We start from the raw sequence: 54,671 nt of genomic DNA on the forward strand, positions 1-54,671 counted from the left end.
AGCGCCATAAGTGCGCAGGACACTTGTTCACCTGTAGATAAAAGCAGATCCTTTTCTCTTCCATTCGTACAGGAAGAGACTTCGCATGAGAGCTGCTCCAGATGATTGGTGGCGTCTCCCATGGCTGAGACAGCAACGACCAACTGGTTTCCTTTCTTATGTTCACCGATGATCCGATCGGCTGACTGTCTGATTCGCTCGGTGGTTTGGAGTGAAGTGCCTCCATATTTTTGTACAATGATCGCCACGATCCATCCCTCTTTTCGTCAGGTTATCCGATCGGCTGTTCTTTAAAAGCAGCCAATGCATTGGTTACTTTGCCAAATTCTGATGCATGCGGGCGGTCATCCCCATCGGCATAGCCATAATCGACCATACGGTTGCGGTTCAGACAAAGCTTCGTCATTTCCGGCTTGAAGAAATCGAACAGTACAAACCGTTCCTTCAATTCCGGGAACTTGCGCTGGTAGTCGAGGATCGACTCAGCAAGCAGCTGCCAGAAGACTTCTTCATTCAATAAATGATGCTTTTCTAGAATATGGCTTAAATAACGCAGATGGCAGATGAACAGTCCCGTAAAGATGAACTGCGTCAAGCCTTCCGGTGGCTCTGTTCGCAGCACGGCTTTCATTTCTTCCGTTACGTGCTGAAGCTCAGGAAATGGCTGGTCTGTCACGTTCACATCATCGACGAAGTCTTTGACCGCCAGACGGTGCGGCTCGTAATCTTTCAATACGAGAATTGTATTCTGCCCATGTGGAGAAAAGACCGTCCCATATTTGTATAAGTAGTGAAGCAACGGATCCATAACCACTTGATAAAACTTCTTCATCCAATCTTCCGGATTCAGTTCAGATGACTCGATCAAGGATTGAATGAATGGTTTCCCGTGATGATCTTCGTGGACGAGCGCAGCAAGTGTGATAGCCTGTTCGCCGTCTTCCAAATACGTATAGATGCTTTCCCGCCAAATCGTTCCCAGTATTTCAAGGTATTGATACGGAGCATCCTTAACTGCAGAATACTGTTTATGATCCACATTGATGCTTGCGTTTTCCCCCGGCAGTATCACCCGGCACTCGTTCTTTAAAAAGTCATCTTGTTCATAAAGGCCTTTAATCCATTCCGTGACTTTCGGAGCGATCACTGTCCGTTCGGATGGCAGCCCGCGATAAACGAGCGTGTTCAAAATACTCATCGGAAGCTTTACATGATGTTTCTCTTTATAGCTTCTGTTCACAAACGTACGGATCGACTGTTGAGGAAGATAGGCATCGTCGCCATCACCCACCGCGATGATTTCCTTTTTCGCGATTTCTTCCGGGAAGTTTTGGATCAGCTGGTTTTTCCACTGCCATTCATGGACAGGGAAAAAGAAATAGTCTTCCGGATTACGGTTCTGTTTCCTAACCTCAGAAAAGAAACGCTCCCTCTCTTGTACACTTAACTCCTCCTTCAGAAGTGTTTCATAGCTGAGATTCTGTACCGATTGGAAGGTTGCTAGATTTTTATGTGCCGCTATCCAGGAAAGCTGCACTTCCTGCTGGTGCTCAGGTGCAAAACGCAGGTAGTCATCATAACCGAAACCGATTCTACCTTTGTTGTAGGTGATCCACGGGTGCCCCTTCATATATCCTTCAAGTTCCGCATAATCGATGGAAGCGAGTTCATCAGACGAACGGTCTGTCTTTTCCATGAGATGCACATCAGCGATTAAAGTCGCATTCATTTCTTTGATCAGATGGCCGGTCGTTTCTGCAGACATGCCGATGATTTCCTTTAAGTCAATCAGAAATTCGATGGCATTGTCCGCTTCTTCCTGGACCCCCTGCTCGACTTTTATCAGTTCATCAGCGGAGACATCAAAACTATCGAACAAGCGCTTCTCCGCAAAGAACCGATAGGACTTCTCAGTGGAAACGGACAGTTCATACGCTCTCGTTTTCCCGTCTACACGTAAAACTTCCGGCTGAATCATATCCTCGTACATGTATTCTGCGAACATTTTCGCCATCAATTGTTGATTGGCTTTTTTCCAATTCTCTGCGTTCAATTGTTCATGAATGTCCTGTTGAAATAACAAACCGATCCCCTCTTTCTTATGATTGGTGTTGTGTGACTAAATCCTTCTTCATTCCGAACGTTTGGAAGACGTTGTTTTGCTGTATTGAATAAACTTCTCTTTCTGCGATCCTGTTTATAATTACCGCATTGCGATGCGCGCCAAGACCAAGATCAGGGGCACCGACACCATGGGTATGAAGTTCGCCATTCTGGATGAAAATGTGTCCAACTGCCCTAAGATCTGTCTCCATGTCATAGCCTTTGTTCACGGCAAACCGGCCATGATCATCCCAGGTGATGCTGTCTTTTATGCTTGAGAAAAAGGCGGGCACACGAGGTTGATACCCTGTCCCTAAAATGACCACATCCGCTTCCATCTCAACCCGCTCCTCTGTGATCTTCTGATAACCTCTTAAACTCAAATGGTTTTCTTTAGCTTCGATGGACGTCACTTCGGTCATCGCCTGGAGGTGGATTGATGGATCAGCATTTCCGACCGTACGCTCATAAAGATGGTCATAAATAGCTGCGGTCGTTTCTGCACTGATGCCTTTGTAGAGAAGATCCTGCTTATGTAACAGCTGGTCTTTCTTCCATTGAGGCAGCTCATAGAAGAAATCGATATAATCGGGGGAGAAATACTCAAGCCCAAGCTTCGAGTACTCCATCGGAAAGAACCCTTGCGACCTTGTGTACCACTGGAGCGAACCGCCCGTTTCCTCCTGGTGCTTGGCTACATCCAGGAAAACTTCCGCCGCACTCTGCCCGGATCCAATCACTGCCACAGACTTGGATAAATCACACGATGGTTTCCGCTTCAAATATTCGGACGTATGAAAAACGGATTCGCCAAGCGAGTCTTGAAGCGCCTCCGGTACCCGTGGCTCTGTTCCAATCCCCATCACTATATGTTTGGCTGTGTAGGTGTGCTCCTCCCCTGTGGAGGAATCGTAAGCGGTCACTTGATAGAGTGTCTTTCCGCCGAGATCAGCGGTTTTCACATGGATGACTTCTTTCCCGAACCGCAGGCAGTCCACCCGGTCGCTCACCCAGCGGCAGTAATGATTGTATTCTTTTCTCGGAATGTGGAATTTCTCCAAAAAGTAAAAGTTGTACAAACGATTGTGTTCCTGCAGGTAATTCAAAAAGCTGTGCCTGTTGGTGACATCCGCCATGCTGACAAGGTCTGCGAAAAAAGGCACCTGCAGTGTCGTCCCTTCCATCAATAAATGAGGGTGCCACTGGAACTCTTCTTCTTTTTCTAAAAACAGCGCGGAGACATCATCAACCGTATCCAAGAGCGCGGCCATTCCTAAGTTGAACGGGCCGAGTCCGATGCCGATCACATCAAAAATTTGCTTTTCTGTATTCATCGTTCCACCTCGATTCAAATGCTTCTCTTTCGCAAAACATCAGCTGTGCCTTTTTATCCGGCAGCTGGATAGGAGCGATCGGAGTAAACCCGCACTTTTCAAAAATATGAATCATCTTGTCATTCCGAATATCCGGTTCGGCCACGACTTTCGTTGTCGCTTCGTGCTTAAATTGAAAGCTCACCATTGCTCTTAAAAGGGGCAGGGCAAAGCCTGAGCCGAGGTAATCTTTTTCCCCGATCAACAGATGGATGCCCTGGTCGAAAGTTTTTGGGGTGTACGAGTTCTCAATGACATCCCCTTTGACCCAGTAAGCTTCCCAATAGCTCATCACTTCCCCGTCGATCATGCCGAGGTAAAGTGTCTGATGCGTGTCGGAAAGGGCTTTCCGAAAATGTTTTTCAAACCGATCAAACGGAAGATTCAACTGCCAAAAAGGATGCACGTGTTCTTCATTCATCCACTTGTGAACCAATGCGACATCTTCCATTTGGGCATTTCGAAATGAGAGGGTGCGCTGGATGGTTTCATCATAAACTTCAAACTCAATGCTCATGGACGACTCCCACCTTTGCAGCAAGCGGGTTATCGACCGCTGTATAGACCGACTGTGCTTCCATCGGACCGACCAGTTCGTCCATATCATACAAACGAGTCAATAGATTGGCCTTACAAGGAAGCTCGCTTTCTTCCAAGAGCGTTTGCACAAACGAAGATGGAAGATGGTTCATCAACCGGTTCCGAAGAAGGTCAATCAATTTTTCTTCATTGACCAATCGACTGACACCGAATCCGTTGATCAGACCATACAAATGGTTGAAAAAGAAATAATAGCGAAGCCGTTCGTCAGCGACCTCATCCTCACAGATCGTATCGCTTTTGCTATTTAATGAAGGAAGCCATTCCACCAATTGATCAGCCTTGGAACGACTGAAATAGTAGCCTTGGTTATCCCTGTAATAGAACTTGGAAGGATACCCTTTTTCCATCCTTACAACCGAGTTCTGCTGATGGGCTTCAAGTGCAATACCGTGCGTGTGATGCAGCCAAAGAATAGGATCCATGCTGATCGACAAATATTGATCAAACCAATCGAGACTGACCTCTTCCACTGTCCGCCCTTCTTTCTCAGCAAGACCGCGGATGATGGCCGAAAGTCTGGACTGACCTCCGTATGCATGATCCTGGACGAGTCCTGCGATAAGACTCACCTGCTCGTCATCGTGGTAAAAAGGATTTTCCCTTAACGAAACCTCAAAGCCTGACGTTTCTTTTCTTAAAAGAAGATCGATCGACGCAGGATCCTTCATTATATGGAAGTTCGGATAATGATTTTTCATTTGCTCACCCAGCTCTGTATCGAGCAGACGTGAAACTTCCACTCCTCTGGCCAGTTCCTTCGGCTGGTTCGCTCTTAATGAGTTCGTAATTTTGACCGGCACAGAGAACTTGTACATAAACCGGGAAGATTCACTGTACAGAGTCCGGAACGAAGAAGTCGCCGTAAACCATTCTCCCGCTGGTCCAAGATGTCTAACTTCTCCTGAAGCCAGATGCCCTTGGACTTCCGTATCTTTTAAAACAACCGGCACTTGCAGGGGGTGCATAGGAAGTAGAAGTCGGCCTTGGTTCCACTCCTTTACAAGTGGTTCCGCCCCTTCTGTATCTTTAACGCCTTCAAAGATGATGCTGGATGCGGAACGGTCCAAACTGGAATCTTCTTCAATAAGATCCGGATTCACACTAAAATAGTGAAGCTGGAAGCGCCCTTTATATTCAGGGGAATACTGATGGTCTTCCACATCGGTCAGTCCTTGTTTACTTTTCGGTGTCGGATGCAACAAATGCCCGAACAGCAGCGACTGCTCCGCTTCGATAAATGTAAAGTCTTCGTCCATCAGCTGATGACGATCTTTGAACCTTGCAGCTACATAATCTTTCATTTTCTTGCAGCTGAGTAGCACACGGAGGATGAGTTCATCTTCCGCCCATTCCTGTCCATTGCCGATTAGCCATTCCTTCACAAGAAGAGTCGTCATTGTGACATAGTCCAGGGTATGGGATTCTTCGCTTCCCTCTGTTTGATAGGTCATCGGAAAGTCAAACAAGTGCCTCCCAGTTAGCGACCAATAGTTCACAGGTGCATGGATAACCAGATTCTGTCGGACCAAAGGGATGAACAGCACTTTTCCATCGCCTTCGCCAGCATTCATCCATTCATAGTTGCCTGTTTCTCTTAAGTAGCAATTCAAAAAGCTTTGCATCGTTGCCTTTTCGGCGATTTCTTTTGCTTTATTCAATGAGGTGTCCCTCCTAATATCTGTTTCGCTGTATGTTCAATCTCCTCAATCACGGCCAAAACATCTTCCTCCGTCGTACGTGGATTCAAGAGTGTAAATTTCAAATAGGTTTCTCCTCGGACCGATGTTTTCGCAATCACGGCCTTTCCTTCGTGAAAAAGCTTTTGCTGGATTTTCCGGTTCAAACCGCTCACATCCGAGCTTTCTTCCGACTGGTACTGAAATACGACAGCCGAAAGTTCAGGAGATGGATTTTCTACAAAGAAACGGTGTCGATGCTCCAGTTCCTCTGCAGCAAAACGCGCGACTTCCATTGTTTGATCGACCATACTCCCTAATAACCGCGTTCCGAGGACTTTCAAGGTCAAGAGAACTTTCAGTGCATCAAACCTGCGCGTCGTCTGGACGCTTTTATTTACAAGGTTCAAAATGCCCTCTTCTTCATCTTCTAAAGGATTCAAGTAGTCGGCATGGTGCGATAACAACCGCAGGTGCTTCTGGTCTTTGACGGCAAACATCCCACAGCTGATCGGCTGATACAGCCATTTATGGAAATCGAGTGTCACCGAATCCGCACGGTTGATTCCTGCAAGCTTATCTATGTGCTTTTCACTAAGCAGAAGTCCCGCCCCGTAGGCCGCGTCCACATGAAGCCAAAGGCCTTTTTCTTCACAAAAATCTGCCAAACCTTCAAGAGGATCGATGCTTCCGTAATCCGTCGTCCCACAGGTGCTGACAATCGCATAAGGCAGAAGCCCTTCCTGCTCCAATTGGGCAACGGTACGACTGACCTCATCCAGCTCCATCTGATGGTCCTCGTTGACGGGGACGGGAACGACCGCCTGCTCGCCAAGACCGAGCTGCGAAACGGATTTTGTCACAGAAAAGTGAGCTTCCTCCGAACAAAGCACCCTCATCTTTTTGAACGCTCCCGGCAGTCCATCTTTTTGAACGATATGCCCCCATTTCGATAAACAAAATTCATCACGCGCAAGCAGCATTCCCATGTAGTTAGACTGTGTCCCGCCACTTGTGAACACGCCGTCTCCCCGCTCGGAAAAACCTATCAAATCCGACCAGTAACGGATCATTGCTTCCTCCACATAAGTCGCCGCAGGGCTTTGATCCCATGAATCCATCGATTGGTTCAACGACGATATGATCAGTTCTGCCAACACGCCTGGTAAAACGGGAGGACAGTGTAAATGGGCCATACTTCTTTCGTGCGAAACGTGGAGGCTGTTTTTCAGAACCGGCCCTTTGATTTCCCGAAGGACTTCATGAAGGGACTGTGGATCTTCTGAGAGATCCAGCATTCCGTTAAGCTCTTGTTGAATGTCCTGAACGGTCTTTCCTTGAAATGGCTGATCCATCTCCTGAAAAACATCCGCCAGTGTATCAACCACGAGTTCGACATGGTTCCGGAAATGCTCCTCGCCCTCTTCCCCGTATGGAAGAAAAAACGAATCGAATGCGGTAGCCGCTCGTTTAGTCGTCGTTCCCATACAATCACTCCGCAACAGCAGCAGCGACAGATTCGTTGAAGATGGAAATAACGGTATCGACCTGCTCCTCTGTAATGATAAGTGGTGGCAGGAATCGGAGCACAGATCCATGACGCCCTCCACTCTCAAGAATCAACCCACGGTCAAAACAGGCTTTTTGAATCCGGCTCGTCAAATCAGGATCTGCTGGATAACTGCCATCCTTGCCTGCTTGACCAGATGGATTGACGATTTCCACCCCAAGCATCAAGCCACGGCCGCGGACGTCCCCAAGCTGCGGATAATCCTTTTGCAGTTCGCATAAGGCTTGAAAAATCTTCCCGCCCATTTCTTTTGCATGGGTAGCCAGCTTGTGCTCTTTCATGTATTGGAGGGTGGCTGTTCCTGCAGCCATCGCCATCTGATTTCCACGGAAGGTCCCAATATGAGCACCGGGTTCCCATGCATCAAGATCACGATCATAAACGACAACCGATAACGGAAGACTGCCGCCAATTGCTTTAGAAAGCACAAAAGCATCCGGCACAATGCCCGCATGTTCGAATGAGAACATCTCTCCTGTCCGGCCGATCCCTGTTTGGACTTCATCGATGATCAGTGGAATGCCACGTTCTTGGGTGATCCGGCGCATTTCCTTCAACCACTCAATGGGAGCTGGAATAGAACCTCCTTCACCCTGGACGGTTTCAAAGATCATCGCTGCCGGAGGAAGAATGCCGCTTTCTGGATCGTCCAGCAATCGTTCAATGTATGTAGCACTCAGCTCTGCTCCTTCTGTTCCTCCCTTTCCAAAAGGACAACGATAATCATAAGGGTATGGAAGGAAGTGTGTATCCGGCATCAGTCCCTGTACTCGCTTCTTAGGTCCGAGGTTTCCGCTGATCGCCATCGTTCCGTGGGTCGCTCCGTGATAACCGCCCTGGAAGGTCAGTATGCTTTGTCTACCCGTTGCTGTTTTGGCAAGCTTCAACGCTGCTTCAATCGCATCTCCCCCGGTCGGTCCGCAAAATTGAACCTTCGCACGATCGCGAAACCCTTCCGGAAGACTGGAGAAAAGCTCATCCACAAATTGTTCTTTCACTTCTGTCGTAAGGTCGAGCGTATGTAATGGAAGTTTATCGTGAAGCACTTTTTCCATCGCTTCAATGACAACCGGATGGTTATGCCCTAAAGCAAGCGTCCCCGCTCCGGCCAGGCAGTCGATGTACCGGTTCCCCTCCATATCTGTGATGTAGACCCCTTCTGCTTCCTTAATCGCTAAGGGAAAACGACGCGGGTAAGACCGGGCATTCGATTCCCGTTGATTTTGTTGATTCAATAATTCTTGATTGGATTTCTTTATATGAACACTCATGTGATTCCACTCCTTTTCGTTTGCTCAATGGCTTACCGCTATACTATTTGATAATGATTATCAATGTCAACACTAATTGAAAACCATTATCATTATCAATTAGGTGCTTATCCTTTGATATAGAGCGGTTTTTCATGAAGAATCGAGGCCATTATTTTTCTGATAATTAAGGAATTCGTCATGAATACAAACAGGCGGTTTTAACTACAAAAAACCCTTTTTCTAGTATTTTCTTCCCCTGTGTAAAAATGGTTAAAAAAAGTCCACCTTCGTGAAAGAAGGTGGAGCACGTTATTCAGCCAGCATCTCTTTTAGTGTCCCCGTCACTTTCTCCAGGGCTTCTGCAGAACGGTCGACGACCCCTGCCATATTGATAAAACTGTGCACGAGATCTTCAAAGTGGAGAAGATTTACAGACACACCCGAGGCATGGAGCCGGTCAGCATAAGTAAAAGCTTCTTCCCTAAGAGGATCGTATTCCGCGGTAACCATCAAAGTAGACGGTAACTTGGCCAGATTTCGGGCTCGTAACGGCGAGACGAACATGTCCTGCCCATCTTTCTCCTTTTCTAAATAATGCTGGAAGAACCATTTCATTTTTTCATTCGTCAGGTTGTATGTATAATCCGCCTTATACGATTCCGTATCGAAGTTGTAGTCCAACACAGGGGTGATCAGAAATTGATGGGAAATCTCGATCTTCTCAACGTCCCTGAAATAAATTGCGGCGGCAGCAGCCAGGTTGCCGCCAGAGCTTTCCCCTCCTACGGCCAGTCGATTGAGGTCAATGTTCCATTGGTCAGCCTCATTGGATACCCATGTGATCGCATCCAAAGCATCGTGGAAAGCTGCCGGGTACTTATGTTCAGGCGCCAGGCGGTAATCGACAGAGATCACAACGGTTTGCGCATGACGGGAAAAATACCGGCACACGTTGTCGGAACTGTCCACATCCCCAAACACCCAGCCGCCGCCGTGAAAATAAACAAGGACAGGAAATGGTCCTTCTCCATCAGGTGTATAGATTTTCACCGGGACTTCATTCCCTGATCTACCCTGAAAAGAAGAGTCAACCACGGCCACTCCGTCGACAGGCAGATCTTGAAAATATTCTCTGGCCACTTTGTAGTACTCTCTGGATTGTTCAGGGGTTAACTGGTCCAGGGGTGGATGTTCAAGCTCATTCATCCGATCCCCAATGGTTTGGAGTAAGCAAAGGACTTTTGCATCTACTTTCATACGACCAGCTCACTTTTGGACGTTTCCATCCTTGTCAATGTCCGGATCTCAACATCATTGTCCCGCAATGATTTTTCAAATGCTTCTTTTGCTCCCACAATTAAAGTCGCTTGTTTTCCATGCAGATCAATGCGGCCCAGATTTTCTCCTCCGACCTTTTTCAAAATTGGAATCACAATCCGGTTGCGCCGGTCGGGTTCTCCGATAATTCTTTTCGCCTGGTACCGTTCAAACAAGAAATAAATCATCGCACGAACGAGGGATAAACCGTCATCCAAATTCAAGAACGGACGAGGGCCGATTAAGAGATGCATGCCTAAATCACCGTTCTGATCATCGTAATAGTCTTTGATCGGATCCTTTTCAATCGCATACGCAATCAGATAACAAACAGGCTCTCCATTGTATGTACCGATATAGCCATCCTTATGTTCAGCTTCTATGGACTTCCGTACCCATGAACGCAGCTCTTCCATCGGGAGATTCAGCTTCCAAAATGGTGAAATATGTTTTTGATGCATCCAGTCATGCAGCAGCTCCACGTCTTTTTCTTCCAAGGGTCGAAAAGTGAAAGTATCTTCCTTCGCTCCCTCTTTCATTTTTAGTTCTGTCTTATTGATTGTCTGACTCATATCTTACCTCCTAAATCAATTGATAACGATTTTCATTATCATTAGTTGATGATTATAAAGAAAGGTGGAAGAAAGAGCAACAGACCTTTAGACCTAAAGGTCACTGATATCAGAAGTCTAGAAGTAGAAGGATTTTCCATTCGCTTCCCTTGAAAAGAAAGGCTCCCCGGCTCACATGCACCACATGTCCGTTTTCATCCCACCTACCTAAATAAACGTAAAAAAGGACTTCCTCACACTGAGAAAGTCCCCCTCTTGTTATTCTTCACTGTTCTGTTCATACTCAGCCAGCGTTACAGCAATTTCATCTTCAATATCCTTTACAGAACCAAGATAATTGTTCAACACAATCGAAAAGATCAACTCTTCTCCACCGGCTGACGTCACATATCCTGATAGCGATGTGACTCCCGTCAAGGAGCCTGTTTTAGCCCGCACGTTATCTTCAGCAGCGGTGTCATTCATGCGGTAACGAAGCGTACCGCCAACAAAACGTTCCCCATTGCCTGCGACCGGAAGTGAGTTCCAATATGCAGGGAACCACTCTTTCTCTTTTACTTGGTACAAAAGGTTGGAAATCTCATTGGCCGGAACCATGTTCACATGAGACATCCCTGACCCGTCACGAAGCCGCATCGTATCCGCATCAACGCCGCTGTCATTCAAGAAATCTTCCACAACCTCCAACCCTTTATCCCAGCTTCCTTCATCATGGACCACTTTCCCCATCTCTTTGAGCAGCACTTCCGCATGGCCGTTGTTACTGATTTTCATGAACGGGATAAACAATTTTTCAAGAGGGATGGATTCCTTTGATAGCACCACTTCTGCAGCTTCCGGCGTTTGACCGTCTACAACCTCTTTGCCTTTCACTTTTATCCCCTCATTTTCTAAAACTTTGTGAAAGAGGTTTAGCGCGAGACCCGTCGGTTCGGAAACCGCAATCCATGACCTTGAACGGCTTCCATCAACGGGGATCGTTCCTTCTATGACAATTTGATTGGTCTCATGTTTCCGCTTAATGGAAATGTCTTTTGATTGGTCGGAAGGTACAGTTGTGGTCTGATTTACGATTTCTACATAATCGTTCTCAGGCGTGACCTTAATTTCTGCCGGCTCCCCGATCGTATCAGACGGATAAGCTGCTACAATGACCGTACCCGCATCATAATCCTCATTGGGAGAAACCGTCAGTGCAGATATTTGAGCACCCGTATAGTTGGTTTCATCGTTCCAGGCAATATCTTCAGATAAACGAATATCATCATACCACGTATCATCTGCTACAAGATCACCTTTCACTTCCCGGATCCCTTTCTCTTTCAACGAGCGGGCCATTGTAACGAAGTCCTTTTTCATCAACGTCGGATCGCCTTTTCCTTTGATATACAAATCTCCATGAAGTTTTTTTCCTTTGATGTCCCCGTCAGCAAGGATTTCTGTCGTAAAGGTATAATCCGGTCCAAGAACTTCCATCGCTGCAGCTCCCGTCAGCAACTTCATGTTCGAGGCAGGCTTCAACCGAATATCCGCATCATGTTCGTAGATTACTTCCCCTGTCTCTGCTGAACGAATACTCACTCCGGCAAGAGCGCCATCAAGATCTTCATCCATTAAAATCGTGCGGATTTCATTACCAAGGTCGTCGTTTTCTGCCTTTACCCCCGGGTTCTCATACGTTTGATAAGGGGTCAGGATTATAAACGAAGCCATCATCAAAAAGACCATTTGTTTCCAACGAAACGGGTTCATCATTATGTATATTCCTCCTTGAAAATTATGGATAATTCTAACCTTAGCAAAAATGACAGAAAATTATAACTATTAATTCGGATAAGAATGAAAACAGTGCCATAGTCGCAGTCTTTAATACTTAACCCATTTTTATACCGTTTTTGCCCTCATCCTTTCATTTCTAAAAAGGTGAGGTGTTAGCAAAACTTGTAATGTGGGGGTCCATATCCTTAAAAAGTGAAAAGCCTAATGAATGAAATAGGCGAATTCACCAATTCCCAAGAAACGATAGGCGAAGATTTCGGAATTGAATAGGATGAATAGATGTATTCAAGGGAGGCGAACGTTTATGTATCAAATGAATTCTTTACCACCATATTTTCACCAGCGTCAGCAAGGGGCCATGATCTGCTTTCCACAAGGGCAGGGAGCTCAGATGCAGGGCGGCATGCAAGGAACGATTAAAGGAGAAGACGGTGAGGAAATGACCGTCACCTGTTATCCTTTATATCCTCAGGCCGGGGCGCAGAATGGTACGGGGAATCAAGAGAATGGAACCAGTAATGGAGAATCCGGTAGTGAGGGAAATGGAAGCGGTGAAAGTGGCGGAATGCAGCAAATGCCTCAGATTCCGTCCCAGGGACAGAGCGGGAGCGGGAGCGGGAATGGCAATGGAATGATGCCGGGCTTTCCTTTTCCCGGGCAAAATGGGAGTGGAACGATGCCGGGATTCCCTATGCCGGGCCAGAACGGAAATGGAGCAACCCCGGGATTCCCTATGCCAGGGCAAAATGGTGGAGGGAGCGGAAGTGGGATGATGCCAGGTTTTCCTCAACCAGGTGGCAGCCAAGGAGGCATGCCAGGCGGTGGAATGATGCCGGGACTTCCAGGGATGGGAGGTCAATCACGCGAATATCTAGAACCAGCACCCTGGAGCTATCAAGATTCCCATCATTACTACAAATAGAAAACTTAGTGCCTGCCCGGGAGCGACTCACAGAAAGGCAGGCACACTCCTTTTCATTCAAAATGTATTCCTGCACATGAATAGTAAGCAGTACTAAAATAAGCATGCAGAAGAAGAAATAAATCCTGTTCTAGAAAATAAATGTTCCGAAAATTCCATGCCTAAAATTACAGTAACGAAATCGAAAAGAAGTCCTCGATTGACTTAAATAAAGGTGTCTCCTAATAATTAATTTTTAAAATATTGTAAATTCGACATTTTTTACTTAACGCACAAAGAATTAGAGAGTAAAATTCTAAGTAGATTCTGGATTTGATGAAAATGATAGAAAGGAAGAGACCCTAAAGTGACTACCAAAAACATTTACGACCGGTTGAATAATGAGAAAATTGTGGGTATGTACTATAAGGTTTTAACGGAAATCTTTAATGGTACTTTATCGGAGGTGATGTTCAACGAAGTAGACTTATTAGAAACCATTGCTGCAAAAAGAGGGATACACCTCTCCTATTACAGGTTCAAAGAACATTTAAATAGGCCTTCCCAGTTAATTTTACTTATTAGATTTCGTTGATACTAGGAAGCCCAAGTCTCCATTACCTATCACTTATAAGAGGTATAAAGGATAAAGCAAGTAAAAGCTCAGGAAAGAATCTCCGTTTCTTCACCTTCCGTTCCTTATTAATTATATTTCACCTTCCTCCCGAACCACTTCTCCTCTCAAAACACTTCTGGGCCAACCATTCATCTCTACATAAGAAAATTCAGCGATCACTTAGCACCTTCATTCGTCAAACTCTGTACTGTATTAAAAATAAAAACTGCAAGGCAGCTATTTAATGGCGCAAAAGACACGCTACATACATGCTACAGTCCTACTTTTCAACCAAATATACAGAATTCCCAAGTCTCTTGGTTTAGGTTCATTTAAGCACCTATTTTCCCCCCTTTATATCCCAAACATGAATTCAGAATATTATGTTACATTGGATTTGTGTTCAAAATACAGGAGGGATTCGATGAACTGGAAACACACAGTGGCAACATTTGTTTTAGGTACGAGCTTGGTGACTGGCGGAACCATGGCTCACGCAGAGGTTGGAAATAATGGAAACGGGAAAGCAGAAAATCCTATTTTCATGAAAGACAACCTGCAAGGGAAAAAGGTCAAGTCCGAAAAGGGAGTCAAAGAGTTCTTCAAACAAAACGAAGCACTCTCCCAACTCAACCCAAATAGTGACTTGAAATTGTTGAAAACTGAAACAGATGAACTTGGGATGACGCACTATACATACCAAAGAGTCATTGGTCAGGTTCCCGTAGCGAATGCTAAAGTAGGCGTCCATACTAACCAGGAGGGCCAAGTAACAGCTGTGAACGGGGAGTTACATAAAGATGCTCCAAAAAAAATAAAACAAACGAAAGAAATTAAAAAGAAAGAAGCGCTGGATTTGGCTTGGGATCAAATTGATGTCTCCCGTGCAGACGCGGACCATGTCCAGAAGAGTTTGAAAGGTGAAGACTTCCAAACGTTGACGGAGAACTCCGATCTCGTCGTTCATTATGAAGATGGCACATACACACTTGCTTATCATGTTGAACTGCAATTCTCCAAACCATACCCTGCCAACTGGCAGATCTATATCAACGCTGAAAATGGAGAGGTCCTTAAATCTATGAACCTTGTTCATGAAGCGACGGGAACAGGCACAGGTGTTTTAGGAGATACGAAGTCTTTGAATACTTATTTCTATAACAATACGTATTATCTTTTTGATACGTCCAAACCGATGAGTGGCGTCATTGAAACGTTTGATAACTATGGTGGCGAGTATTACAGCCTGCCTGGGTCTTATGTTACAGACTCCGGTAACACCTTTTACAGCGAGCGCCAAAAGGCTGCAGTCGATGCTCATTACTATGCAGGAGAAGTCTTTGACTATTACTATGATCAATTCGGTCGTGTGAGTTATGACGACCAGGGAGCAGACATCCGTTCTACCGTTCACTACGGCAGCAATTACAACAATGCAGCTTGGACTGGGAATCAAATGATTTATGGAGATGGTGATGGTTCCACATTCACATACCTATCTGGCGCAGATGATGTGGTTGCTCACGAATTGACACACGCCGTAACCGATACGACAGCCGAATTGGTTTATGAAAATCAATCCGGTGCACTGAACGAGTCCTTCTCTGACGTGTTTGGATATTTCGTAGATTCAGAGGATTGGTTGATGGGTGAAGATGTTTACACACCAGGGCAGCCGGGAGATGCTTTGCGCTCCATGTCCAACCCGAACGCTTACGATCAGCCTGATCATATGAATGAATACCAGAATCTGCCGAACACAGAAGCCGGCGACTGGGGCGGGGTACACATTAACAGCGGAATCCCAAACAAAGCGGCTTATTATACAATCAACAGTTTAGGCATTGCGCAATCAGAGCAGATCTACTACCGGGCGTTGACGGTTTATCTGACACCAAGCAGCACCTTTACCAATGCTAGACAAGCCTTAGAACAGTCTGCTTTGGACCTTTACGGTACAACCGCTGCAAATGCAGTATCTCAAGCATGGGATAATGTAGGAGTGTATTAAAGTTTGTTAATTAAAAAGTAAAAGAGAATACTCACAGCCAAGCGTCTAAGGAATTCCTTAGACGCTTTTTATGTGCGAACTATTCCGTCTATTCCATCACCCATGCATACTTTACAAACTTCACTGTTTCTCCATGCATGATAAAATCATCGTCACTTGTTTCCAACTTCTTAAAACCATTTTTCTCAAGGACTTTTTGAGAAGCAACGTTATGATCGGTTGTCATGGCCAACACTTTTGTGAAACCATTTTCCTTCATATTTTCCAGCAACATACGCAACGCTTTGTTTGCAATCCCTTGTCCCGTGTGTTTCCCCCCCACTCTATATCCTAAAAACCCTAAGTGTCGGGATTCGTCGACGTCTACGAAATTTATTCTCCCTAAGATTTCGCCAGTCGTCTTCTTGATCAGATAGAAATAAGATAACCCTTGTTTCTGTTCATCTAATAATTTCTTATGATTCATCATGAAAGTATCAAAGTCATAATATTCATCTCCACGACTGGGTACCATCTTTTCAAAATACCATCGGTTCTCACACTCAAAATCAAATAATTCTTCTGCATCTTCATATCTTAATTTTTCAATTGTAATTTCCATTTCATTCTCCTTGATTCCTAGTAACTATTGAAATGGTAAGGAGTTGGGCCCTCGATGAATAAACGATGAACCTTACCTACGCAAAGGCATTTTGCTTGTTTTCACATGAGGTTTACTTTCCTTCTGTCCTCTAGTTAACAATTTTTGAATCTTAAAAAGTTGATGATAAATCCCTAATAACACACCCAAAACAGCCACTATCAACCATATGTTCCCTACTCTCATGAATCATAAAAAGTCATATGGGGGTTCGCTTCTTTGTAATAGTCGATACGATCTTCCCTTGTCCCTGTGTGAAATTCAAATTTATGACCGTCAGGATCTGTAAAATAAATGGACCGTTTATCTCTCTTCTCACGTTCACGCCCCGGTAGGATATTCACACCCAGGCGGACAAGTTCTTCATAGGCGTCATCAAAGTCACGTTCTTTTATCGTGAAAGCGGTATGGGTATAGGAAGCGGATCTGTCATGTCTGGGGATGTCCTTCTCTTCATTTAATGCCAGCCACATGCCCTTCAAGTCAAAGTAGGCGGTCGTCTTTCCCCTTACCAATAACTCGGCTCCAAAAACTTTTTCATAGAAAGTGATGGATGTATCTAAGTCAGATACTGAGAACAGAAAGTGGTTGAGACCCTGGATTTCCATAGCAGCACCTCCTTCTTCTAAAGTATTGGACCAGCGCGCAGACGTTACCCTTTCAAGTTTCCTTTACCTTTTTCCACGCTTCTATAAAGGCTCGAACGCTTTCATACCTTGCTTCTCATATAAATCCAAACGTCTCTTCCATTCATAACTACGGACTTCTCTTTTTCCATACCGATTTTTTCGGCTACTCGTTGAGAAGCGATATTCCCGGACTGGATTACAGAAATCAATCGTTCCCGCTCCCTCTTTCCATGTTTCAAAAGAATGGCAGCCGCCTCCGTCGCATACCCACAGCCCCAGTATTCCCTGTATATCCAGTAGCCGACCTCAAGCTCTGTTTTTCCGTCAATGGATTGAGGAACAAGTCCTGCATGCCCGATTTTCACCCCATCTGCCTTACGGACGAGAATTTGCAGACCATGATGTTGCGAAGCTTCATATGTACGGTAGATCCACTGCAAAAACTCTTCGGCTCCCTTCTCACTTTTCACCTTTCCATCTCCAATAAATCTTACCGTTTCCGGATCCGTCAGCATGGATACTAGAAAAGGAAAATCGTCATCCTTATACTTTCGAAAGAATAACCTTTTTGTCTCCAACCGCTCACATGATCGATTCATAGATTTCCAGAAGGTTACTGTCGGGATCTCTGAAATGAGCGACCTTAATTCCCCAGTCCTTCTGCTCCACAGGTTCCGTAATGAATGTTACTCTGTCCTTCCATGCCTGATATGTCTCTTCCACATCATTCACTTTAAAAACCAGCGCAGCCCTGTCCTCTCTAGCTTCACTCTTTCCATACACATCCCCAAGTGCTTCCACCATCTGCTTACGTTCAAAGACGCCTAATGTCACCCCTTCGAATGTAAAGTCGGCATAGTTTGAATGCTCATCTCCCCAGGTCACTTCAAAACCGAGCGTATCCCGGTAAAAATAAAAACAAGTTTGGTAGTCATCTACGAGTAAACGTACATGTGTCAATTTCACAACCATCACCCTTTCTTCATGTTTTCTGTTTGATAAATAAGGTAATAAAAGGAAGTAAATCTTTCATGGAGCTGATCAAATGACCCGAAGTCAACAAATCATCCTTGGACTCGCTCTAGGATTCGCCCTCTTCTTAGGTTTCTTGCTGGGATTGTCTGTTTCTGATCAATGGATCATCGTCATCCTCATTGCTCTTGGATGTGGATTCATTACCCGTTTCGTGCTGCAGTGGTTTTTCAAAAGGCGAAGTCATGGGTAAGGAGGTATTCATATGTGGCGAAGACTGCAATGGGGATTCATTACAGCTTTAGGATTTATCATCGTTTCATTGCTTTTCGGATATTTCGTCGTTGGAGACATTAATTTGAGCCTTATAATAGGACTGACTGTAGGCGGTTTTTTTTCCGGGATTACTTACCTTAATCCTCCTCCAAAGAAATGGCGGAAAGATGTTTGAGCTTTCAATAGAATGAATTCCTTTTTATAGTTTCATAGTATAGGAATTCCATTTAAACGTCCACGTCACTCCTGAGGGGCGTACCTTTTAATGTTGGGTTAGCCAACATTAAAAGGTACATTTCTCCACTTTCCAACACCACGATTATTTATCTACCACCTTAGAACACCTAAGTGAGGCACTGATCCGCTCAGCAGTCCTTCGAAATAATTTTCCCATTGATAAGATGCCCCCATCTCTTTATGATTGTACATAGCTCAATCGATACATAACCAAAGGAGTTTTCACGATGGACATCCGCCATTTGCAATACTTCATCGAAGTTGCACGTTTCCAAAGCTTCACCAAAGCAGCAGAACACTTATTTATCTCCCAGCCTACCATCAGCAAAATGATCAAGAACCTGGAAGAGGATCTTGGTGTTGAATTGTTCGAACGTACACGAAAAAAAGTCATCCTGACCGATGCCGGGCGGCTGATCCTTATGCAGGCGAAAACCATTGATAAAGCATTCGAAAACCTCAATACTCAGCTCAACGATTTGCTGGGGTTGAAAAAAGGCCATATTCGAGTAGGTCTCCCCCCGATTATGGACGCCGAACAGATCATCAACATTATCGGAGGCTTTCATGCCAGGCACCCGCACATTACCTATCAACTCGTAGAGGATGGCGCGAAAAGAATCGAAGAGAATATCCTGCAGGAGGAACTGGATGTCGGCATCACCGTGTTGCCGACGCAGGAGGACAAATTTGACCACTTCTTTCTTTTAAGTGAAGAGCTTGAGGTCATCCTCCCTCCTGCCCACCCGTTAGCCGGAAGAAAGCAGATTCGGTTGGAAGAGCTCAAAGACGATTCCTTCATCCTATTCAGTAAAGACTTCGTGTTAAACGACCGGATCACCTCCTCCTGCAAAGAAGCCGGGTTTATACCAAAAGTCATCTCCGAGAGCTCGCAGTGGGATTTTATCGGCAAAATGATCGCTTCCAATCTGGGCATTTCCATCCTGCCTAAAAGCGTCGCCCGTCTGCTTACTCAAGATGTAAAGCGACTCAAGGTCATCCAGCCAACCATTGCATGGGAACTCGCCATTATTTGGCCGAAAACCCAGTACATATCGTATGCCACGAAAGAATGGCTTACTTATACGCAGGATCGATTGAGTATAGAATAAAGGCGGACCAGCTTCCTAATGAAGCTGGTCTTTTTCATGCATGAAATCAATCTATGAAAACACTTCCATTGATAAAAGCTATACAACTCATGACGATTTGCTATTTCACTTATAAAGACATCGCTCGTACACTGAAATTATCAACAAACACAAAGACAGTCTTGATGTTGAAAAAAACATAAAACAGGAGGCAGACTTATGGAAGCGAAACGCACCAAAGAAAGTTTAGTCATCAATACAGATCAAGTGATGATCAACGATTTAAACAATTACAACACATTGTTCGGCGGGGTCCTCATGAAAAAGTTGGACAATAATGCCACATTATCCGCGAGGCGCCATGCACGCGTGAAAGAATGTGTCACCGCATCGACCGACTCTATTGACTTCCTCCATCCGATTCACCAAACCGATTCGGTGTGCGTAGAATCATTTGTCTCCTATACCGGAAACAAATCGATGGAGATCTTCTGTAAAGTCATCGCTGAAGACATGATCACCGGTCACCGCCGTATGGCCGCGACAGCTTTTTTAACCTTTGTCGCTCTCGATGAAAACAAAAAAGCAGTCAAAGTCCCCAGCGTAATTCCAGAGACGGATGAAGAGAAATTCCTCTACCAATCCGGGGAAGAACGTGCGAAAACAAGACGAATTCGCCGGGAACACAGTGCCCAGCTCACGGATATTATTGGACTTGAAAAACCATGGGAAAAAGGAGCGAATCCACATGTTGAAGTTAGCCAGTTTGGATGAATTGTACGAAGCCAAAAAAGGGTTAGAAGAAGTCAGCCGCCGCTACCCCGAGGTCTATGAAACGTTAACTCATGTGGTCAGCTTCACTCGGCAGCTCCAAATTAAATATGGCTACATGGGGGCCATGTTGATGGAAGAAGAATTGAACACCAAGCATCCATCCTTCATCAAAGGGTCGATCCTCTCTGTTTATAAGAAAGAAGTGGACAAGCTGAAAAACCACGGAGATTTCCCTGTCGTCAAAAACGTGTTAAACCAACACAGAGAAGTGGGAGATGCGAAACTCTTTCTATTAATACTGGGAGCTAAACCGGAGCTGTTAAAAGGGTCCACATTCATTAAATAAGCAACGCAGATATCTTTTGCCTCTCAAGCCCCGTTCATCTTAAACAGCAACTGGACGGGGCTTAGGCCCTTGGTAGTATAAAACTGCACAACCTTAGTTAAGTGGATACCGTTTGTTATGTACGATAAGATGCACTCTTCGCATTGACTTCCCCTAATTCAATGCGGTTTCCATCCGGATCAAGTAAAACCGCGATCGTCCCCCAGTCAAATACACGCTGCTCTTCTAAAAAGTGAATGCCGCGTTCCTTTAGGTGATGGACTTCTTTACTGAGACCTTTCACATCGAAACGAAGGACGGTCGGATTATGAATCCTCGTTTTCTCCCCCAGTTGAGCCACTCCGCCCTTTTCGACCATAAGATAACCAATAGGAAGGTCGAAACAGACAAGCATTTCTTGACGCCTTCTTACAGGCAATTGTAAGCGGTTCTGATAAAAGCTTACACACTGTTCAAAACGCTCCACAAACAAAATCAATCCGAATTCATCAACGTTCATACTAGTAAACTCCCTTTCATCTCAAACGATTGAAACCTGCCGAACACTTTTTACGTCGTAAATAATGTGCCTTGAATGGCACGAATATAGCGTTCAGCTGAATCTCGGACCACTTCATCCGCCCTCGTTTTTACGATGTTATGAAAAGCATTATAAATGCGTTCGAAAGCAAGACCATTGACTTTCTCTGCTATTTCCGCGACTTTTGCCGCCGGGAGGGGAATCAAGTTCGGATAGCTGTACATAAAGCTCACCCATTGGTTATCTGTAACGACCTGGATGATATCTCCGGTCATCAGCAATCCTTCCGCACCCTTTTCGATGTGCAGGACCGCTCCCCCTTTGAAGTGTCCACCTAAACGATGAAGAGAGAGATTTTCTGAAAGTTTCATAGATTCTCCGTTCCAGAAGTGAAGGGCCGAGCTTTCTTCCATGACCCATTCCTCGTCATCCTCGTGTAGGTACACGGGAGCATCAAACGTTTCTGCCCAATCGGTCATCCTTGAATAGTAGTGCGGATGAGAAATGGCGATCGCATCAATGCCGCCAAGATCGCGAATGACATCCACCGTCTCTTGATCAAGGTATGTGATGCAGTCCCAAAGCACATTCAGTCCATCTTTTTGGATCAGGTAGGCGGTTTGTCCGATTCCTAATTTAGGTGTGGTGGTAATGCTGTACAATCCTTTTTCCTCTTCCCTAATGATGTTTTGATAACGTTTTGTCTGAACCAAGTCTTCATGTGTTGTCCATGTCTGTCCCTCCGGGCTTACATACTGCCTTTCTTCACTGCATATCTCACATCGATCTGGTACTTCTTCACTTTCTGAATACTGAACGCCACAGGTCTGGCAAATATACTTCTCCATGAATCTTCCTCCTTGGATTGCTCCGCTTTTGTTCTATCTTCAGCTTAGCTGGAAAATGAGAAAGAGAGCACCTGCCATGGATGGAATAATTTCTACAACTTTCGGAGTATAAAAAAAGAGACTCATCACGAGTCTCTCTTCTCATCTTTATTCTTCTGTTTCCAAATCCGACTCCTGCGTGACGAGCTTTAATGGTACCGGAATCGTATCTTCAACTTCCTCACCTTGCAACACATCGGCACCGGCCTGAACGGCAAGCTTGCCAATTTCCTCTGGCTGCTGAGCAACAGTAGCCGAAAGATTTCCATTCTGAATACTAATGATCGCATCATCGTTCCCGTCAAATCCGACGACAAGAACATCCCGACCTGAACTTTGAATGGCCTGATAGGCTCCGAGCGCCATTTCATCATTGTGAGCGAAAACAGCTTCAATGTCCGGATTTCCCTGGATGATGTTTTCCATCGTATTCAATCCTTCCGTCCGGTCAAAGTTCGCCGTTTGCTTGGCTACAACGTCCAGTTTTTCATCAGCAATGTTGTGGAAACCAGCGCCGCGTTCTCGTGTCGCGGATGCGCCGGGGACACCTTCAAGTTCAGCTACTTTGGCACCTTCACCAAGCTGCTCAACCAAATACTCCCCTGCCATTTCGCCGCCTTTTTCGTTATCTGAGCTGACCAATGTCGCGACTTCCCCTTTTTCTGCCGAACGGTCAAGCGTCACGACCGGAATGCCTAAGCTGTTGGCTGACTGAACGGCCGTCGAAATAGCCGAAGAATCGGTAGGGTTGATCAGCAATACATCGACGCCTTGCTGGATCAAATCCTCCACGTCATTGATTTGTTTAGCTGCATCATTTTGCGCGTCTACGACTACGACTTCCATCCCTTGAGCCGCGGCCTCATTTTCTACCCCTTCTTTCATAGAAACGAAGAATGGGTTATTCAACGTAGATACGGACAGGCCGATTTTAATGTCATCCGGATTTTTATCCCCTTTCGGTTTCGCCCATTCCGGTGGCTGCAGCGAGCAGGCACCAAGGAATACCAGGGATAAACTCATCAGTAATACAACTAGCTTTTTCATGTTACCCCTCCTATGCTGCTTTCTTTCGATCGATGAGTACGGCGATGATGATGACGACACCTTTGACCACCATTTGGAAAAAGGACGACACGCCGAGAAGGTTCAAACCGTTGTTCAACGTTCCGATAATCAGGGCACCAATCAATGTCCCGATAATCAAACCACGTCCGCCGGAAAGGCTTGTCCCGCCAAGAACAACAGCAGCGATCGCATCAAGTTCATACGAGGTACCCGCTGTCGGCTGCGCGGAGTTCAACCGTGATGTAAGAATAGCTCCGGCAAGCGCTGAAAGCAGTCCTGCGAGTGAGTAGACCATCACTTTGATCCGAGAGACTTTGATACCTGAGATAAGGGCAGCCTTCTCGTTTCCTCCGATGGCATACGTTTTACGGCCGAATGGAGTTTTATGCAAAATCACCCACAGGACAGCAAAGGCAAGCAGCATCGTAATTGCTGGAACCGGAATCCCAAGGAAATATCCTCTTCCGAACAATTGGAAAGCATAGCTGTCGCCAAGCCCGGTAATCGGGTTCCCATCTGTATAAACAAGTGTCAGTCCGCGGAACATCGTCATCGTTGCAAGTGTCGCGATGAACGGAGCCATTTTCCCTTTGGTAATAAGAAGACCGTTAACCGCTCCCATGAGTGCTCCAAGCAAACATCCAATCAATATCGCTAAAATCGGATCCACACCTGAGACCATCATTCCGGCCATCAAGGCGCTGGATAAGGCGAGAATCGATCCGACGGATAAATCGATGCCCCCGGTTAAGATGACGAATGTCATTCCATAGGCAATCAGAGCATTGATCGCGACTTGTCTTAATAGATTCAATAAGTTCAAGGGTTCAAGAAAACTAGGGTTAATAATGGAAACTGTCGCCATCAATACAAGTAAACCAACGAATGGTCCTAACTTCTGCATCACGTTTCCGACATGATTCGTTTTTTTGATTGCATTAATCATTGACTGTACCTCCTGTTGCCAGTGTCATAATTTTTTCCTGATCGGCTTCCTCTTTGGATAGTTCTCCAGCAATCGTTCCTTCATGGACGACGAGCACCCGATCACTCATTCCCAATACTTCCGGTAGCTCAGAAGAAACCATGATGATGGCTACTCCTCTGTCTGTAAGTTCGTTCATCAGTTGATAAATCTCCCGTTTCGCACCAACATCGACACCCCGGGTCGGCTCATCCAAAATGAGAACTTTCGGACCTATCCCGATCCATTTGGCAATGACAACCTTTTGCTGGTTTCCACCGGACAAGTTCTTGGCTTCTGTTTTGGCCGATTCGGTTTTTATCGTCAGCCTTTTGATGAGCATATCGACAAATTCACGCTCGCGTTTTTCTCCGATAAGACCTTTGTCTGTAAAACTGTACAAACTCGGAAGCGCGATGTTGTCCTGAATCGGGAAATCAAGAACGAGCCCTTCTTCTTTTCGGTTTTCCGTAATGAAACCGAGGCCAAGCTTGACCGCCTGACTCGGGCTTTTCACCGTCACTTTTTCTCCATTGATGAAAATGTCGCCCTGATACTTCCCATCCAAACCGAAGATGGTGCGCATGATTTCCGTACGCCCTGCACCCATTAATCCGGCCACACCGACGATTTCACCTGAACGGGCACGAAAGCTAACATTCTCGAAGAGGCCTTTCCTCGTAAGATTTTTCACTTCCAACACAGCTTCTCCAGGCTTCGCTTCTCTCGCAGGAAAACGATCGGTCAGTTCACGGCCAACCATCTTTCGGACGACATCATCAAAATTTGTTTCAGGGATCGGTGTGGTATCCACCGTCTGCCCATCACGCATGACTGTAATCGTATCGCAGATCGTGAAGATCTCCTCCATCCGGTGAGAGATGTAAACGATGGATACGCCGGACTTTTTCAAGGAGCGAATGACTTCAAAAAGTTTCTCTATTTCCCTGTCTGTCAAAGCGGCTGTCGGCTCGTCCATGATGATGACTTTGGCATCTGTCATGAGCGCTTTAGCAATCTCGATCATCTGCTGTTCACCGACCGAACACTGGCCCGTTTCTTTGTGGAGTGGAATCGAAATGGATAGCTTCTCAAACTGCTCATTCGCAATCGCTTTCATTTTATTCGTTTGAATGAGACCAAAATGTGTAACCGGTTCCTTATTGATGAATAAATTTTCCAGCACCGTCATATCCGGCCATACATTCAACTCCTGATGGATGAAAGCAATGCCGAATTCTTCCGCTTCCTTTGGGTTGGCGAACGTTTTTGCTTTCCCATCGATTTCGATTGTACCTTCGTCCTTCTTATGAAGCCCTGTCAGGATATTCATGAGCGTAGATTTACCTGCTCCGTTTTCGCCCATCAGGGCATGAACTTCTCCGTCTTTTATGTGTATATCAACGCCTTCAAGGACTTTATTCTTACCGAAAGCTTTATGAATCTCGTTCATACGGATTTCCATGATTGCTCACCTCTTTAAAAAGTTACTCCAGCGTGAAGGATACAATTTGCATAGGGGGTGATCTCCCCTGTCCGCACCACCGCTTTGGCCTGTTTCAACTGATCTTTGAGTGCTTCATGAGTGAGAGAATCCATTTCGCCAAACCATTCGTTCATCCCTTCATGAACTGAGGGGTTCTGCTCCATTTCCTCTGCAACGGTGACACGTTCGACAACCATTTCTTCTTTCAATACCTCCACGACGTCAAGAAAAGAAGGAACCCCATGCTTTAAAGACAGGTCGATCTTTTTCACTCCGTCCGGCACGGGAAGCCCCGCATCAGCAACAACGATGGTATCGGTATGCCCGAGATCTGCAAAAACTTTGGATAGATGACTGTTCAAAATGCCGTGTCTTTTCATTCCGCGAGTCCCCTTTCTACTTCTTCCCGCCCAGGCATGCCGCCTTGGGCTCCAAACCCTGTAACGGACAAGGAAGCCGCTCGATTCGCGAAGCGCAGACTTTCTTTCAAGTCCATCCCTTCGGCTATTGCTGTTCCAAAGGCCGCATTGAATGTATCACCCGCGCCCGTGGTGTCTATGGGTTCAACAGGAAAGGAAGGAACGAGCACCTCTTCTTTTCCATCAAAATAGCGGACACCCGCTGCTCCTTCTGTAATGAACAGTTTATTAGGATGTTTCTTTAATACCGTAGCTAGTTCTTCGCCATGGAAAAGGAGGGCAGCTTCATGTTCATTCGGCGTAAGATAGCTCACTTGTTCCACGACCCGTTTAGGGATTTCCCTCGCTGGTGCGGGGTTCAATAGCAAAGGCACACCAAGTTCGTAACATAATTGGGCTGTTTCAATCACGGTTTCTTCAGGAACTTCCTGCTGGATCATCACAAGGTCACACGTTTCAATGAAGTCTCTCTTTTCTTTCACATAGGCAGAAGTGACGTGATCGTTGGCTCCTTTGACGACAACGATGCTGTTGTCTCCTTCCGCTAAAATAATGTGAGCCGTTCCACTTCTTTCATGTGTAACCGGTTCCACATAATCCGTCTGAACGCCATTCGATTTGAAATTATTTAAGATCGCTTCTCCGTAGGCGTCCTCTCCTACTCGGCCGATCATATACACGTCTGCTCCGAGACGGGCGGCGGCAACAGCCTGGTTCGCCCCTTTGCCTCCAGGTACGGTTTCAAAAGATTCACCAAGAACCGTTTCGCCCGCGCCCGGACGCCGCTTGGATGTCACAACTAAATCCATGGACGAGCTGCCGATCACAGCTATTTTGGGTTTTCTCATACGTTTCATTCCTTTCGTGTCGTCTTTCGTTCTATTAATTCCACAGGCATTTGAATGGTCTGTTCAACGCCTGGTTCTTTCTTTATCGTCCGTATCAACAGTTTTGCCGCTTCCCTTCCCATTTCATAGGCGGGCTGACGTATCGTGGAAAGCGTCGGATAGGACAAACGGCTTTGTGGAATATCGTCATAACCGATGATTTGTACATCCTCAGGAATACGCTTTCCTCGTTCCATAGCCTCATGAATGATCGCAATCCCGACAATGTCGTTACTCGCAATAATTCCATCTGTATCTGAAAACTTATCAAACAGTTCTTCTGCCCAACCCTGTGCCTCTTCAAAAGAATAGGAGGTCGTGGACAGTACAGAAAAATCAACATCCGCCTGACTCAGCTCTTCAATCGCTCCTTGGAAGCGGTCCTGTGCGGGCTTGATATTGGCCGGTCCTTTCACTAGCGTAATCCTTTCTGCTCCTTTTTCAATAAGGGTTTTCGCTGCCAGGCGACCACCCTCTCTTCCATCCGCGTAAACCGCTGGATAGTTTTCCGATGCCCGGTCCAGGAGGACGAGTGGCAGATCGAGAGCCTCATAAATTTTATAATCGACATGATTGGTTGCCGTAATGATTCCGACCACATTATTCTGGACGAACGTTTGTATATATTCCAGTTCCTTTTGAATATTTTCATCACTATTCCCAAGCAGAAGCCGATATCCAGCCTGGCTCAGTTCATCTTCCACACCTCTTGCCAGCTGTGGAAAGAACGGGTTCGTAATATCAGGTAAAAGCAGACCGATCAGACGGGACTCCCTTTTATAAAGAGAACGTGCCACTTCGTTCGGACTGTAGTTCAATTCAGCAATGGCTTCCATCACTTTCTTTCTCGTATCTGCTCCAACATAGCCATTATCGTTTAACACACGTGAAACGGTAGCCACTGAAACGCCTGCTTCACGTGCAACATCTTTGATTGTTACCATTCGTTCACCTCTGTGTGTAACCGGTTACAGATAAAGTACCACATCCTTGTAATCGTTTGCAAGAACTTTTTTATGGAGATGGAACATGTTTGATCATAAAATTGATATGATGAAACTCACAACCTATGAAAAGGAGCTCTTACATATGCTACGTGCCATCATTTTTGATATGGATGGAACCTTGTTCCAGACAGAAAAAATCCTTGAAGTATCACTTGTAGAAACGTTTGATCACTTGAGAGATTCATATGAATGGGAAGGAGAAACACCTCTTCAAAAGTACAAGGAAATCATGGGGGTTCCTCTCCCTACGGTGTGGAGAACCCTGCTCCCCCATCACTCGGAGGAGATCAGACACCAGGCAAACGTCTACTTTCTAGAAAAACTCATCCTCAACATTCAAAAAGGGAAAGGCGCGCTCTACCCTCATGTTGAAGAAACCCTTGAAGCGTTGCATAAAGAAGGATACTCCCTTTACATCGCCAGCAACGGTTTAATCGATTATTTGCAGGCCATCGTCGAATACTATCGTCTGGATCGCTGGGTGACAGAAACGTTCAGTATCGAGCAGATCGACTCGTTGGACAAAGTCGATTTGGTGGCGTCCATCCAGGAAAAATACGGCTTTAAACAAGGCGCAGTTGTCGGAGACCGTCTCTCAGATATTCAAGCCGCTGAGAAAAACGGTTTGACCTCTGTAGGTTGTCGGTTTGATTTTGCCCAAGAAGAGGAACTTGCTGAAGCCGATCATGTCATTGACGATTTTTCTTCACTGAACGAAGTAATACGAGTCATTGAAAAGTTGCACGTTTGACGGATACATAAAGAAAGCAGCTACCCTTGTCACAGGCAGCTGCTTTTTCATTGGATATCTGTAAATAGACCGCTCAAGTAATCAAGGTTCTCCTCTGTTCGTGCGTAAAGATACATGTCTCTTTTAAAAGGATTGTCTTGAATCGGTAAAAACACGACGCCCCGATATTCCACTTGCTGAACCATCATCTCTGGAAGGTAAGCAATCCCCATTCCAAGTGACACCAACCCCGCCATAGCGTGATACTGGGATTCTATCACATCACCTGTGAATTCATACTCACGCATGATCGTCCGCACCTTTTCAGATAAAGGACCCTCTGTCGGGATGATTTGAGTTTCCTCTAAACATTCCTCAAGCGTGACGGCCTGTTTTTCTGATAATGGAGAGGTTATGGGGATGTCAGCTATAAATTGATCTGTGAACAAATAGTAGGACCGTAGCGTCTTATACGCAGGTGTGTCCTGGATAATAGCTGCATCCATCTCGCCTTTCTCAAGTAATGGAAGAAGATCTTTACTATCATCTTTGATGACTGTCACATGAAGGTTCCCTCTTACCAGCTTATCGTAATACTTGGGCAGATAATAGGAAGTAAGCACAGGTGTGGAACCAAAACGGATGTGATCTTCATGGGACTGGTATTGTTTCACGGTTTGATGAATACGCCCGAATAACGGCGTCAGCTCCTCCACCATACCTTTTCCTTTTTCCGTAAGCTCTACACCATAGGAAGCTCTGTTGAAAAGGGAAAACCCAAGCTCTTCCTCCAACTTTCTCATCTGTTTGCTCAGTGCCGGTTGAGAAATATACAAAGCTTCTGCTGCTTTCGTGAAACTCCGTTGTTTGGCGACTTCGATAAAGGCGTTTAATTTCTGCAGCATTCTCTTACCCCTTTTCTGTATTTGTAGAATATCTCCATTATAACCTCAGGTTATGATGGTATGACAATTCGATTGTTCCTACTTCCTCCGGTTTCTTTTATTCTGAGAATAGAAGAAAGAAAAAAGGAGGACGGAATGATGAAAACCTATCTTTTATTAGGAATCTCCATTTTGTTTGAAGCTGCCGGGGCGACGGCGATGAAATATTCGGAAGGCTTTACGAATGTCACGGCCAGCCTTGTCGTCATTTTCTGCTATGCTCTTGCCGTTTCCTTCTATATATTTATTACTAAAAATCATGAAATCGGGATGATCAACGCCTTATGGTCGGGCGGTGGGACGCTGCTTGTCACATTATTAGGTGTTGGTTTGCTGGGGGAATCGGCGACGATGTCCAAACTTCTCGGACTGACGTTGATCCTGGCAGGAATGGTGGGCTTGACAGTACCAGGTAAAGAAAGGAGAGTATAACTATGGGTTATTTGATACTTTCTCTAGTATTTGCGACAATCGGCAACATTTCCGTGAAATTATCCTACGGTTTCAAGCGGCTTATCCCCAGCATTACAGCCTTTGTTTTCATTGGAGCATGCCTGTATTTTCTCACGCTGAGTGTCCAGACAATCGAAGTCGGCATCGCCTATGCCATTTGGAGCGGGGTCTCCATTATGGCCACCACGATCTTTGGAATCCTACTTTTCAATGAAAAAGCAAGCCGAAGAAAGTTCCTCTTTATCATTCTCATTATTCTTGGCGTGATGATTATTAAATAAAAGGAGAGAAGGGTTCCTGCAAAGGCCCTCTCTCCACTGTGAAGGAAGTCACTCTTTTTTTCGTTCAAGAATGCGATCCACTTTTTCTTCCACTCTGTCCAGCTGACTCTTCCTTCTTTTTGTCGAAAGGAAGATCGCAACGACCCCTATGATCACGCCGATAAAAATAGCAAAAAACAAAAGTTGTGCGACCATATCCCCTATAACGAAACTTCCTGCATTCTCCACTTCCAAACTCCCCCTTTTATTTCTATCGTTATTCTATGTACTCCAAATCCAGTGTCTCTTCCTTTTCTCCCCATTCAATCGTAACCTGGATCTCGTGATCTTTTCTGGTCACCGCACATCCAGAGCAGAAGTTCCCCATTTGTTGAACCATCCCATCATTTAACAAGACGTAATCACCTTCTCTACCACCGGTAGGACTATCCAGGGTGTAGTTGATGTTTTCCGGAGCTTCACCTTCCCCTACATACGTGATGTGAAGACTTGTCGATTCACTGTCTTCTGATTTTACATCCGCGATGTATTCGACCTCCCAATTCTCGCTTTCTTCTTGAAAATGCAAGGTTTTCTGCCCTAGACATCCGGTTAGTACCACCGCGGTCATGAAAAAGAAAATAAACGTGAGATACTTCATGCAATTGCCTCCCTTCTCATTATTCATATGCACTGAGGACACATCCCCATTTAAAAAATCCGGTCGGCCGATGGAGATAACTTCCTCACCTGCTTCAAATAGTGCGTCATGTTTTCATCCTCATCGTTTCGATAGGTGAAAGAAAACTCATCCGCTACATGACCAGCAAGCGTGCGGAATAAATGACCGGCGGCAAACAATGCATTCCAGATGTGTTCCGGGTCTCCATCCGCATAAGTCGCTTCATACATCGTCCAATATTTTTCAGGCAGGAGCTTCTTAAAATAATTCCCGACCTTCCCTGTCGACACAATAAAATCTGTCTGGATCCCAATATACCAGGAAACCATCTGATCCAAGTCCCTGCGGATGACACACTCCAGCATGAACTGCGCATAAGGAACCTCATCTCGCCACAAGCTTTTCGCTACGTTCTGCTGACACCACCAGAAGTTGTTGCAGCAGGCGAGGTACTCCACCTCCGTCGGCTTCTGCACATGATAATCTTCATCTGTCGCATCAGGAATATCAGGCAGACAATCATCCTTATCCATCAAAGGCACTGTAAGCTTGTCCTCCCCGTAGTGCTCCTGCATATGCGGAAGGGTTTCGATATGTAAATCGATCCGGTTGCCATCCGTAAAGAGCATCAAATAACCATAAAAGTCCGCAAAGTCCCCATCTTTGCCCTGATCATTTTTATCCGGTTCCTGCATCATTAGCCTCTCACCGAAGACATCCACCCAACGCTCATCTTCCAAAAAAGAAGCCGTTTCCGTCACAACGTAGACAATGTCGTAATCCTGAAAAAGATCTTCTTCCAGTGTAGGATTGGTTCTTGAACCATTCATGTAAACCGCCCGGATTCGTTCATCTTTCTCAGCGACAGTCAAAATCAGATCCATCATTTCCTTTTCTGATCGCATCCTTTGCTCTCTCCCCTTTACAGTCCATCTCTATGATCCAAATAATCCTCGTATCGTTCCTCCCACTCTCGTCTTTTCATTTCTATATATACACTTTTCTTCAGGCTCATCCATGATAAAACCGAGAAGAACAAATAAATGAAATATGGATTTTCCTGCTGGATGATCCTTCCCTTCATACGCAATCCTCCTTAATTCAAAGCATAGTTTTTTCCACCTTTTCAATAATAAAAGAAAAAGGAGGTGCTGAGATGAACAGACGTCTCCTATGGCTATTGGCTTTGAACCTTTTTCTTTTCTTCCTGATCAGCTGGGGTGTCATGACAAACCGCACCTTCCTCACGGCTATGGATGAATGGGGTATGAACGCTAAAGCTGATCCAGCCGAACAAACCACCATACAAATCGCTCGTTTCTTCTCGATAGCGACCGAATACAAAATCTGTCTCACTACCGGCTTTATCATTTCTTTTCTATTCATTTATTTGAACAAGTACCGCATCAGCTTTTTCATCCTGTTAGGGGCGGCATGCACCAAGCTCATCAGCATGGGGTTAAAAAATTCCTTTGACCGCGAGCGTCCACCCGGCCCTTCTTTCGTCTCTGTCCACGGGGAAGCTTTCCCAAGTGCGCATATGATTTACGCAGTCTTCCTGACAGGCATCATTTATATTCTCATTTCCATTTATTTTAAAGGAAAGCGGCAGGAAATTTTTATGCTGGGTGGCTTTCTAGTTGTTGGAATGGTTGGATGGTCCCGCGTACATCTCGGCACTCATTATTTAAGTGATGTACTAGGTGGCTTTTTTATCGGAGTCGTGTGGTTGCTAGTGTTGTATCTTTTATCACAAAAGAAGTATTCTAATGATGTTCCGAGGGGAGATTCTTGATGATGTGCTCTACGATGTCCTCCACACCCAACGTTCCATCGACGATGAGATCGGCATCGGGTTTGATGGAATGAAGCATTTCTAAATAAGCTTTTCTCCCACCATTCAAATAGTGGTTCAACTCTTCCTCTACGCCTTGCTTATCCTCATCACGAATCAAACGCCTCGCCATAGCGATATCCAGTGGTGTATCAATAAAAACCGAATAGTCAATCCATGGCTTCATTCTTTCATGCTTATAAGAAAATGGGTAATCAAGGATGAGGAAAGGAGCATGTTGGGCTGATTGAATATCCTCCATCAGCGGATCCAGTTCCCATTGATGATAGTCCGGTCCATCCTCCACCCATTCGGTGATGTTTTCCGGTGCACCTTCAAAATCATACGAATCAAAGAAAAGCGCTTGTGCCCCAGCTAAACGATCTTTGAGCTTTTTCGTAATTGTCGTCTTTCCGCCAACTGAAACAGCTGCCACTGCAATCACCATTGGTTTAGTCATTGGTGCTTCTTCCTGATTTTCAAAACTACTCTTCGTCCTCCTTGGTCTCGCACGGCTCCATCTCCTCATGATAGAATCAAAGGATAATATTCCCTTAGAAAATATTAACACAAAGGAGAGTACATATGTCTCTGAAGGAAGAACTGAAAGCATTAGAAAACCAACACCTACAGTTGAGCACCCGCGAATCCACAGAAAAGCTAGATCACCTATTGGCCGATGACTTCTGGGAGATCGGAAGTTCCGGCGTTCCTTATGATAAAAAGTTCTGCCTGGATCAAGGCGTCGTACTGACTGAAATGACGCTCCACCATTATGAAATCCAGTCTCTATCAGAGGATACGTCACTCGCAACGTATTATGTCGAGGACACGACAAGAAGCAGAAATACTCTCCGGAGCTCCATTTGGAAAAAGATCGATGGACGCTGGCAATTGTATTTTCACCAAGGAACCATTACGGATTTACAAAAGGATGAGTATAAAGAAAGGCGTGGACGTTGATCATGTCATTACCTTCCAGTCAAAAGTCCTTTTTAAAGCCATATACGTTTGTACGTTTAGAGTGATGGGTACAACATAGGAAGAATTTTGAAGAATGGGAGGTTTCGCTATGGGGGCAAAGTCCCTTCATTCTAATCGAAATCATGCTAAAAAAAGTAACCTATGGTCCGGAGTCTTGTTCGGAATCGGCCTTGCTGCATTTATCGACGAAACGATTTTCCACCAACTTCTGAGATGGCACCACTTTTACGATCAATCCACCACAGACATCGGACTGATTTCAGACGGATTGTTTCACGCATTCAGCTGGTTCGCAACCATTGGAGGTCTTTTTCTCTTTGCCGACTTAAAACGGAGAAATGGCTTATCACTGAAGCGCTGGTGGGGAGGCGTTCTGCTCGGGGCAGGATCTTTCCAATTGTATGACGGGATCATCCAGCATAAACTGATGCGTCTGCACCAGATCCGTTATGTAGAAAATGTGATCGTTTACGACCTTGTATGGAACATATCTGCTGTGCTTATGATTGCTGCCGGTTTATTCCTTCTGAAGCGGACTAAGAAAAAAGGAGCCCCTTCCCATGCATGAGCAACACACAAGTGAGGGTGGACTTCTTTTTGACTTCATTTTGTCGTTTCCTTTCCTGCTTGCCATCCTTTTTTACATAGGAGCGGGCTTGGTGTCCAATCGTTCTCCTCATCTGCAGACATGGCCGGCTTGGCGATATGTTTTTTGGACCATCGGAGTGTTGTGTGCAGGTGTAGCTGTCATTGGCCCGCTTGCAGACCAAGCGCGCATCGATTTCCGCGCCCATATGATGGGGCATCTGCTGTTAGGCATGCTCGCCCCGCTCCTGCTCGTTCTTGCTGCACCGATGACCCTGTTGCTAAGAACGCTGCCCGTTTCTGCTGCCAAAAAGATTTCCCTTTTCCTGAGAAGCTATTATGTACGCCTCATCAGTCACCCGATCACAGCATCCATCCTTAACATTGGCGGATTATGGGTCCTATACACGACCGACTTATATCACATCATGCATAACAGCCTATGGATTCATGTACTCGTCCATCTGCATGTGTTCCTGGCCGGTTACCTTTTTACAATGGCCTTGATTTATATCGACCCTGTCGCTCATCGCTACAGCTATCTTTACCGGGCCATCGTGTTCATCATCGCTCTTGCCGGACACGGAATCCTCTCGAAATACTTGTATGCCTCTCCGCCTGAAGGAGTCAGTCAGAACCAGGCCGAGGCAGGGTCCATGCTTATGTATTACGGGGGCGATGCCATTGACGCCGTTCTAATTTTCATTCTCTGTTTGCAGTGGTACAAAGCTGCTCAACCGAATAAGAGACTGGCAGCTAGTCAATGAAGGACCTACCATATTTTATCTAATCGAGCTGCATAAAAAGAAATGGCTTTTTGGTACTTTTTCACCCAGGGACTATCCGCATGAGAACCAAGGATACTCAGCAATTGTTCCACCGCTAGTGACGACTGTTCCAAGTTATATAAGGTCATCGCGTGGAAAACCTGAATCACGGGATTGCCTGGAAATTCCTGCCCTCCCTTTTCCAGGACTTCCTTCGCTTCATAATACTTGCCAGTGCACCGTAAACTGCTTCCCCACTGAATATAGGTCTGAATTCTAAGGTCGCCTTGAATTCCATGGTCAATGGCTTTCTCATAAAAGGGGATAGCTTCCTGCTCCATCCCCTGTGCATCATGGGAGACTGCACACAAATAGTTCAATTCTGCGTTTTCGCCTTCCTGTTTCAAGCGGTCCAATGCTTCCAATCTAGCTTTCCCGACCTCACCTTCATCCAATAAGATCTGAATTTGATTCATAAAATCCCCCTTCCTTCCTGTATTAATTGATATATTCTTCATTTGGTTGATATCTTTTGATTTTAATTGATATATTTTTAATTCAGCCGATAAAATTCAATTTTAGCCGATATCCCAACAACTCAGAGCTTCTGCAGATGATCGATCCAGGCATCAAGTCTCCTGCGATCCCCAGGTCCTTCCAGCAACTTATCGTAAATCCGGTACCCTTCTACATCGTGATCACGCAACCAGTTCAGCGACTTTTTCGGACCGAGGTACCAGCGGCCGATCATCTCAAAATAAATTTCAAGACTTTCCTTCACAAGCCAGTGAAAGCGATAGCGGCCTTCCATATCCCCTTTTCTCGAACGTATCTTCATCTTGGTCAGCCAATCTTTCAGAAACTGCTTCTCTTTTGGTTTCAAAGGCGCCGGACCCTCGTTGAAGATGGAATCAATCTCAGACATCCAAGACTTCGCCCGGTCGTAATCATCAACAAGCACATCCGCGCGGTGGACTTTCAAAAAGTCGGCCGGGTTTTTCATATCATCGGTTTTGTGGACCCAAACATCAAGAAGCTTACCGCTGAACGTTTCCACTTTATTCTGCGTTTCCAGCTCATCCGAAAAACCAATCAAATCGACATCGCTTTCATTCGTAGCATCGCCCGTTTGATAGGAACCGTATAAAAATACGGTATGACACTTATACGTCTCTCTCATATGTTGGGTTACTTTTTCTATAAATGGTTCCCGTTCCATCGCTTCATTTCCCCTTTTCTTCTACTATCAGGATGAACTTCTCAATCTTACAAACTTCCTTTTCCCGACTTGAATCACTGCCCCGTCAGTAACAAGTAACTTTTGATTGGTATCCGTCACTTTCTCCTGATTGATCCTAATGCCACCATTCTTGATCATCCTTCTCCCTTCACTTTTGGAAGGTAAAAGTCCGAGTTCCTTAACGAGATCGACAACGAGTAGTTCCTCGTCTCCTTCCCACATCACTTCAGGAATTTCATCTGGCATCGCTTTTTTCTGAAAAACGTTGATGAACTGCTCGCGACTTTGGCGGGCCGCTTCCTTACCATGAAGCATTTCAACAAAAGAAGCGGCAAGCTTCATTTTGGCATCTCGCGGGTGAAGCGTCCCTTCATCAAGACTCCGTTTCACTTCGTGCACTTCCTGAATGGATAAGGGAGACACGAGCTCAAAATATTTCATGATCAACGCATCAGGGAGCGACATCGTTTTTCCGAAAATGTCCTGCGGCCGCTCATCCACGCCGATGTAATTGCCCTTCGACTTCGACATTTTCTCCACACCATCAAGTCCCTCAATCAACGGCATCAACAGGACGACTTGCTTTTCCTTCCCGTAATGCTCCTGAACCTGACGGCCGAACAACACATTGAATTCCTGATCGGTTCCTCCGAGTTCAATATCTGACTCCAGAGCGTACGAATCGTACCCCTGCATCACGGGGTAGAAAAATTCGTGAAGATGGATTGGCTTATTTTCCTTGTATCGGTTGTGAAAATCATTACGCTCAAGCATTCTCGCTACGGTCACCGTACTCGCGAGCTTCAAAACTTCTGAGAACCCTACCCTGGAAAGCCATTTCGAGTTATAATGCAGCTCCACTTTTTCCATGTCGATCACTTTACCGAACTGCTCGAAGTAGGTCTTCGCATTATGCTTCACCTCGTCATCCGTCAAAGCCGTCCGGGCGATTGACTTGCCCGTCGGATCCCCAATCTTCCCTGTGAAATCCCCGATGATCAGCTGAACCGTGTGCCCGAATTTCTGGAACTGCTTCAGCTTATTCAATACAACGGTATGACCAAGGTGGACATCCGGTGCGGTCGGATCAAGCCCCAACTTCACTTTCAGCGGCTGCGCATTTTTAATCGACTTCGCAATCTTTTCTTTGAACTCATCTTCTGGAATGATGGAGGATACACCATAAGATAAAACCTCCCATTGTTTTTCCAGTTCTCTTTTTTGCCCATCATTCAATTGTTCGATCATCTTACAGCCCTCCATTTTTTAGAATATAAAAAAGACACGCCCCATCATGGGACGTGTCTTCATCACGCGTTACCACCCAAGTTGAAGATGAATCAACTCATCCTCCCCTTAAAAAGATAACGGATTTACCGTCTTCCACTACTCACCTGAGTTTTCGTAAAAGAAGCTCCAGAAGGTAATTCATGAAGAGGTGTGTATCGACTCGCAGCAACCGTCGACTCTCTGAAAACAGGGATCTCTTCACTACTGCACTTCTATCATTGCCGTAGATATTAAAGTTAGGATTATGTTACGCGGTAAGGAAGAAGATGTCAACGTTTTTTCTGAATCTTTTATTTTTTAACCTATCTTCCTAAAGTGCATGAAACTGCATCCGATCTCGTTAGGATTCATACCTGTAACCTGTCGTTCTGCCTATTTGGCTCAAGAACAACTGTGTACAGATAATCGACAAAAGGAAAACGAGTCCTGGTTCTGATGAATCCCAAATTGACGTGACCACAAAAAACAAGAGTGACGAAACGAAAACTATTACAAATATGTAAATAAGCAGGCTGATAAAATAACGCATGCGAAGTCCTTTCTATTTGTTTTTAGTCATAAAAATTAAACACGAATAAAAAAGGACAGGAGCAGCTTCCTACTGCCCCTTTTCCTCCTTTACCTAGTAACCTCTACACTCAGGTTACCATATCCAAGCTGAAAAGCGCCTTCGAAAAACACTGTAACCAGGCGTTTGAGTGAAGCTAAGATAATTGATATTCAAAAAGTCTGAGCTGTATCCTTTGCTCTAGCTACAGCATGTTCCCTAATCTCATCCGCTTGCTCCGGATTCGCCGCATGTCCTTCAACAAAAATACCATCAAAGGACGGGACGCCGAAAAACTGCATGACGATATTCAAATACCGGTGCCCCATCTCCATTCCCGCAGCAGGACCTTCCGAGTAAATCCCCCCGCAAGACTGGATGTGAAAAGCTTTTTTGTCTGTTAATAGACCAACCGGCCCCTGATCTGTATATTTAAAAGCTTTGCCCGCTACGGCCACCGAGTCGATATAAGCCTTCATCACAGGAGGAAAAGAGAAATTCCACATCGGGGTGACGAAGACGTACTTGTCTGCCGAGATGAATTGATCACTCAGCTCTCCCAATCGCTCGACTTTCCTTTTCTCATCTACAGAAAGTTCATCGCCGGACTGCAGTTTCCCCCATCCGCTAAAAATATCGGCATCGATCTGAGGAATGTCTTCTCTGTACAAGTCAATGTGAATGATCTCATCCCCTGCATTCATTTCTTTGTATGTGTCGATGAACGCCTTCCCTACCCTCATGCTGTAGGAGGCGTTCTCGTCGTGTGGATTTGCGGTAATGTATAACACCTTCGCCATACGTATCCTACCTTTCGTTTCAAGATAGTATAGTTTGGATGAAAACGCCCTTTTTTACTAATCAAATACATAAAAAAAGGGTCCATCCTGATTGGGATGGACCCTTAAGAATAGCTGTTATTCTTGCTCATCGGTAACCTCATGCAGGTAAGGATTAGCCGCTATGTTTTTTCTAGCATCATCTGTGATTGTAAACGTATCACTTGGCATTCCCTCTTGGTTTACAGGGGAACGTCCATCATAGTGGAAAGGTGTGTTTTCCATGCTTCCGCCTCCTTTCGTTCTTATTTCAATAGTCTCCACTTTTGAAAAGCGAATATTCTCAAGTTATGAATGTACATGCTGTTCTAAGTTCCATTATGTAAGTTTAATGATCAGCATCTCTTCCGTATTTCTCCCCAAAATAAGAGAATCCTGTTGGGTGCCACCGAGGTCCTTGAATCCATATTCATACATAAGACCCTTCATCCGAACTTCTCCCTCCATTACAACTTCGCTTTCATTGCAAAAAAACCTTTTCTATTCCTCTATTCCTATAAAATGAAAAAAGGTTGGTACGGTCACGTCCCATCCTTTTTTATCGTCTTTCTGATTCATCTATAAAGTACCACTTTTATCCTTTTTGCTTTCTCATCATGGAATGAAAAATACGATCAAACATCCGATCGGGAACCACTTTTCTTAAGAACATATAGGGTTTGGCATACTTGCCGGCCGCATATCTAGTTTTCGGCTTTTTCGCTTCGATCGCTTTCTTGACCGTTTCTGCAATCACTTTTGGAGAAGAGGCCGCCCCCGTCATATTCTTGGTCATCTTCATAAAAGCACGGGTCATATCTTTGTAGGCAGATGTCCCAGACGTTTTCCGCAGATTCTCTAACATAATCCCGGTCCACTCACTCTCGATACTCCCCGGTTGGATCACGACCACATCGATGCCGAACGGAGCTACCTCTAACCGCAGACAGTCTGAATACCCTTCAAGCGCATGCTTGGATGCATGATACCAGGCACCCATCGGTGTGAAGATCCTCCCGCCCATGGAAGAATTATTGATGATTTTACCTGATTTCTGCTTTCTCATATGCGGCAAAACGAGTTGAGTCATTCGGCTCAATCCAAATAGATTCACATCAAACTGGCGTTTTGCTTCCTCTAACGGAACGTCTTCCACAGCTCCATAAGAGCCATACCCTGCATTGTTGAACAATACATCGATTCTTCCTTCTTCTTTAATGATCTGATTCACCCCATCCACCATGGACTGTTCATCTGTGACATCCATGGCAAGAATCCGTGCTCCCTTCGACTCGAGACCCTTCATTTTTTCCAAACGTCTTGCCGCTCCATAAACAATGTAGCCTTCTTTCAGTAACAGTTCCGCAGTTGCCATCCCCATCCCCGAAGAAGCACCTGTAATCAGCACGACACCTTTATCCTTGTTCTTCATGTTTCATTCCTCCCACTCCTAATTAAAAGTTACACTTGTATCCAGATACACACTTGTGTCACTTATGTATGCAAATTATAATGAGAATATCATCTTAGGGTCAATGGTTTCTGAACAAGTGATACAGATGCAAGAAAGTGTGACATTTGTTACAGCGCGTTTGATGGAAAGGAGAACTGACATGAATGATAAAAGCACGAACCCGATTTCCATGAGATCGAGGAAATGGATCATCGACGCTTTACTTAGACTTATGGAAGAAAAGCCGTATCACAAAATATCAATCAGGGAAATTACCGAGTCCGCCGAGCTCGTACGGAAGACGTTTTATCGTAACTTCCAGAGTAAGGAGGAAGTCCTCCAAGAGTACATTACAGGACTGATGAAAGAAGTGGAGAAAGAATTCGAAGCGCTCGATGCCTTAACTCCGTATGCGATGGCTAAGCTTTACTTTGAATTTTGGCAGGAGCATAGAGAATTTTTAAACCTGATTCAAAAAAACGACCTGTTCGTCATTCTGCTCAAACAGCTAGACGACTATCTGCCATCTTTGAATGAAAGATACAAAGCAGATCTGATGAAGGGGTTTGATGAAACCTTCCTGAAGTATTATACGGCATTCAATTCTGCAGGCATTTGGCACATGCTTGAGAAATGGATTCGTCATGGAGCTGCAGAAACCCCTGAAGAAATGGCCCGTATCTATTCAGACATTACCTTGAACAATCCTCACTTAAAAAATTGATACGTCTGTGACGAAAAGGAAGGAGATGGGAGTATGAAAAAATGGCTCAAGTATTTGTTGCTTGGTCTTCTGGCGCTGATCATTGTTGGATTTTTGATCTTTTTCATCTGGACACAACAAACCTATGGACCATCAGAAGAGATGACACGCCTTGTGGAAGAACCCTTGCAAAAAGACGGATGGGTCGTGCATGAACCCAGTGAAAAAAGTAAAGTGGGGGTCATCTTATACCCTGGGGCAAAGGTCGAAGCAGAAGCCTACAGTTTTCTGGCTCAACAACTGGCGACTGAAGGATACGTAACAGGGATTCCGAATATGACGTTGAACTTACCTATATTGAACTCGAACAAAGCCCGGGAAATGATGGAGCGATATCCTAAGGTTGAGGATTGGTATGTGGGAGGCCATTCGCTCGGCGGAGTGGCTGCCGCCTCTTTCGTAAAAGATCACCCGGATGAAACAGCTGGACTGATTCTCTTTGCTTCTTATCCGACAGAGGGAAGCAGCTTCGCCAATTTGGAAACTCCGATCCTGTCGATTTATGCGGAGAAGGATGGGTTAACAACAGAATCAAAAATAGAAGAAACGGAGCCATTACTTTCGTCGGATGCGACGCTCTATGAAATTGAAGGGGGCAACCATGCCCAATTTGGTATGTATGGAGCTCAAAAAGGAGACCTGCCTGCTGAGATACCAGCCAAAAGACAGCAAGAAATCATCGTACGTACCATCCATGAGTGGATCCAAAATTAATACTGATAATCTAAAAAAGCGGAACTTCCTCAGAAGTCCAGCTCTTTCCTTTTATTTCACTCGTATAGTCGATCCGACTTGGAGGTTTCTAGCATCTATTCCTGGGTTTAATTCGTACAAGTCATTTACAGTAACCCCTTCGTGGAGGCCGGCAATGCCATAAAGCGTATCGTACGGAGCGACCGTATGATAGTGGGTGCTCTCTGCCGGTGAAACGCGGACTTCCTGACCTGGCTGCAAGTTCCAAGGGTCGATGCCTGGATTTAATTCAAACAGTTCCGTGAGCGTCAGACCCTCATGAAGGTTTGCGATGCTGTACAACGTACTCCCCGGTGTGACAGTATGAAACTCTTCATTTGGATAATCATCTTCATTGAACGTTTCCTCTGTTTTCACCGTAATTCGAGAGCCAGGTTGAATGATATCTGCATCAATTCCTGGGTTCCACTTGAATAAATCATCAACGGACACATCATCATATTGTTCTGCAAGGCTCCAGAGCGTGTCCCCTTTTTCGAAAGTGACTTGATAAGTTTCCGCCGAAACAGTGGTTGCTCCAGCACCAAACGTCATCCCTAAAGCGAGTACAGGTGCCAAAATCTTCTTTTTGTTCATCCATGGACCCTCCTTAAGGTTAAAAATGCTTTCAGTAATTGTGTTTCGGTTTTTCTTGTCATCTAAACGTAATATTTTGAAAGAATTTAAAATACTATGAAAAAAGCCAGCACTCCTGCTGACTTTTAAACATTCATACTTATGAGCAGGGCTCCTATTTTATCAATGAAAGCCCCCGAACCCTCCATGGTTCCCTTGATTTCTAGAATGTTTACGTACTTTGTCCTTCTGAATTTCAGCTTCATCATAACGCTTTTCTACAGAATTCCGTTTTTGTTTATTCATTTCATCGCCGTGAAATTTGTTCCTGTTCCATCCGAAAGCATCGCGCAAATATCCGTACAATAGCGGCAAAGCCAACAATCCCACGAGGCCGAGAAAAACCCCCATGTGCGAAACCCTCCTTTTCGTCTTATTACAAGTACGTAACACCATCAGGTAAAGTTTCAATATTTTTCTAAATCAACAGATTCACTCTATGCCACATTAGGTTTACATTTCGGTTTTTGGGAGTTTTAAGAATGAGATGATTGGATCGAAGCCCACCTTCAGTGAAAGATTCAATCTACTCATCTTCCGGGTTAATGATCGCCAAGACTTGGTGATCTTCCCACTTTCCATTGATTTTCACATTCTTCTTCGCTACCCCTTCTTTGTGAAAACCCGCTTTTTCAAGCACACGAATGGAGGCTTTGTTGTGGGGCATGACCCCTGCTTCAATCCTATGTAATTGGAGATGGTCAAAAGCATACTTCTGTCGTATAGCCCCTCCCATTGTAATCCTTATCGAGAAAATAACCGATAAAAGCGCTCTGTAACGATCCTCGCATGACTTGAAAAAGGTGAACCGTTCCGATTAGTTGATCTGTCCCCTTCTGGAATATCCCGAAAAAGTAACCCGTGTCCTCCTCTGTCTCTTTATGAAGATTTTCCAACCGGTTGTTCTGCCCCTCAAGCGTATAGAAATCTTCCGCTCTCATCATTGAAAAATGTTCAAAGAAAGAACGATTTTTCTTTTCATAATGCAGCAATTGCTCAGCATCATCTCTTGTAAGTTCACTAATATAAATCGATTTCCCGTGTCTCACATTCCGTCCCCTCCCCCGGGTCCACCACGAAAGCCTTTTTCTCGTGCAACGGCTCGTTCTACTTCTTTTTCCTGCTCTGTTTTCCGAATAGGAGGCTCTCCTTTGCGCTTTTTGCTTTTTCTCCTGTCCATGAAAACCATAAAAGCAATGAACATGACAAGAAACAATCCCCATAAAATGTTCGCAAGCATCAAACCTCTCCTTTCCTGTGCTGATTTCAGAAAATTCATATCTCTTTCTATTATTTCAAAACCTATCCATCCCTTCAATAAATAGACGCCACCTCACCGGTGACGCCTCTGTCATTGGATGTTCTTTTTGTCTTTACTAAGCACATAAACCTCATATTCATCGCCTCTAATCGGAGCTGTTTTATCCCCGGTTTGGATGAAGAGGTCAATCTCTTCCCTTATTTCTTCAGCTATTTCCTTCGAGTTTTCATTTGAGCGATCAAGAGACGTTTTAATTTTAATTTGAAGTGGATACGGATGAAAAGAATAAGCAAATCCTGTCACTGGGTATTGTTCCGACTCCATCATTGCCTGGGCAATATCGTTCACTGCTCCCGTTTCTTCCCATCGTTTTTCCTGTTCCCTTGCTTTCTTCTCTACTTGACGAATATCAAGTTTTGGTTCTTCGTTATATTCCTGCCCCTCTTCCAACATGATGTCTTCTAAGAGACTTAACCTTGTTTCCGTTTCTGGAACGATGACATTGATATACACCCCTTGAGTCGGGTTCATTTGAACTTGGACCGGAAACATGAGCTCAAAATTTTCTTCTTGCAGTCGTGCTGTTAACTTTCCTTCCAGTTCCTTCGTATTTTTATGGAACTGTTCCATTTCCTCTTCGGTCACATCCGACTGGTACACTCTTTCTTCAAAAGGCTTCACAGAGACCTCATAATTATGGAAGCCATTATCTTCTAAATGATCCTCAACAATGGTTTGGATTTTCCGTTTCCCAACCTCTATCTCGATCAGTTCAACGATGACTTCCTTATCCTCCTTGCTGACCTGCATGTTTCCGATTCGATACCCCTCTTTTTCAATCGACTGGTTGGCCTCATTGAAGAACGTCTCCATCCGTACCATTCGATCTTCTTCCTGCTCGATAAACTGACTGATGTAAGGAATTTTTGCAACGACGTGCTCCATCGCGGGGGTAAACAATAATCCACCCAGCAAAAGCACGACGACCGCAGCGCCCATCCAAAAGCGCCTAGCCTTACTTTTCCGGCGATCTTCTGGACTTTGCAAACGTTCTAACACTTTCTTCTGGTGCTCTTCTTCGAGCTTCATCTGCTTGACCTTTTCAGGATACTTCCATCGGTTACTCAAAAGCCCCTCCTCCTTTCAACATTCTCTTCAAACTGTTCCTTGCCCTGTGCAGCCTTGTTTTGACCGTATTCACATTGACACCTAACAACTCAGCGACTTCCTCCACGGATAATTCTTCGTAATAATAAAAGATGATGACTTCTCTTAACTTCACGGAAAGCTTCAGCACTTTTTGAAAGAGCACCTGATTTTCCTCTTCTTTTAAAATCTGGTCACTAATACTGGTCGTTTCCTTTCCTTTTTCCATCTTCATCGGTTCAAATGGAATCAGATTTCGGAACGACCAGCTTCTGACGTGGTCTTTGCAATGATTGATCGTAATGCGGTACACCCAGGTTTTGTAACTCGATCGATGTTCAAATGTATGTAAATGTTGATAACAGCGGATGAATACATCCTGCGCCAAATCCTCAGCCAGCTGCTGGTCTTTGACATAAGTAAAAGCAATTCTTACGACCATGCCCCCGTAGGATTCCATCAAGTCGACTAGGATCTCTTTATCTGTACTCCGCTCTGTTTGTTCCCCGTTCATAAGCTCCCCCCCCCTTTGTCATTACCTTTGACGAAATGGTTCATCAAGAGGTTCCATAAAATTCTTATGTGCTCATCTGAAGTCTATTCTTTTTACATGCATGCGGAAATTTCTTACTATAAAACTTATAAGGAGTGATAAGGATGAAAGAACAAGCGTGGACGAAAGAAGACATCCCTTCCCTAAAAGGTCAAACAGTGATTGTAACAGGAGGGAACAGCGGTTTAGGATATGAATCTGTGAAAGTTCTTTCCAAGCGGGGAGCAACCGTCATTCTTGGCTCAAGGTCGATGGAACGGGGACAGGAAGCCTTTCTATCCATTCAAAAGGAAAACCCTAATGCAGACATTGATGTCATGGCTCTCGATTTAAGTGATTTGGAATCAGTAAAGGCATTTACAGATTCCTTTAAGGAAAAGTACGACAGACTGGATCTTCTCCTGAACAATGCTGGTGTGATGACCACCCCGTATGGGAAAACAAAAGATGGTTTTGAACAGCAGCTTGGCATCAATCACCTCGGGCATTTCGCACTGACAGGACAATTGTTCGAGACCTTAAAGAATACGGCAAACGCTAGAATCGTCAATATTTCAAGTAATGCCCATAAATCTGGAAAAGTGAATTTCGATAACCTCATGTTTGAGGGTGGAAAAGGGTACACACCGATGAAAGCCTATGCCCAGTCCAAGCTTGCCAATCTATTATTCACTCAAGAACTGCAACGAAGAATTGAAAAGGATGGTTTGGATATGATCGTAACCGCCGCCCATCCCGGCATAGCAAGCACCAATCTCATGAGGCACATTGAAGATAAATTCCTCTTCAAGATTCTCGGGCGTTTGCTTGCACCGATGACACAGGAGGCACAAGAAGGAGCGCTTCCCGGCCTAAGAGCTGCGACAGACCCGGGTGTACAAGGAGGAGAATATTTCGGTCCTGGAGGCAGATGGGAGATGAAAGGTGCTCCTGTCGCAGTCGCTCCAATCACGAAGTCGTACGATGTCATGGACGCCGATCAATTGTGGAAAGTATCCCAAGAGCTTACTGGAGTTAACTACCCTTTCAATAAGTAATAGTAGCTATTCACAGCTGAAGAGGCCACTCTCTTCAGCTTTTTTATTTGTTGAGAATACAGACTTTTAGTTGAATAAAATTCCTTTATTTGGAATAATCAGAGATATAAAGCTAAGAGAGGAGCATCAGAATGTCTAAGAAAAAGATATGGGGGCTTGCTTTTTCTATTAGTCTGCTATCTATGCTTACCATCTACGGACTCGCGATGGACTTTGAATTCTTGAAATATGAAGTCAATGACCAGAATCAATTGGTTATGTACGATGGCTTGAATGGACCGAATCCAATCATCAATTCTGATGTAAGCAAGGAACAGGAAAGCTTGTCTGTCTTAGGTGACTACATGAGCCAATTCAATCGTTGGTTCCTTGCAGGCATAATGATCGCTCCATTTTTTATTGCCTCTTATTATCTACTGTTCAGTGAGAAGTGGATGGGGGACCACCCGAAAAAAAAGAAGTACCTTTCTTGGACACTTTCCGCGAATGGAGTGGTCATCACCATTGCAGTCTTTATATGGGTCCATTACATCGAACTCGTGAATGATGCCTACCATAACGTCTTATTCTACATATACCCTTTGATGTAGACTGGCACGATGTCCTTCCTCATTCAACCCTGAGGAAATAGTTTTTCAATATGATTCGCCTCTTTTTGATAATGATTTAAATAAAGATGGAAGTCCTTCATAGGGCTTCCACCTTTTCCTTTTAACCCGTTAAAATATCTTCTTCCGGATGTTTCACAAGATCCGGGGACTGCTTGGCAAAAGCGAAAGCGAAGGTCAAAGGCCCCAATTTACCAATCAGCATGGTCCCAATGATGATCACCTTACCTACTAAACTCAGGTCTCCTGTTAATCCCATGGAAAGTCCGACAGTCCCAAAGGCAGAAACACTCTCAAACAAAATCATTAAGAACGGAGCATCTTCCGTCAAATTCAAAACAAATGTCGTAAAAATGACCACACACATGCCCGCAATGGTTAGAGCCAGAGCTTTGAGAATGATGTGGGAGGAAAGACTCCGGTGATAAATGGATGTATGCTGCCTATTCTTGAAAAAGGAAATCGTGGCAAGCAGAATCGCCATGGCCGTCGTCAGCTTGATCCCGCCAGCCGTGGAGGCACTCCCTCCACCAATAAACATGAGTGTAATCATATAGAACAAAGTGGATTCTTCCATCTGCCCGATATCTAAAGTATTAAAGCCAGCCGTACGCGGGGTCACCGCCTGAAAATAAGAGGCCTGAATTTTCCCCAGCGTCGAAAAATCAGCAATGGTGGCAGGATTATTGAATTCTAATAATAGAATAACTAAAAAACTTATGGTGTTCAGAACCAACGTACCTACAATCATCAACTTGGTTTGTAAGGCCAGACGATTGAACTCTTTCGTCCTCCACATATCAAAAACCACGGTGAACCCGATGCCGCCGATGATAAATAATAGTGTGATGACAATATTGACAGCAGGATCTATGACATATCCGGATAGACTATCAGACCAAATCGAAAACCCGGCGTTATTAAAGGCTGATATGGAATGAAACACACTTGCATAAATGCCTTGAAACCACCCATATTCAGGTACCCACCGGATCGACAAAAACACGACAGCGATACTTTCAACAATCAATGAGAAGATGAGCAAACGCTTCGCAAGCTTTACCACACCACCGATTGCCGATTGATTCAAGGCCTGTTTAATAATTAGCCGATGCTTCAACCCGATTTTCTTACCGACAGCGATATAGATCAAGACGGCAAATGTCATAATGCCAAGGCCCCCGAGTTGAATGAGCAGCATGATTACCACTTGTCCAAACATCGTAAAGGCTGTCGCCGTATCCAATACGATCAAACCGGTCACTGTCATCGCAGAAGTGGATGTAAAGAGCGCATCAATAAAACTTATACCGTTTGTTGTCGCGATAGGAAGCATGAGCAATCCAGCACCAACTAGGATGAGAACCACAAACGTCACAATTAAAATTTGAGGTGGAGACCATGAAGGACCTTTCATTTTCAGACCGCCATTTCTTCTATAGGATGATACTTATTGTATAGCGGCCCTCGCGTTTTATAAACATATTTTTTCAAGTTTTACATTTCACTTTTGTTTAAAAAGAACCTCATTGTCTCTATACACTTTTCACTTTAGGCTCGAACAGGCGATATGACATGAACCTGTTCATCATCTCCGCGACTGCGAAGGATCAGTGGACTCATTGTCCCGTTGTAAAAAAGCTGGATGTCCTCTCCTTTTGTGGCTCTTAATGCTTCTAACAAAAAAACGCTGTCGACATAAACATCCATGGCACCCTCACCTGAAGCTTTTATTAAAGGAATGTTTTCCTCAATCATGCCCACTTGTGGGGAAAAGGAAGAAATGTTCAGGTTTTTTTCCTTTGTTAAACGCAATTTAATTTGGTGGTTCCCACTATCTTTCGCAAACAAACCAGCTCTGTCCACACTATACATCAAACGATTCTTATCTATGACCAGTTCTGCCTTTGAAGATTTGGATAAGAGAGCTTCCATATTGGGGAAGGCTCCGTCAAGCAACTTTGAAATCAATGTCAATTCTCCCGATTCTACTTTGAATAGTTGGTCGGTGATGTGTATCTTCAAACATTCCTTTGTATTCTTAAAAAGTTTCATTAACTCTCTCAACGTTTTCATAGGAACCGTACACGAATGATCCGTCCCGCTATTTAGTCTTTTCTTAACAAAAGCTAATCGGTAAGAGTCCGTGGCAATTGCTTGCACCTGATTCCCGGAGAATTCCAAATGAATGCCCGTTAATACGGGACGACTTCCTTCTTTAGCTGCAGCAAAAAGCGTTTGGCGAACCAACTCCACCAAATCCATACTATTCATCGAAATGGAGCCATCCCATTCGACATCCGGGATACTGAGGTACTCTTCGGTTGAGAGTGCAGATAAGGAAGTTTTCACTCCCCCGGATTCCATCATCATACGTCCATTTACGATCTTCATATGTACAGGACCAGGCATTTTCTTTACTAAATCCTGAAAAAAATCAGCTGGTAATACACAAGCACCTGTTTCAACCGATTCAAACCCACCTTTATGGACGGGTATGACTTTCTTTATCATGAGCTCTCCGTCACACCCTACAAAAACAAGCTCCTTTTCCCTTACCTCCATCTTTATACCATTCAAGACAGGAAGCAGCGACTTTTTACCAAGAACAGCGGCTGTTTCAGAGACCGCTTCCTCCAACGTACTTTTATGTATTCGCAATTCCATGGAAATAACCCTCTCCCTTTCTACTCTTTACATTCGACGCGAACGTACGTTTGACCTTCTTTTATAAAAAAAGAACTCCCCATATTTATAGGCATTTCTTTTTAACCCTTACCCAACAATCGGTGTTGCGCGTTTGTTCTTTACATCTTCGATGACCTGTTGATGATCCTGAAATATGTAATCAGGAAGATTATCCAGCCCAAAGAAACGATTACTCAGGGACTCTTCATTCTCCTTCACCAACTCCCCTTCATAGGAACGGCAAATAAAACAAATTTCTACGATTGCAGCCTGGTCTCCATTTCCAAAGACTTTATGCTTATGAGGACCAGAGTAGATGCCGAAGAGTTCCATCTCGTTTAGAGCCAATCCTGTTTCTTCATAAACTTCTCGCCTTGCTGTATCCTGAACTGACTCATCTAATTCCATAAAACCCCCGGGTACCCCCCAGCTTTCTGAATCTGGCCGCAATTGCAGCAATAATTGGTTCTTTTCGTTAATAACGAGCGCTCCTGCAACGACCATCAGCACCTTCTCATGACCGACCATGGAACGCAAATGACGAATATAATCCATAGCTTTCTCCCTTTTCATGAAGATTCTCGTAATGCCCACTGCATCCCATCAACTTTCTGCATCCGTCCGGACACCCGATAATCATTCGTATTCAAGCGGAAATAATGACGGGCACCCGTATAAGTGGTGTACCAAAGGTTATTAATGATGATCATTTCTCTTGTTTTCTCATCCCTCTTAATTGGATGGAAGGAAGATCCAAACCGTTCATCTTTCCGTTCAATGACCCCAAGCCTGCCATCTTCATCTAACCACATCGCTAATATACCCTGCATCTCTTCCGCCCCCTTATTTACGTTTGAACAACTGTTAAGCGACCCTGTTCATCGACTGTAATGGTTCCTATGTTATGAACGACCAATTCAAGGGGATGAACCTCAGATACCTTATCTGAAAAAATCCACCGTCTTCCTGATTCAACGAGAAGGAGATAACAATCACTTCCATCATCTCCCATAAAATTCAGATATGCCCTGTGTATCGGATCGTTGTCTCTGGATGTTAAGCCGATGCGCTGTAATTCTTCACTAGCTTCTAAAACATGGCTCACAGTCAAACTCATTTCACTGATGTTCAAAAGTGTTTGCATACAAAATGGACCTGATTGACGTGGGGAATGCTCTCTAGCAATAAACTCCACAATGTTCCCCACTGGGTCACTGATATAAAAAGAACGGCCTCCAAGCCTCTCAAACACGATTTCATCCTTATCGGCTTCCGTATTCAGGAATACTTTCTCCCTCACCCAGTCCTTCGCTTCTTTAAACTGGTTGGAAGGAATATTGAATGCAAAGTGGTAAAAAGGCTCGCGCTCCTTTTTCTCATCCAAAAAACGAAGGACCCCGCTCCCCACTTTAATTGATAACTCCTCTCCTTCCTCTCGTTCGATTTCTGTGAAGCCTAACCATTCGATGTAAAAACCTCTGAGTGAATCGATCTTATTTGCCATCAAGGTTACAGATGCTATTTCCAAATCGCCCACCTTCCTTTTCTATACAACAAGGATAGCGAATATTCTCGATCATTCCCTCAGGTAGTGGAATGATTTCATCTACGACCTAAGATGGATAAGATTACTTGAGGTTGCTCTTATCGTGTTTCCCCTCAATCCAGCTCTTTCAGAAAAAGAAAACTTACATTTTCTTGAAACTTTTCCGAAAATGTTTCCGTAACCATATAGAAAGGAGGAACCATTATGTATTTCCCGTCCAAGAGAAACATTTATTACTCGATGATCATCTGGGGCTTGATCCTGTTCATTTTTTTCATCTATCTTTTCGGAGGAAGACCCATCGGTTTTCAAATCATTACCTACCGTGATCCTTTAGGTTATGTGATGTCCGGAGGTATGGTCGGTCTTTTGTTATGGATCTGGTTCCGTACAGGTTACACCGTTAAGGACGGACATCTGTTCATTCACTCTGGCCCGTTGCGAAAGCGGATTAACATCGAGGACATCAAAAAAATCAAGCCAACCAAAAGTCCGATGTCGGCTCCTGCTTTATCGTTTAGAAAACTCGAAATCCTTTACGGTAAATTTATGTTTACGTTGATTTCCCCAAAAGATGAACAAAAGTTCCTCCAAGTCTTGGAGAAAGAAAACCCTCATATCAAAATTGACCCAAGACTGCTGCAGGAGAAAAATTAAAGGAACAAAAGCGACCTCTCCTTTCCAGAAGACTTCGGGAAGCAACAGGCACAAGCACGTTCACGATCAGTATGAACTCAGAAAAAATAGGAGGCACCGATGGTTATTCATCCTGCAGCTGGATCGGTGTATATCCTGGATAGGTGATCGAAATAAACCATCCAGTCCATGAAACGATCGTGTTAAGCTCGGCACCTGCCAGGCTGGCGATGAGGTGTCCAACAGGGACAAACAGCATCCACGCATACATGATACTGACAAGGTTCATCGTACATTTACATTCATCCTAACGAGAGGTCCACAAGCTTGCTATATGTATTCGGCAGTTTTTCCTCATAAACTCTTATCTGATCTACCTCAAATGCTGGAAAAGGACGAAATTCCTTATCTGCAGCCGCAGCCATATCGACCAAATCTTGTTTAGACAAACCATGGCTCGTCTTGGCCAGTGTCAAATGAGGGACGAAATGATCAAGCTCAAAATAAGCGTCAATTTGTTCGCGTGTCGGGGCAGCGACTTGTACCATTTGTTTATGTAACCCATAAAGTTTATCCGATCGCACACTCAAATAAAGCACATCGTCACCGAAAAAAGCGGGTGCGCCTAGTTGAATCCGGAAAGGTTTCAGTTTCCGGCACGTTTCTCTCACTTCATTCAACCAATGTCGGTCTGGAGTCAAACCTCGTTGAGCCTTCAGCGTGACATGTGGCTCTACGACTTCTGTGATCGTATTTCCGCTCCATTTTTTCTGAAAGTGAATGACCTTTTCTTTGAAACCTTCAGGTGGTATCAGACCGATGAAATGCTGCATTTCCCTCCCCCTTACCAGGTATATATTTATATCGCGACACAAACGGCGCCCCCATCAAGCCTATGATAAACAGACCTAAACCTCCCAGGATATTCAATGAATGATTTTCAAAAGGATATATAAGTGAACTAAAAACCACTAAAGGAACCACGGTAATCAGGGAAAACAAAAAACGATCGATGAAATAGACCTTATGTCTGCAACCACAATTTTCACAAGAGGCTTTAGAAAAGAAAAGGTTCGTAGCCAAAACCTGCACCCACCGAAAAGATTGGTTACAACAATTACATGGCGTCACGGTCCCCACCTCCTTTTTTTACTTACGATAAAGTGACCTCCGAAGTTTCAACAATTGGAAAACACTAAAGAAACAGTCACCCTATTCATTGATCCACATTCAACCGCCAATCCTGCTTCCTTCAACCACTTTTTCAGATGATAGATTCTTCCACTCTTTTAATTGCATGGCCGGGTGATTCTATACGTTATCCAAACATCCACCCTTTGCTTCGGCTCTTTTATTAAATCAACCTCAACCGTCTTCCATATTCCAATAACCCTAAATAAGGGTCCCCACCTATGCCTAGTTGGTGACAAAAAGCCGCTTCCGTTTTGATTCCTTTTCTTTTCAATGCCAAAATTTCCGTCTTCAACCCCGGAGTGGTTCGTAACAGTTTATATGATCATATGTAAGTACGCATGTTGTTCATGTACCGGCTGCGGTTGCGCGAACACTTCAAACTCAAACCCCTTATATAAGAAATTTGCTTTCATAACCTCCCGCTCCCGGATGGTTTTTCTTTGCAACCGGAACCCTTCCATTTGCTCATAATCTTTAATCAAACGCTGCTCCAAGCTAGGAAGGTCATAGACTTCCATAATAATATCCAAATCCGAATTCTCTACGTCTATACCGATGGGAATGGTGCCACAAAGAACAGGATGAAAGGATAGATAGTTTTTTATAATCCCCAAATCCTCCATCACTTCATAAGCCCTCCGCTGCTTTCTACTCCCATTTTCCATTCGTTTATAAAGGGTATTCATACATCCCTATCCTACTTTCAAATCACCTGAGCTCGTCTCAGCTGTTAATTGGAACTCACCTTCTGCTTTCGTGCCCCGCACTTTATTTTCGTTTCTCACTTCATAATGAAGGCCCGTCCAATGGATCTGCGCTTCTCCCGAATTCGATTGATAAACGAGTTTACAAGAATCCGGTTCTTCCTCATAGAAAAAGCGGATGTCCCCGCTTGAAGTAGAAACTGCCACATCCCCAAGCATCTTTGTTGCGTGGATGCGGATTTCCCCCTACGAGGAACCGAACACACCTGTCCCGAAATCAAACTTTTCCCCAAACACTTCCCCACTGCTTGTATGAATGTCGGTATTTCGGCTTTGAACATTTTTCAGTAAAACATCACCACTGGACGTTTGAATCTGCAAATTCTCATGAATCATATCTGCGATCGTCACATCCCCGGAACTTGCGGTAAGCGTGGAATGATGAATAGCTAAACCTTCGACATCGATGTCACCGGAGGACGTTTCTACCATGAAAGACCCTATAGTTTTCACAGGAGCTTCTATTAAAAGTTTCATATCTTTTCGCATTTGAATGCCGACCCGCGTCTTTTCCTCCGTCACTCTCAATGTCAGGTTATTCCC

The 54,671-nt window shown here is 44.7% G+C and carries 67 protein-coding genes, 2 pseudogenes and 1 other annotated feature (2 of these 70 cut by a window edge); of the genes and pseudogenes, 19 read left to right on the top strand and 50 right to left on the bottom strand.

Annotated elements, in window-relative coordinates:
* The 10 genes from GLV98_RS10500 to dacB all read right to left on the bottom strand — a co-directional run.
* Positions 1-248, bottom strand: the 5' portion of a protein-coding gene (locus GLV98_RS10500; protein ID WP_160914861.1) for an aspartate kinase. The gene continues 961 nt to the left of window position 1, outside the view; the window shows 248 of its 1,209 coding nt (coding positions 1-248); its start codon is at positions 246-248; its stop codon lies beyond the left edge, outside the window.
* Between the two features lie 23 nt (positions 249-271).
* Positions 272-2,083: an IucA/IucC family protein gene (locus GLV98_RS10505; protein WP_160914863.1), complete on the bottom strand. Its 1,812-nt coding sequence runs from the start codon at positions 2,081-2,083 to the stop codon at positions 272-274.
* A gap of 16 nt (positions 2,084-2,099) precedes the next feature.
* Positions 2,100-3,437, bottom strand: a complete 1,338-nt coding sequence (locus GLV98_RS10510; protein ID WP_160914864.1) for a lysine N(6)-hydroxylase/L-ornithine N(5)-oxygenase family protein — start codon at positions 3,435-3,437, stop codon at positions 2,100-2,102.
* Entirely contained in the window at positions 3,412-3,993 is a 582-nt protein-coding gene (locus GLV98_RS10515) for a GNAT family N-acetyltransferase (RefSeq protein WP_202410011.1), read from the bottom strand. Before GLV98_RS10515 ends, GLV98_RS10510 begins: the two co-directional genes overlap by 26 nt.
* The gene (locus GLV98_RS10520) at positions 3,983-5,737 is read right to left on the bottom strand and encodes an IucA/IucC family protein (RefSeq protein WP_160914865.1); all 1,755 of its coding nucleotides are present in this window, start codon (positions 5,735-5,737) and stop codon (positions 3,983-3,985) included. Before GLV98_RS10520 ends, GLV98_RS10515 begins: the two co-directional genes overlap by 11 nt.
* Complete coding sequence (locus GLV98_RS10525) at positions 5,734-7,242, bottom strand: pyridoxal phosphate-dependent decarboxylase family protein (protein WP_160914867.1); 1,509 nt, start codon at positions 7,240-7,242, stop codon at positions 5,734-5,736. The genes GLV98_RS10520 and GLV98_RS10525 overlap by 4 nt, the downstream gene beginning before the upstream one ends.
* 4 nt (positions 7,243-7,246) lie before the next feature.
* On the bottom strand, positions 7,247-8,596 hold the full coding sequence (locus tag GLV98_RS10530; protein WP_160914870.1) for an aspartate aminotransferase family protein: 1,350 nt from the start codon (positions 8,594-8,596) through the stop codon (positions 7,247-7,249).
* 291 nt (positions 8,597-8,887) lie between these two features.
* Entirely contained in the window at positions 8,888-9,835 is a 948-nt protein-coding gene (locus GLV98_RS10535; protein ID WP_160914872.1) for an alpha/beta hydrolase, read from the bottom strand.
* Positions 9,832-10,467, bottom strand: coding sequence for a GNAT family N-acetyltransferase (locus GLV98_RS10540; RefSeq protein WP_160914874.1), 636 nt, complete (start codon positions 10,465-10,467; stop codon positions 9,832-9,834). Before GLV98_RS10540 ends, GLV98_RS10535 begins: the two co-directional genes overlap by 4 nt.
* Before the next feature lie 258 nt (positions 10,468-10,725).
* Complete coding sequence (dacB, locus tag GLV98_RS10545) at positions 10,726-12,219, bottom strand: D-alanyl-D-alanine carboxypeptidase/D-alanyl-D-alanine endopeptidase (protein ID WP_160915334.1); 1,494 nt, start codon at positions 12,217-12,219, stop codon at positions 10,726-10,728.
* A 331-nt stretch (positions 12,220-12,550) separates the two neighbouring features.
* On the opposite strand from dacB, the gene GLV98_RS10550 reads away from it, so the two are divergent.
* Both GLV98_RS10550 and GLV98_RS10555 read left to right on the top strand, forming a co-directional pair.
* Complete coding sequence (locus GLV98_RS10550) at positions 12,551-13,168, top strand: hypothetical protein (protein ID WP_160914876.1); 618 nt, start codon at positions 12,551-12,553, stop codon at positions 13,166-13,168.
* A 1,019-nt stretch (positions 13,169-14,187) separates the two neighbouring features.
* Positions 14,188-15,774, top strand: a complete 1,587-nt coding sequence (locus GLV98_RS10555; protein WP_160914878.1) for a M4 family metallopeptidase — start codon at positions 14,188-14,190, stop codon at positions 15,772-15,774.
* An 88-nt stretch (positions 15,775-15,862) separates the two neighbouring features.
* Here the strand turns inward: GLV98_RS10555 and GLV98_RS10560 are convergent, their stop codons facing one another.
* From GLV98_RS10560 to GLV98_RS10575, 4 genes are all read right to left on the bottom strand, one after another.
* Entirely contained in the window at positions 15,863-16,375 is a 513-nt protein-coding gene (locus GLV98_RS10560) for a GNAT family N-acetyltransferase (protein ID WP_160914880.1), read from the bottom strand.
* A 221-nt stretch (positions 16,376-16,596) separates the two neighbouring features.
* Entirely contained in the window at positions 16,597-17,022 is a 426-nt protein-coding gene (gene fosB / locus GLV98_RS10565; protein WP_160914882.1) for a metallothiol transferase FosB, read from the bottom strand.
* Between the two features lie 101 nt (positions 17,023-17,123).
* Positions 17,124-17,642 carry a GNAT family N-acetyltransferase gene (locus tag GLV98_RS10570; protein WP_160914884.1) on the bottom strand — a complete coding sequence of 173 codons (519 nt, stop codon included), beginning with the start codon at positions 17,640-17,642 and terminating at the stop codon, positions 17,124-17,126.
* Complete coding sequence (locus tag GLV98_RS10575; protein WP_160914886.1) at positions 17,626-18,009, bottom strand: VOC family protein; 384 nt, start codon at positions 18,007-18,009, stop codon at positions 17,626-17,628. Before GLV98_RS10575 ends, GLV98_RS10570 begins: the two co-directional genes overlap by 17 nt.
* Before the next feature lie 79 nt (positions 18,010-18,088).
* Here GLV98_RS10575 and GLV98_RS10580 point away from each other — a divergent pair, with 79 nt between their 5' ends.
* The 5 genes from GLV98_RS10580 (at position 18,089) to GLV98_RS10600 (ending at position 20,739) form a co-directional block, all read left to right on the top strand.
* Positions 18,089-18,268 carry a hypothetical protein gene (locus GLV98_RS10580; RefSeq protein ID WP_160914888.1) on the top strand — a complete coding sequence of 60 codons (180 nt, stop codon included), beginning with the start codon at positions 18,089-18,091 and terminating at the stop codon, positions 18,266-18,268.
* 12 nt (positions 18,269-18,280) lie between these two features.
* Positions 18,281-18,466, top strand: coding sequence for a hypothetical protein (locus tag GLV98_RS10585; RefSeq protein ID WP_160914890.1), 186 nt, complete (start codon positions 18,281-18,283; stop codon positions 18,464-18,466).
* Between the two features lie 289 nt (positions 18,467-18,755).
* On the top strand, positions 18,756-19,640 hold the full coding sequence (gene cidR, locus GLV98_RS10590; protein ID WP_160914892.1) for a cidABC operon transcriptional activator CidR: 885 nt from the start codon (positions 18,756-18,758) through the stop codon (positions 19,638-19,640).
* Between the two features lie 198 nt (positions 19,641-19,838).
* Entirely contained in the window at positions 19,839-20,393 is a 555-nt protein-coding gene (locus GLV98_RS10595; protein WP_160914894.1) for an acyl-CoA thioesterase, read from the top strand.
* A complete protein-coding gene (locus tag GLV98_RS10600) occupies positions 20,368-20,739 on the top strand; it encodes a hypothetical protein (protein ID WP_160914896.1) in 372 nt (123 codons plus the stop codon). The genes GLV98_RS10595 and GLV98_RS10600 overlap by 26 nt, the downstream gene beginning before the upstream one ends.
* A gap of 115 nt (positions 20,740-20,854) precedes the next feature.
* Here the strand turns inward: GLV98_RS10600 and GLV98_RS10605 are convergent, their stop codons facing one another.
* The 8 genes from GLV98_RS10605 to GLV98_RS10640 form a co-directional block, all read right to left on the bottom strand.
* Positions 20,855-21,238, bottom strand: a complete 384-nt coding sequence (locus tag GLV98_RS10605; RefSeq protein ID WP_160914898.1) for a VOC family protein — start codon at positions 21,236-21,238, stop codon at positions 20,855-20,857.
* Positions 21,239-21,288: 50 nt separating this feature from the next.
* Complete coding sequence (locus GLV98_RS10610) at positions 21,289-22,107, bottom strand: MBL fold metallo-hydrolase (RefSeq protein WP_160914900.1); 819 nt, start codon at positions 22,105-22,107, stop codon at positions 21,289-21,291.
* Positions 22,108-22,254: 147 nt separating this feature from the next.
* Entirely contained in the window at positions 22,255-23,193 is a 939-nt protein-coding gene (gene rbsB, locus GLV98_RS10615; protein ID WP_160914902.1) for a ribose ABC transporter substrate-binding protein RbsB, read from the bottom strand.
* Between the two features lie 10 nt (positions 23,194-23,203).
* Positions 23,204-24,160 (bottom strand): ribose ABC transporter permease RbsC, encoded by a 957-nt coding sequence (rbsC, locus tag GLV98_RS10620; RefSeq protein WP_160914904.1) that lies wholly within the window; start codon positions 24,158-24,160, stop codon positions 23,204-23,206.
* Positions 24,153-25,643 carry a sugar ABC transporter ATP-binding protein gene (locus tag GLV98_RS10625; RefSeq protein ID WP_160914907.1) on the bottom strand — a complete coding sequence of 497 codons (1,491 nt, stop codon included), beginning with the start codon at positions 25,641-25,643 and terminating at the stop codon, positions 24,153-24,155. The genes rbsC and GLV98_RS10625 overlap by 8 nt, the downstream gene beginning before the upstream one ends.
* 14 nt (positions 25,644-25,657) lie before the next feature.
* Positions 25,658-26,044, bottom strand: a complete 387-nt coding sequence (gene rbsD / locus GLV98_RS10630) for a D-ribose pyranase (protein ID WP_160914909.1) — start codon at positions 26,042-26,044, stop codon at positions 25,658-25,660.
* The gene (rbsK, locus tag GLV98_RS10635; protein WP_160914911.1) at positions 26,041-26,931 is read right to left on the bottom strand and encodes a ribokinase; all 891 of its coding nucleotides are present in this window, start codon (positions 26,929-26,931) and stop codon (positions 26,041-26,043) included. The genes rbsD and rbsK overlap by 4 nt, the downstream gene beginning before the upstream one ends.
* A 5-nt stretch (positions 26,932-26,936) precedes the next feature.
* The gene (locus tag GLV98_RS10640; RefSeq protein WP_160914913.1) at positions 26,937-27,914 is read right to left on the bottom strand and encodes a LacI family DNA-binding transcriptional regulator; all 978 of its coding nucleotides are present in this window, start codon (positions 27,912-27,914) and stop codon (positions 26,937-26,939) included.
* A gap of 145 nt (positions 27,915-28,059) precedes the next feature.
* Here GLV98_RS10640 and GLV98_RS10645 point away from each other — a divergent pair, with 145 nt between their 5' ends.
* A complete protein-coding gene (locus tag GLV98_RS10645; RefSeq protein ID WP_160915336.1) occupies positions 28,060-28,728 on the top strand; it encodes an HAD hydrolase-like protein in 669 nt (222 codons plus the stop codon).
* A gap of 47 nt (positions 28,729-28,775) precedes the next feature.
* Here the strand turns inward: GLV98_RS10645 and GLV98_RS10650 are convergent, their stop codons facing one another.
* Positions 28,776-29,612: a LysR family transcriptional regulator gene (locus tag GLV98_RS10650; protein ID WP_160914915.1), complete on the bottom strand. Its 837-nt coding sequence runs from the start codon at positions 29,610-29,612 to the stop codon at positions 28,776-28,778.
* 138 nt (positions 29,613-29,750) lie between these two features.
* Between GLV98_RS10650 and GLV98_RS10655 the strand changes: the two genes are divergently transcribed.
* Positions 29,751-30,083 carry a DMT family transporter gene (locus GLV98_RS10655; protein ID WP_237417111.1) on the top strand — a complete coding sequence of 111 codons (333 nt, stop codon included), beginning with the start codon at positions 29,751-29,753 and terminating at the stop codon, positions 30,081-30,083.
* A gap of 2 nt (positions 30,084-30,085) precedes the next feature.
* Positions 30,086-30,385 (top strand): DMT family transporter, encoded by a 300-nt coding sequence (locus tag GLV98_RS10660; protein WP_160914919.1) that lies wholly within the window; start codon positions 30,086-30,088, stop codon positions 30,383-30,385.
* Between the two features lie 48 nt (positions 30,386-30,433).
* Here the strand turns inward: GLV98_RS10660 and GLV98_RS10665 are convergent, their stop codons facing one another.
* Genes GLV98_RS10665 through GLV98_RS10680 form a run of 4 tightly spaced genes read right to left on the bottom strand, consistent with a single transcriptional unit; the run spans position 30,434 to position 32,130 of the window.
* Positions 30,434-30,613: a hypothetical protein gene (locus GLV98_RS10665; protein ID WP_160914921.1), complete on the bottom strand. Its 180-nt coding sequence runs from the start codon at positions 30,611-30,613 to the stop codon at positions 30,434-30,436.
* 28 nt (positions 30,614-30,641) lie between these two features.
* Positions 30,642-31,025 (bottom strand): hypothetical protein, encoded by a 384-nt coding sequence (locus tag GLV98_RS10670; RefSeq protein WP_160914923.1) that lies wholly within the window; start codon positions 31,023-31,025, stop codon positions 30,642-30,644.
* Between the two features lie 50 nt (positions 31,026-31,075).
* Entirely contained in the window at positions 31,076-31,951 is an 876-nt protein-coding gene (locus GLV98_RS10675) for an aminoglycoside 6-adenylyltransferase (RefSeq protein ID WP_160914926.1), read from the bottom strand.
* Between the two features lie 17 nt (positions 31,952-31,968).
* The gene (locus GLV98_RS10680) at positions 31,969-32,130 is read right to left on the bottom strand and encodes a hypothetical protein (protein WP_160914928.1); all 162 of its coding nucleotides are present in this window, start codon (positions 32,128-32,130) and stop codon (positions 31,969-31,971) included.
* Between the two features lie 72 nt (positions 32,131-32,202).
* On the opposite strand from GLV98_RS10680, the gene GLV98_RS10685 reads away from it, so the two are divergent.
* The gene (locus tag GLV98_RS10685; RefSeq protein ID WP_160914930.1) at positions 32,203-32,841 is read left to right on the top strand and encodes a phosphatase PAP2 family protein; all 639 of its coding nucleotides are present in this window, start codon (positions 32,203-32,205) and stop codon (positions 32,839-32,841) included.
* Here GLV98_RS10685 and GLV98_RS10690 read toward each other — a convergent pair.
* Positions 32,813-33,340, bottom strand: coding sequence for a hypothetical protein (locus tag GLV98_RS10690; RefSeq protein ID WP_160914932.1), 528 nt, complete (start codon positions 33,338-33,340; stop codon positions 32,813-32,815). The genes GLV98_RS10685 and GLV98_RS10690 overlap by 29 nt on opposite strands.
* Before the next feature lie 125 nt (positions 33,341-33,465).
* Here GLV98_RS10690 and GLV98_RS10695 point away from each other — a divergent pair, with 125 nt between their 5' ends.
* From GLV98_RS10695 to GLV98_RS10705, 3 genes are all read left to right on the top strand, one after another.
* Positions 33,466-33,843, top strand: coding sequence for a DUF4440 domain-containing protein (locus GLV98_RS10695; RefSeq protein ID WP_160914934.1), 378 nt, complete (start codon positions 33,466-33,468; stop codon positions 33,841-33,843).
* A gap of 109 nt (positions 33,844-33,952) precedes the next feature.
* Complete coding sequence (locus GLV98_RS10700; protein ID WP_160914937.1) at positions 33,953-34,432, top strand: DUF2243 domain-containing protein; 480 nt, start codon at positions 33,953-33,955, stop codon at positions 34,430-34,432.
* Positions 34,425-35,216, top strand: coding sequence for a cytochrome c oxidase assembly protein (locus GLV98_RS10705; RefSeq protein WP_160914939.1), 792 nt, complete (start codon positions 34,425-34,427; stop codon positions 35,214-35,216). Before GLV98_RS10700 ends, GLV98_RS10705 begins: the two co-directional genes overlap by 8 nt.
* Positions 35,217-35,221: 5 nt before the next feature.
* Here GLV98_RS10705 and GLV98_RS10710 read toward each other — a convergent pair whose 3' ends face one another.
* The 6 genes from GLV98_RS10710 to GLV98_RS10730 all read right to left on the bottom strand — a co-directional run bounded on the left by GLV98_RS10710 (position 35,222) and on the right by GLV98_RS10730 (position 40,543).
* On the bottom strand, positions 35,222-35,692 hold the full coding sequence (locus tag GLV98_RS10710) for a tetratricopeptide repeat protein (RefSeq protein WP_160914941.1): 471 nt from the start codon (positions 35,690-35,692) through the stop codon (positions 35,222-35,224).
* Positions 35,693-35,814: 122 nt separating this feature from the next.
* Positions 35,815-36,435: a nucleotidyltransferase domain-containing protein gene (locus GLV98_RS10715; protein ID WP_160914943.1), complete on the bottom strand. Its 621-nt coding sequence runs from the start codon at positions 36,433-36,435 to the stop codon at positions 35,815-35,817.
* Positions 36,436-36,462: 27 nt separating this feature from the next.
* Positions 36,463-37,704, bottom strand: a complete 1,242-nt coding sequence (tyrS, locus tag GLV98_RS10720) for a tyrosine--tRNA ligase (RefSeq protein WP_237417112.1) — start codon at positions 37,702-37,704, stop codon at positions 36,463-36,465.
* Positions 37,705-37,748: 44 nt separating this feature from the next.
* Positions 37,749-37,974, bottom strand: a binding site (T-box leader).
* A gap of 492 nt (positions 37,975-38,466) precedes the next feature.
* On the bottom strand, positions 38,467-39,093 hold the full coding sequence (locus tag GLV98_RS10725; RefSeq protein WP_160914947.1) for an FMN-dependent NADH-azoreductase: 627 nt from the start codon (positions 39,091-39,093) through the stop codon (positions 38,467-38,469).
* 117 nt (positions 39,094-39,210) lie between these two features.
* Positions 39,211-39,357 carry a hypothetical protein gene (locus GLV98_RS19985; RefSeq protein ID WP_202410013.1) on the bottom strand — a complete coding sequence of 49 codons (147 nt, stop codon included), beginning with the start codon at positions 39,355-39,357 and terminating at the stop codon, positions 39,211-39,213.
* A gap of 349 nt (positions 39,358-39,706) precedes the next feature.
* Positions 39,707-40,543 (bottom strand): oxidoreductase, encoded by an 837-nt coding sequence (locus GLV98_RS10730; RefSeq protein ID WP_160914949.1) that lies wholly within the window; start codon positions 40,541-40,543, stop codon positions 39,707-39,709.
* Positions 40,544-40,724: 181 nt separating this feature from the next.
* On the opposite strand from GLV98_RS10730, the gene GLV98_RS10735 reads away from it, so the two are divergent.
* Together GLV98_RS10735 and GLV98_RS10740 are read left to right on the top strand one after the other, a co-directional pair.
* Complete coding sequence (locus tag GLV98_RS10735) at positions 40,725-41,288, top strand: TetR/AcrR family transcriptional regulator (RefSeq protein ID WP_160914951.1); 564 nt, start codon at positions 40,725-40,727, stop codon at positions 41,286-41,288.
* A gap of 33 nt (positions 41,289-41,321) precedes the next feature.
* A complete protein-coding gene (locus GLV98_RS10740; RefSeq protein ID WP_160914953.1) occupies positions 41,322-42,041 on the top strand; it encodes an alpha/beta hydrolase in 720 nt (239 codons plus the stop codon).
* Between the two features lie 51 nt (positions 42,042-42,092).
* Here the strand turns inward: GLV98_RS10740 and GLV98_RS10745 are convergent, their stop codons facing one another.
* From GLV98_RS10745 to GLV98_RS10770, 6 genes and pseudogenes are all read right to left on the bottom strand, one after another.
* A complete protein-coding gene (locus GLV98_RS10745) occupies positions 42,093-42,656 on the bottom strand; it encodes a LysM peptidoglycan-binding domain-containing protein (protein ID WP_160914955.1) in 564 nt (187 codons plus the stop codon).
* Between the two features lie 162 nt (positions 42,657-42,818).
* On the bottom strand, positions 42,819-43,046 hold the full coding sequence (locus GLV98_RS10750; protein WP_160914957.1) for a hypothetical protein: 228 nt from the start codon (positions 43,044-43,046) through the stop codon (positions 42,819-42,821).
* Positions 43,047-43,221: 175 nt separating this feature from the next.
* A pseudogene (locus tag GLV98_RS10755) lies at positions 43,222-43,744 on the bottom strand (GNAT family N-acetyltransferase).
* A complete protein-coding gene (locus tag GLV98_RS10760) occupies positions 43,741-43,935 on the bottom strand; it encodes a hypothetical protein (RefSeq protein ID WP_160914959.1) in 195 nt (64 codons plus the stop codon). Before GLV98_RS10760 ends, GLV98_RS10755 begins: the two are co-directional and overlap by 4 nt.
* Positions 43,936-44,046: 111 nt before the next feature.
* Entirely contained in the window at positions 44,047-45,084 is a 1,038-nt protein-coding gene (locus tag GLV98_RS10765) for a DUF4030 domain-containing protein (RefSeq protein ID WP_160914961.1), read from the bottom strand.
* A complete protein-coding gene (locus GLV98_RS10770; RefSeq protein ID WP_160914963.1) occupies positions 45,077-45,616 on the bottom strand; it encodes a sigma-70 family RNA polymerase sigma factor in 540 nt (179 codons plus the stop codon). The genes GLV98_RS10765 and GLV98_RS10770 overlap by 8 nt, the downstream gene beginning before the upstream one ends.
* A gap of 143 nt (positions 45,617-45,759) precedes the next feature.
* Here GLV98_RS10770 and GLV98_RS10775 point away from each other — a divergent pair, with 143 nt between their 5' ends.
* Positions 45,760-46,692, top strand: a complete 933-nt coding sequence (locus GLV98_RS10775) for an oxidoreductase (protein WP_160914965.1) — start codon at positions 45,760-45,762, stop codon at positions 46,690-46,692.
* A gap of 131 nt (positions 46,693-46,823) precedes the next feature.
* Positions 46,824-47,282, top strand: a complete 459-nt coding sequence (locus GLV98_RS10780) for a hypothetical protein (RefSeq protein ID WP_160914967.1) — start codon at positions 46,824-46,826, stop codon at positions 47,280-47,282.
* 121 nt (positions 47,283-47,403) lie between these two features.
* Here the strand turns inward: GLV98_RS10780 and GLV98_RS10785 are convergent, their stop codons facing one another.
* The 5 genes from GLV98_RS10785 to GLV98_RS10805 all read right to left on the bottom strand — a co-directional run bounded on the left by GLV98_RS10785 (position 47,404) and on the right by GLV98_RS10805 (position 51,516).
* The gene (locus GLV98_RS10785; RefSeq protein ID WP_160914969.1) at positions 47,404-48,717 is read right to left on the bottom strand and encodes a TrkH family potassium uptake protein; all 1,314 of its coding nucleotides are present in this window, start codon (positions 48,715-48,717) and stop codon (positions 47,404-47,406) included.
* 134 nt (positions 48,718-48,851) lie between these two features.
* Positions 48,852-49,967 (bottom strand): DNA polymerase III subunit beta, encoded by a 1,116-nt coding sequence (dnaN, locus tag GLV98_RS10790; protein WP_160914971.1) that lies wholly within the window; start codon positions 49,965-49,967, stop codon positions 48,852-48,854.
* Between the two features lie 108 nt (positions 49,968-50,075).
* Positions 50,076-50,543 carry an NUDIX hydrolase gene (locus GLV98_RS10795; protein ID WP_160914973.1) on the bottom strand — a complete coding sequence of 156 codons (468 nt, stop codon included), beginning with the start codon at positions 50,541-50,543 and terminating at the stop codon, positions 50,076-50,078.
* A 14-nt stretch (positions 50,544-50,557) separates the two neighbouring features.
* Positions 50,558-50,818, bottom strand: coding sequence for a hypothetical protein (locus GLV98_RS10800; protein ID WP_160914975.1), 261 nt, complete (start codon positions 50,816-50,818; stop codon positions 50,558-50,560).
* A 17-nt stretch (positions 50,819-50,835) separates the two neighbouring features.
* Positions 50,836-51,516, bottom strand: a complete 681-nt coding sequence (locus GLV98_RS10805; RefSeq protein WP_160914977.1) for a hypothetical protein — start codon at positions 51,514-51,516, stop codon at positions 50,836-50,838.
* Positions 51,517-51,738: 222 nt separating this feature from the next.
* On the opposite strand from GLV98_RS10805, the gene GLV98_RS10810 reads away from it, so the two are divergent.
* On the top strand, positions 51,739-52,191 hold the full coding sequence (locus GLV98_RS10810; RefSeq protein WP_160914979.1) for a PH domain-containing protein: 453 nt from the start codon (positions 51,739-51,741) through the stop codon (positions 52,189-52,191).
* Between the two features lie 103 nt (positions 52,192-52,294).
* Here the strand turns inward: GLV98_RS10810 and GLV98_RS10815 are convergent, their stop codons facing one another.
* The 5 genes and pseudogenes from GLV98_RS10815 to GLV98_RS10835 all read right to left on the bottom strand — a co-directional run.
* Entirely contained in the window at positions 52,295-52,459 is a 165-nt protein-coding gene (locus GLV98_RS10815) for a hypothetical protein (protein WP_160914981.1), read from the bottom strand.
* Positions 52,460-52,472: 13 nt separating this feature from the next.
* On the bottom strand, positions 52,473-53,003 hold the full coding sequence (locus GLV98_RS10820) for a 2'-5' RNA ligase family protein (RefSeq protein ID WP_160914983.1): 531 nt from the start codon (positions 53,001-53,003) through the stop codon (positions 52,473-52,475).
* A 521-nt stretch (positions 53,004-53,524) separates the two neighbouring features.
* Complete coding sequence (locus GLV98_RS20260; RefSeq protein WP_337193743.1) at positions 53,525-53,656, bottom strand: DUF4269 domain-containing protein; 132 nt, start codon at positions 53,654-53,656, stop codon at positions 53,525-53,527.
* A gap of 22 nt (positions 53,657-53,678) precedes the next feature.
* The gene (locus tag GLV98_RS20265; protein WP_272917293.1) at positions 53,679-54,050 is read right to left on the bottom strand and encodes a DUF4269 domain-containing protein; all 372 of its coding nucleotides are present in this window, start codon (positions 54,048-54,050) and stop codon (positions 53,679-53,681) included.
* 6 nt (positions 54,051-54,056) lie between these two features.
* Positions 54,057-54,671 (bottom strand): annotated as a pseudogene (locus GLV98_RS10835) (DUF4097 family beta strand repeat-containing protein); it runs 252 nt beyond the window's last position.

Origin of the sequence: Halobacillus litoralis, from assembly GCF_009856415.1 — a bacterium.
GTDB lineage: Bacteria > Bacillota > Bacilli > Bacillales > Halobacillaceae > Halobacillus > Halobacillus litoralis_C.

What these genes read in the sequence shown, in the direction of transcription:
- GLV98_RS19985 (WP_202410013.1), bottom strand. Translation starts at nt 39,357, where the DNA reads ATGGAAAACACACCTTTCCACTATGATGGACGTTCCCCTGTAAACCAA.
- GLV98_RS10710 (WP_160914941.1), bottom strand. Translation starts at nt 35,692, where the DNA reads ATGAATCAAATTCAGATCTTATTGGATGAAGGTGAGGTCGGGAAAGCT.
- GLV98_RS10750 (WP_160914957.1), bottom strand. Translation starts at nt 43,046, where the DNA reads ATGGGGGTTTTTCTCGGCCTCGTGGGATTGTTGGCTTTGCCGCTATTG.
- GLV98_RS20265 (WP_272917293.1), bottom strand. Translation starts at nt 54,050, where the DNA reads ATGAATACCCTTTATAAACGAATGGAAAATGGGAGTAGAAAGCAGCGG.
- GLV98_RS10695 (WP_160914934.1), top strand. Translation starts at nt 33,466, where the DNA reads ATGTCTCTGAAGGAAGAACTGAAAGCATTAGAAAACCAACACCTACAG.
- rbsC (WP_160914904.1), bottom strand. Translation starts at nt 24,160, where the DNA reads ATGATTAATGCAATCAAAAAAACGAATCATGTCGGAAACGTGATGCAG.
- GLV98_RS10690 (WP_160914932.1), bottom strand. Translation starts at nt 33,340, where the DNA reads ATGACTAAACCAATGGTGATTGCAGTGGCAGCTGTTTCAGTTGGCGGA.
- GLV98_RS10640 (WP_160914913.1), bottom strand. Translation starts at nt 27,914, where the DNA reads ATGGTAACAATCAAAGATGTTGCACGTGAAGCAGGCGTTTCAGTGGCT.
- GLV98_RS10740 (WP_160914953.1), top strand. Translation starts at nt 41,322, where the DNA reads ATGAAAAAATGGCTCAAGTATTTGTTGCTTGGTCTTCTGGCGCTGATC.
- GLV98_RS10795 (WP_160914973.1), bottom strand. Translation starts at nt 50,543, where the DNA reads ATGGATTATATTCGTCATTTGCGTTCCATGGTCGGTCATGAGAAGGTG.
- GLV98_RS10540 (WP_160914874.1), bottom strand. Translation starts at nt 10,467, where the DNA reads ATGAGTCAGACAATCAATAAGACAGAACTAAAAATGAAAGAGGGAGCG.
- GLV98_RS10660 (WP_160914919.1), top strand. Translation starts at nt 30,086, where the DNA reads ATGGGTTATTTGATACTTTCTCTAGTATTTGCGACAATCGGCAACATT.
- GLV98_RS10785 (WP_160914969.1), bottom strand. Translation starts at nt 48,717, where the DNA reads ATGAAAGGTCCTTCATGGTCTCCACCTCAAATTTTAATTGTGACGTTT.
- GLV98_RS10605 (WP_160914898.1), bottom strand. Translation starts at nt 21,238, where the DNA reads ATGAACGTTGATGAATTCGGATTGATTTTGTTTGTGGAGCGTTTTGAA.
- GLV98_RS10715 (WP_160914943.1), bottom strand. Translation starts at nt 36,435, where the DNA reads ATGGAACGGGAACCATTTATAGAAAAAGTAACCCAACATATGAGAGAG.
- GLV98_RS10555 (WP_160914878.1), top strand. Translation starts at nt 14,188, where the DNA reads ATGAACTGGAAACACACAGTGGCAACATTTGTTTTAGGTACGAGCTTG.
- GLV98_RS10820 (WP_160914983.1), bottom strand. Translation starts at nt 53,003, where the DNA reads ATGCAGCATTTCATCGGTCTGATACCACCTGAAGGTTTCAAAGAAAAG.
- GLV98_RS10560 (WP_160914880.1), bottom strand. Translation starts at nt 16,375, where the DNA reads ATGGAAATTACAATTGAAAAATTAAGATATGAAGATGCAGAAGAATTA.
- GLV98_RS10675 (WP_160914926.1), bottom strand. Translation starts at nt 31,951, where the DNA reads ATGCGATCAGAAAAGGAAATGATGGATCTGATTTTGACTGTCGCTGAG.
- GLV98_RS10745 (WP_160914955.1), bottom strand. Translation starts at nt 42,656, where the DNA reads ATGAACAAAAAGAAGATTTTGGCACCTGTACTCGCTTTAGGGATGACG.
- GLV98_RS10645 (WP_160915336.1), top strand. Translation starts at nt 28,060, where the DNA reads ATGCTACGTGCCATCATTTTTGATATGGATGGAACCTTGTTCCAGACA.
- GLV98_RS10735 (WP_160914951.1), top strand. Translation starts at nt 40,725, where the DNA reads ATGAATGATAAAAGCACGAACCCGATTTCCATGAGATCGAGGAAATGG.
- GLV98_RS10680 (WP_160914928.1), bottom strand. Translation starts at nt 32,130, where the DNA reads ATGAAGGGAAGGATCATCCAGCAGGAAAATCCATATTTCATTTATTTG.
- GLV98_RS10650 (WP_160914915.1), bottom strand. Translation starts at nt 29,612, where the DNA reads ATGCTGCAGAAATTAAACGCCTTTATCGAAGTCGCCAAACAACGGAGT.
- GLV98_RS10815 (WP_160914981.1), bottom strand. Translation starts at nt 52,459, where the DNA reads ATGAACCTTGTCAGTATCATGTATGCGTGGATGCTGTTTGTCCCTGTT.
- GLV98_RS10780 (WP_160914967.1), top strand. Translation starts at nt 46,824, where the DNA reads ATGTCTAAGAAAAAGATATGGGGGCTTGCTTTTTCTATTAGTCTGCTA.
- GLV98_RS10550 (WP_160914876.1), top strand. Translation starts at nt 12,551, where the DNA reads ATGTATCAAATGAATTCTTTACCACCATATTTTCACCAGCGTCAGCAA.
- GLV98_RS10525 (WP_160914867.1), bottom strand. Translation starts at nt 7,242, where the DNA reads ATGGGAACGACGACTAAACGAGCGGCTACCGCATTCGATTCGTTTTTT.
- rbsK (WP_160914911.1), bottom strand. Translation starts at nt 26,931, where the DNA reads ATGAGAAAACCCAAAATAGCTGTGATCGGCAGCTCGTCCATGGATTTA.
- rbsB (WP_160914902.1), bottom strand. Translation starts at nt 23,193, where the DNA reads ATGAAAAAGCTAGTTGTATTACTGATGAGTTTATCCCTGGTATTCCTT.
- GLV98_RS10770 (WP_160914963.1), bottom strand. Translation starts at nt 45,616, where the DNA reads ATGAACGGGGAACAAACAGAGCGGAGTACAGATAAAGAGATCCTAGTC.
- fosB (WP_160914882.1), bottom strand. Translation starts at nt 17,022, where the DNA reads ATGGAAATCCAGGGTCTCAACCACTTTCTGTTCTCAGTATCTGACTTA.
- GLV98_RS10760 (WP_160914959.1), bottom strand. Translation starts at nt 43,935, where the DNA reads ATGCTTGCGAACATTTTATGGGGATTGTTTCTTGTCATGTTCATTGCT.
- cidR (WP_160914892.1), top strand. Translation starts at nt 18,756, where the DNA reads ATGGACATCCGCCATTTGCAATACTTCATCGAAGTTGCACGTTTCCAA.
- GLV98_RS10535 (WP_160914872.1), bottom strand. Translation starts at nt 9,835, where the DNA reads ATGAAAGTAGATGCAAAAGTCCTTTGCTTACTCCAAACCATTGGGGAT.
- GLV98_RS10775 (WP_160914965.1), top strand. Translation starts at nt 45,760, where the DNA reads ATGAAAGAACAAGCGTGGACGAAAGAAGACATCCCTTCCCTAAAAGGT.
- GLV98_RS10585 (WP_160914890.1), top strand. Translation starts at nt 18,281, where the DNA reads ATGTGGCGAAGACTGCAATGGGGATTCATTACAGCTTTAGGATTTATC.
- GLV98_RS10570 (WP_160914884.1), bottom strand. Translation starts at nt 17,642, where the DNA reads ATGAATCGATCATGTGAGCGGTTGGAGACAAAAAGGTTATTCTTTCGA.
- dnaN (WP_160914971.1), bottom strand. Translation starts at nt 49,967, where the DNA reads ATGGAATTGCGAATACATAAAAGTACGTTGGAGGAAGCGGTCTCTGAA.
- tyrS (WP_237417112.1), bottom strand. Translation starts at nt 37,704, where the DNA reads ATGATCGAACAATTGAATGATGGGCAAAAAAGAGAACTGGAAAAACAA.
- GLV98_RS10730 (WP_160914949.1), bottom strand. Translation starts at nt 40,543, where the DNA reads ATGAAGAACAAGGATAAAGGTGTCGTGCTGATTACAGGTGCTTCTTCG.
- GLV98_RS10610 (WP_160914900.1), bottom strand. Translation starts at nt 22,107, where the DNA reads ATGGAGAAGTATATTTGCCAGACCTGTGGCGTTCAGTATTCAGAAAGT.
- GLV98_RS10625 (WP_160914907.1), bottom strand. Translation starts at nt 25,643, where the DNA reads ATGGAAATCCGTATGAACGAGATTCATAAAGCTTTCGGTAAGAATAAA.
- dacB (WP_160915334.1), bottom strand. Translation starts at nt 12,219, where the DNA reads ATGAACCCGTTTCGTTGGAAACAAATGGTCTTTTTGATGATGGCTTCG.
- GLV98_RS10800 (WP_160914975.1), bottom strand. Translation starts at nt 50,818, where the DNA reads ATGCAGGGTATATTAGCGATGTGGTTAGATGAAGATGGCAGGCTTGGG.
- GLV98_RS10655 (WP_237417111.1), top strand. Translation starts at nt 29,751, where the DNA reads ATGAAAACCTATCTTTTATTAGGAATCTCCATTTTGTTTGAAGCTGCC.
- GLV98_RS10595 (WP_160914894.1), top strand. Translation starts at nt 19,839, where the DNA reads ATGGAAGCGAAACGCACCAAAGAAAGTTTAGTCATCAATACAGATCAA.
- GLV98_RS10700 (WP_160914937.1), top strand. Translation starts at nt 33,953, where the DNA reads ATGGGGGCAAAGTCCCTTCATTCTAATCGAAATCATGCTAAAAAAAGT.
- GLV98_RS10580 (WP_160914888.1), top strand. Translation starts at nt 18,089, where the DNA reads ATGACCCGAAGTCAACAAATCATCCTTGGACTCGCTCTAGGATTCGCC.
- GLV98_RS10530 (WP_160914870.1), bottom strand. Translation starts at nt 8,596, where the DNA reads ATGAGTGTTCATATAAAGAAATCCAATCAAGAATTATTGAATCAACAA.
- rbsD (WP_160914909.1), bottom strand. Translation starts at nt 26,044, where the DNA reads ATGAAAAGACACGGCATTTTGAACAGTCATCTATCCAAAGTTTTTGCA.
- GLV98_RS10510 (WP_160914864.1), bottom strand. Translation starts at nt 3,437, where the DNA reads ATGAATACAGAAAAGCAAATTTTTGATGTGATCGGCATCGGACTCGGC.
- GLV98_RS10810 (WP_160914979.1), top strand. Translation starts at nt 51,739, where the DNA reads ATGTATTTCCCGTCCAAGAGAAACATTTATTACTCGATGATCATCTGG.
- GLV98_RS10600 (WP_160914896.1), top strand. Translation starts at nt 20,368, where the DNA reads ATGTTGAAGTTAGCCAGTTTGGATGAATTGTACGAAGCCAAAAAAGGG.
- GLV98_RS10685 (WP_160914930.1), top strand. Translation starts at nt 32,203, where the DNA reads ATGAACAGACGTCTCCTATGGCTATTGGCTTTGAACCTTTTTCTTTTC.
- GLV98_RS10725 (WP_160914947.1), bottom strand. Translation starts at nt 39,093, where the DNA reads ATGGCGAAGGTGTTATACATTACCGCAAATCCACACGACGAGAACGCC.
- GLV98_RS10515 (WP_202410011.1), bottom strand. Translation starts at nt 3,993, where the DNA reads ATGAGCATTGAGTTTGAAGTTTATGATGAAACCATCCAGCGCACCCTC.
- GLV98_RS10705 (WP_160914939.1), top strand. Translation starts at nt 34,425, where the DNA reads ATGCATGAGCAACACACAAGTGAGGGTGGACTTCTTTTTGACTTCATT.
- GLV98_RS10670 (WP_160914923.1), bottom strand. Translation starts at nt 31,025, where the DNA reads ATGAAGTATCTCACGTTTATTTTCTTTTTCATGACCGCGGTGGTACTA.